Source organism: Bradyrhizobium sp. BRP20, from assembly GCF_020194215.1.
GTDB classification, from domain to species: Bacteria; Pseudomonadota; Alphaproteobacteria; order Rhizobiales; family Xanthobacteraceae; genus Bradyrhizobium; species Bradyrhizobium yuanmingense.
In genome coordinates this window covers 230687-284121 of the sequence record NZ_JADYVY010000003.1, presented here as the reverse complement: position 1 = coordinate 284121, position 53435 = coordinate 230687, and the positions used below count along the sequence as shown (strand labels likewise).

The 53435-nt window shown below is 64.5% G+C and carries 62 protein-coding genes, 2 pseudogenes and 1 riboswitch (1 of these 65 cut by a window edge); of the genes and pseudogenes, 38 read left to right on the top strand and 26 right to left on the bottom strand.

The features are described 5' to 3' along the window. Positions 1 to 8: 8 nt before the first annotated feature. Both I6F33_RS10360 and I6F33_RS10355 read left to right on the top strand, forming a co-directional pair. Entirely contained in the window at positions 9 to 443 is a 435-nt protein-coding gene (locus tag I6F33_RS10360) for a cytochrome c family protein (protein ID WP_036028446.1), read from the top strand. 184 nt (positions 444 to 627) lie between these two features. Next, positions 628 to 966 (top strand): GIY-YIG nuclease family protein, encoded by a 339-nt coding sequence (locus I6F33_RS10355; RefSeq protein WP_225112559.1) that lies wholly within the window; start codon positions 628 to 630, stop codon positions 964 to 966. A 106-nt stretch (positions 967 to 1072) separates the two neighbouring features. Here I6F33_RS10355 and I6F33_RS10350 read toward each other — a convergent pair. Both I6F33_RS10350 and I6F33_RS10345 read right to left on the bottom strand, forming a co-directional pair. Next, positions 1073 to 1352: pseudogene (locus I6F33_RS10350) on the bottom strand (hypothetical protein). Next, positions 1349 to 2143 (bottom strand): thioredoxin family protein, encoded by a 795-nt coding sequence (locus I6F33_RS10345; protein WP_225128364.1) that lies wholly within the window; start codon positions 2141 to 2143, stop codon positions 1349 to 1351. Before I6F33_RS10345 ends, I6F33_RS10350 begins: the two are co-directional and overlap by 4 nt. A 90-nt stretch (positions 2144 to 2233) precedes the next feature. On the opposite strand from I6F33_RS10345, the gene I6F33_RS10340 reads away from it, so the two are divergent. The 7 genes from I6F33_RS10340 (at position 2234) to I6F33_RS10310 (ending at position 10784) form a co-directional block, all read left to right on the top strand. Beyond that, entirely contained in the window at positions 2234 to 3454 is a 1221-nt protein-coding gene (locus tag I6F33_RS10340) for a helix-turn-helix domain-containing protein (protein WP_225128366.1), read from the top strand. 29 nt (positions 3455 to 3483) lie between these two features. Further along, positions 3484 to 4122 (top strand): glutaminyl-peptide cyclotransferase, encoded by a 639-nt coding sequence (locus I6F33_RS10335; protein WP_057026952.1) that lies wholly within the window; start codon positions 3484 to 3486, stop codon positions 4120 to 4122. Between the two features lie 241 nt (positions 4123 to 4363). Continuing rightward, positions 4364 to 5932, top strand: coding sequence for a DUF4403 family protein (locus I6F33_RS10330; protein ID WP_225128367.1), 1569 nt, complete (start codon positions 4364 to 4366; stop codon positions 5930 to 5932). Between the two features lie 330 nt (positions 5933 to 6262). Further along, positions 6263 to 7372 (top strand): ABC transporter ATP-binding protein, encoded by a 1110-nt coding sequence (locus I6F33_RS10325; RefSeq protein ID WP_225128368.1) that lies wholly within the window; start codon positions 6263 to 6265, stop codon positions 7370 to 7372. Between the two features lie 65 nt (positions 7373 to 7437). Then, positions 7438 to 8487 carry an ABC transporter substrate-binding protein gene (locus tag I6F33_RS10320; protein ID WP_225128369.1) on the top strand — a complete coding sequence of 350 codons (1050 nt, stop codon included), beginning with the start codon at positions 7438 to 7440 and terminating at the stop codon, positions 8485 to 8487. A 207-nt stretch (positions 8488 to 8694) separates the two neighbouring features. Next, positions 8695 to 9957 (top strand): ABC transporter permease, encoded by a 1263-nt coding sequence (locus I6F33_RS10315; protein WP_225142314.1) that lies wholly within the window; start codon positions 8695 to 8697, stop codon positions 9955 to 9957. After that, positions 9954 to 10784, top strand: coding sequence for an ABC transporter permease (locus I6F33_RS10310; RefSeq protein WP_036013270.1), 831 nt, complete (start codon positions 9954 to 9956; stop codon positions 10782 to 10784). The genes I6F33_RS10315 and I6F33_RS10310 overlap by 4 nt, the downstream gene beginning before the upstream one ends. Positions 10785 to 10863: 79 nt before the next feature. Here the strand turns inward: I6F33_RS10310 and I6F33_RS10305 are convergent, their stop codons facing one another. Next, positions 10864 to 11391, bottom strand: coding sequence for a PRC-barrel domain-containing protein (locus I6F33_RS10305; RefSeq protein WP_036013268.1), 528 nt, complete (start codon positions 11389 to 11391; stop codon positions 10864 to 10866). 211 nt (positions 11392 to 11602) lie between these two features. After that, positions 11603 to 12133, bottom strand: a complete 531-nt coding sequence (locus tag I6F33_RS10300) for a hypothetical protein (RefSeq protein ID WP_225142313.1) — start codon at positions 12131 to 12133, stop codon at positions 11603 to 11605. A gap of 179 nt (positions 12134 to 12312) precedes the next feature. Here I6F33_RS10300 and I6F33_RS10295 point away from each other — a divergent pair, with 179 nt between their 5' ends. Further along, positions 12313 to 13083: a response regulator gene (locus tag I6F33_RS10295; protein ID WP_225142312.1), complete on the top strand. Its 771-nt coding sequence runs from the start codon at positions 12313 to 12315 to the stop codon at positions 13081 to 13083. A gap of 368 nt (positions 13084 to 13451) precedes the next feature. Here I6F33_RS10295 and I6F33_RS38615 read toward each other — a convergent pair. Beyond that, positions 13452 to 13706: pseudogene (locus I6F33_RS38615) on the bottom strand (hypothetical protein); the annotation flags it as partial. Here I6F33_RS38615 and I6F33_RS38610 point away from each other — a divergent pair. After that, positions 13593 to 14417, top strand: a complete 825-nt coding sequence (locus I6F33_RS38610) for an ATP-binding protein (protein ID WP_369418035.1) — start codon at positions 13593 to 13595, stop codon at positions 14415 to 14417. The pseudogene I6F33_RS38615 and the gene I6F33_RS38610 sit on opposite strands and share 114 nt — an antisense overlap. On the opposite strand, the gene I6F33_RS10285 is transcribed toward I6F33_RS38610, so the two are convergent. Continuing rightward, complete coding sequence (locus tag I6F33_RS10285) at positions 14418 to 14618, bottom strand: hypothetical protein (protein ID WP_036013259.1); 201 nt, start codon at positions 14616 to 14618, stop codon at positions 14418 to 14420. It abuts the gene before it with no gap. A gap of 230 nt (positions 14619 to 14848) precedes the next feature. Here I6F33_RS10285 and I6F33_RS10280 point away from each other — a divergent pair, with 230 nt between their 5' ends. The 10 genes from I6F33_RS10280 (at position 14849) to I6F33_RS10235 (ending at position 24063) form a co-directional block, all read left to right on the top strand. Continuing rightward, positions 14849 to 15412, top strand: a complete 564-nt coding sequence (locus tag I6F33_RS10280; RefSeq protein WP_225142306.1) for a lytic transglycosylase domain-containing protein — start codon at positions 14849 to 14851, stop codon at positions 15410 to 15412. Positions 15413 to 15582: 170 nt separating this feature from the next. Continuing rightward, positions 15583 to 15711, top strand: a riboswitch (TPP riboswitch). Continuing rightward, on the top strand, positions 15699 to 16709 hold the full coding sequence (locus I6F33_RS10275; RefSeq protein ID WP_225142304.1) for an FAD-dependent oxidoreductase: 1011 nt from the start codon (positions 15699 to 15701) through the stop codon (positions 16707 to 16709). It overlaps the preceding riboswitch by 13 nt. Further along, a complete protein-coding gene (gene thiS / locus I6F33_RS10270; RefSeq protein ID WP_225142303.1) occupies positions 16700 to 16897 on the top strand; it encodes a sulfur carrier protein ThiS in 198 nt (65 codons plus the stop codon). The genes I6F33_RS10275 and thiS overlap by 10 nt, the downstream gene beginning before the upstream one ends. A 163-nt stretch (positions 16898 to 17060) precedes the next feature. After that, entirely contained in the window at positions 17061 to 17843 is a 783-nt protein-coding gene (locus tag I6F33_RS10265) for a thiazole synthase (RefSeq protein WP_036028480.1), read from the top strand. Beyond that, complete coding sequence (locus I6F33_RS10260; RefSeq protein WP_225142301.1) at positions 17830 to 18438, top strand: thiamine phosphate synthase; 609 nt, start codon at positions 17830 to 17832, stop codon at positions 18436 to 18438. Before I6F33_RS10265 ends, I6F33_RS10260 begins: the two co-directional genes overlap by 14 nt. A gap of 170 nt (positions 18439 to 18608) precedes the next feature. Next, positions 18609 to 20507 carry a phosphomethylpyrimidine synthase ThiC gene (gene thiC, locus I6F33_RS10255; protein WP_225142299.1) on the top strand — a complete coding sequence of 633 codons (1899 nt, stop codon included), beginning with the start codon at positions 18609 to 18611 and terminating at the stop codon, positions 20505 to 20507. Between the two features lie 173 nt (positions 20508 to 20680). Next, positions 20681 to 21478: a hypothetical protein gene (locus I6F33_RS10250; RefSeq protein ID WP_225142297.1), complete on the top strand. Its 798-nt coding sequence runs from the start codon at positions 20681 to 20683 to the stop codon at positions 21476 to 21478. Beyond that, complete coding sequence (locus tag I6F33_RS10245) at positions 21463 to 22641, top strand: hypothetical protein (protein ID WP_225142296.1); 1179 nt, start codon at positions 21463 to 21465, stop codon at positions 22639 to 22641. Before I6F33_RS10250 ends, I6F33_RS10245 begins: the two co-directional genes overlap by 16 nt. Positions 22642 to 22694: 53 nt before the next feature. Continuing rightward, positions 22695 to 23201, top strand: a complete 507-nt coding sequence (locus I6F33_RS10240; protein ID WP_225142294.1) for a mismatch-specific DNA-glycosylase — start codon at positions 22695 to 22697, stop codon at positions 23199 to 23201. A gap of 214 nt (positions 23202 to 23415) precedes the next feature. Further along, positions 23416 to 24063, top strand: a complete 648-nt coding sequence (locus I6F33_RS10235; RefSeq protein ID WP_225142292.1) for a glutathione S-transferase family protein — start codon at positions 23416 to 23418, stop codon at positions 24061 to 24063. 14 nt (positions 24064 to 24077) lie between these two features. On the opposite strand, the gene I6F33_RS10230 is transcribed toward I6F33_RS10235, so the two are convergent. After that, the gene (locus I6F33_RS10230; RefSeq protein ID WP_225142290.1) at positions 24078 to 24623 is read right to left on the bottom strand and encodes a phosphohydrolase; all 546 of its coding nucleotides are present in this window, start codon (positions 24621 to 24623) and stop codon (positions 24078 to 24080) included. 248 nt (positions 24624 to 24871) lie between these two features. Between I6F33_RS10230 and I6F33_RS10225 the strand changes: the two genes are divergently transcribed. Next, complete coding sequence (locus I6F33_RS10225; protein WP_225142288.1) at positions 24872 to 25567, top strand: glutathione S-transferase family protein; 696 nt, start codon at positions 24872 to 24874, stop codon at positions 25565 to 25567. Positions 25568 to 25708: 141 nt separating this feature from the next. Here the strand turns inward: I6F33_RS10225 and I6F33_RS10220 are convergent, their stop codons facing one another. Beyond that, positions 25709 to 26143, bottom strand: a complete 435-nt coding sequence (locus I6F33_RS10220) for a hypothetical protein (protein ID WP_036013234.1) — start codon at positions 26141 to 26143, stop codon at positions 25709 to 25711. 518 nt (positions 26144 to 26661) lie between these two features. Here I6F33_RS10220 and I6F33_RS10215 point away from each other — a divergent pair. The 3 genes from I6F33_RS10215 (at position 26662) to I6F33_RS10205 (ending at position 27967) form a co-directional block, all read left to right on the top strand. After that, positions 26662 to 27045: a RidA family protein gene (locus I6F33_RS10215; RefSeq protein ID WP_036013230.1), complete on the top strand. Its 384-nt coding sequence runs from the start codon at positions 26662 to 26664 to the stop codon at positions 27043 to 27045. A gap of 171 nt (positions 27046 to 27216) precedes the next feature. Further along, entirely contained in the window at positions 27217 to 27477 is a 261-nt protein-coding gene (locus I6F33_RS10210) for a hypothetical protein (protein WP_057026969.1), read from the top strand. Positions 27478 to 27715: 238 nt separating this feature from the next. Next, positions 27716 to 27967, top strand: coding sequence for a hypothetical protein (locus tag I6F33_RS10205; RefSeq protein WP_036013225.1), 252 nt, complete (start codon positions 27716 to 27718; stop codon positions 27965 to 27967). Positions 27968 to 28045: 78 nt separating this feature from the next. Here I6F33_RS10205 and I6F33_RS10200 read toward each other — a convergent pair whose 3' ends face one another. Continuing rightward, positions 28046 to 28531: a J domain-containing protein gene (locus I6F33_RS10200; RefSeq protein WP_225142286.1), complete on the bottom strand. Its 486-nt coding sequence runs from the start codon at positions 28529 to 28531 to the stop codon at positions 28046 to 28048. Between the two features lie 111 nt (positions 28532 to 28642). Between I6F33_RS10200 and I6F33_RS10195 the strand changes: the two genes are divergently transcribed. The 3 genes from I6F33_RS10195 (at position 28643) to I6F33_RS10185 (ending at position 30521) form a co-directional block, all read left to right on the top strand. Then, a complete protein-coding gene (locus tag I6F33_RS10195; protein WP_225134543.1) occupies positions 28643 to 29410 on the top strand; it encodes an SDR family NAD(P)-dependent oxidoreductase in 768 nt (255 codons plus the stop codon). Positions 29411 to 29591: 181 nt separating this feature from the next. Continuing rightward, a complete protein-coding gene (locus I6F33_RS10190) occupies positions 29592 to 29840 on the top strand; it encodes a helix-turn-helix domain-containing protein (RefSeq protein ID WP_036013218.1) in 249 nt (82 codons plus the stop codon). A 156-nt stretch (positions 29841 to 29996) separates the two neighbouring features. Continuing rightward, positions 29997 to 30521 carry a collagen-like protein gene (locus I6F33_RS10185; RefSeq protein WP_225142285.1) on the top strand — a complete coding sequence of 175 codons (525 nt, stop codon included), beginning with the start codon at positions 29997 to 29999 and terminating at the stop codon, positions 30519 to 30521. On the opposite strand, the gene I6F33_RS10180 is transcribed toward I6F33_RS10185, so the two are convergent. Next, a complete protein-coding gene (locus tag I6F33_RS10180) occupies positions 30518 to 30733 on the bottom strand; it encodes a hypothetical protein (protein WP_036013212.1) in 216 nt (71 codons plus the stop codon). The two genes, I6F33_RS10185 and I6F33_RS10180, sit on opposite strands and share 4 nt — an antisense overlap. Positions 30734 to 30826: 93 nt before the next feature. After that, on the bottom strand, positions 30827 to 31096 hold the full coding sequence (locus I6F33_RS10175) for a DUF2277 domain-containing protein (protein ID WP_036013210.1): 270 nt from the start codon (positions 31094 to 31096) through the stop codon (positions 30827 to 30829). Positions 31097 to 31350: 254 nt separating this feature from the next. Between I6F33_RS10175 and I6F33_RS10170 the strand changes: the two genes are divergently transcribed. Continuing rightward, positions 31351 to 31704, top strand: a complete 354-nt coding sequence (locus tag I6F33_RS10170) for a hypothetical protein (protein ID WP_225142283.1) — start codon at positions 31351 to 31353, stop codon at positions 31702 to 31704. A 77-nt stretch (positions 31705 to 31781) separates the two neighbouring features. After that, on the top strand, positions 31782 to 32384 hold the full coding sequence (locus I6F33_RS10165) for an MSMEG_1061 family FMN-dependent PPOX-type flavoprotein (RefSeq protein ID WP_036028502.1): 603 nt from the start codon (positions 31782 to 31784) through the stop codon (positions 32382 to 32384). 95 nt (positions 32385 to 32479) lie between these two features. On the opposite strand, the gene bfr is transcribed toward I6F33_RS10165, so the two are convergent. From bfr to I6F33_RS10150, 3 genes are all read right to left on the bottom strand, one after another. Next, positions 32480 to 32968, bottom strand: a complete 489-nt coding sequence (gene bfr, locus I6F33_RS10160; protein WP_036013205.1) for a bacterioferritin — start codon at positions 32966 to 32968, stop codon at positions 32480 to 32482. A gap of 133 nt (positions 32969 to 33101) precedes the next feature. Further along, complete coding sequence (locus tag I6F33_RS10155) at positions 33102 to 33374, bottom strand: bacterioferritin-associated ferredoxin (RefSeq protein WP_036013202.1); 273 nt, start codon at positions 33372 to 33374, stop codon at positions 33102 to 33104. Positions 33375 to 33535: 161 nt separating this feature from the next. Further along, complete coding sequence (locus I6F33_RS10150; RefSeq protein ID WP_225142281.1) at positions 33536 to 33847, bottom strand: hypothetical protein; 312 nt, start codon at positions 33845 to 33847, stop codon at positions 33536 to 33538. A gap of 125 nt (positions 33848 to 33972) precedes the next feature. Here I6F33_RS10150 and I6F33_RS10145 point away from each other — a divergent pair, with 125 nt between their 5' ends. Together I6F33_RS10145 and I6F33_RS10140 are read left to right on the top strand one after the other, a co-directional pair. Further along, the gene (locus I6F33_RS10145) at positions 33973 to 34293 is read left to right on the top strand and encodes a hypothetical protein (RefSeq protein ID WP_036013200.1); all 321 of its coding nucleotides are present in this window, start codon (positions 33973 to 33975) and stop codon (positions 34291 to 34293) included. Positions 34294 to 34504: 211 nt separating this feature from the next. Next, on the top strand, positions 34505 to 34786 hold the full coding sequence (locus tag I6F33_RS10140; protein ID WP_036013199.1) for a hypothetical protein: 282 nt from the start codon (positions 34505 to 34507) through the stop codon (positions 34784 to 34786). Positions 34787 to 34964: 178 nt separating this feature from the next. Here I6F33_RS10140 and I6F33_RS10135 read toward each other — a convergent pair whose 3' ends face one another. Both I6F33_RS10135 and ettA read right to left on the bottom strand, forming a co-directional pair. Continuing rightward, positions 34965 to 36191: a lytic murein transglycosylase gene (locus I6F33_RS10135; protein ID WP_225142279.1), complete on the bottom strand. Its 1227-nt coding sequence runs from the start codon at positions 36189 to 36191 to the stop codon at positions 34965 to 34967. A 7-nt stretch (positions 36192 to 36198) separates the two neighbouring features. Beyond that, complete coding sequence (gene ettA, locus I6F33_RS10130) at positions 36199 to 37848, bottom strand: energy-dependent translational throttle protein EttA (RefSeq protein ID WP_225142278.1); 1650 nt, start codon at positions 37846 to 37848, stop codon at positions 36199 to 36201. Positions 37849 to 38083: 235 nt separating this feature from the next. Here ettA and I6F33_RS10125 point away from each other — a divergent pair, with 235 nt between their 5' ends. Further along, positions 38084 to 38299: a hypothetical protein gene (locus I6F33_RS10125; protein WP_225142277.1), complete on the top strand. Its 216-nt coding sequence runs from the start codon at positions 38084 to 38086 to the stop codon at positions 38297 to 38299. Between the two features lie 130 nt (positions 38300 to 38429). Beyond that, the gene (locus I6F33_RS10120; protein WP_225134538.1) at positions 38430 to 39392 is read left to right on the top strand and encodes a D-2-hydroxyacid dehydrogenase family protein; all 963 of its coding nucleotides are present in this window, start codon (positions 38430 to 38432) and stop codon (positions 39390 to 39392) included. Positions 39393 to 39448: 56 nt separating this feature from the next. Here I6F33_RS10120 and I6F33_RS10115 read toward each other — a convergent pair whose 3' ends face one another. Beyond that, positions 39449 to 40645: a L,D-transpeptidase gene (locus I6F33_RS10115; protein WP_225126648.1), complete on the bottom strand. Its 1197-nt coding sequence runs from the start codon at positions 40643 to 40645 to the stop codon at positions 39449 to 39451. Between the two features lie 368 nt (positions 40646 to 41013). Here I6F33_RS10115 and I6F33_RS10110 point away from each other — a divergent pair, with 368 nt between their 5' ends. Beyond that, positions 41014 to 41784 carry a hypothetical protein gene (locus I6F33_RS10110; protein WP_109144721.1) on the top strand — a complete coding sequence of 257 codons (771 nt, stop codon included), beginning with the start codon at positions 41014 to 41016 and terminating at the stop codon, positions 41782 to 41784. A 179-nt stretch (positions 41785 to 41963) separates the two neighbouring features. Here I6F33_RS10110 and sseA read toward each other — a convergent pair whose 3' ends face one another. From sseA to I6F33_RS10095, 3 genes are all read right to left on the bottom strand, one after another. Continuing rightward, the gene (gene sseA / locus I6F33_RS10105; RefSeq protein WP_036028518.1) at positions 41964 to 42821 is read right to left on the bottom strand and encodes a 3-mercaptopyruvate sulfurtransferase; all 858 of its coding nucleotides are present in this window, start codon (positions 42819 to 42821) and stop codon (positions 41964 to 41966) included. Between the two features lie 138 nt (positions 42822 to 42959). Continuing rightward, positions 42960 to 43373, bottom strand: coding sequence for a rhodanese-like domain-containing protein (locus I6F33_RS10100; RefSeq protein ID WP_028179894.1), 414 nt, complete (start codon positions 43371 to 43373; stop codon positions 42960 to 42962). 130 nt (positions 43374 to 43503) lie between these two features. Further along, complete coding sequence (locus I6F33_RS10095) at positions 43504 to 44679, bottom strand: VWA domain-containing protein (protein ID WP_036042143.1); 1176 nt, start codon at positions 44677 to 44679, stop codon at positions 43504 to 43506. Positions 44680 to 44802: 123 nt separating this feature from the next. Here I6F33_RS10095 and I6F33_RS10090 point away from each other — a divergent pair, with 123 nt between their 5' ends. Further along, positions 44803 to 45048 carry a GlsB/YeaQ/YmgE family stress response membrane protein gene (locus I6F33_RS10090; RefSeq protein ID WP_036028526.1) on the top strand — a complete coding sequence of 82 codons (246 nt, stop codon included), beginning with the start codon at positions 44803 to 44805 and terminating at the stop codon, positions 45046 to 45048. A 107-nt stretch (positions 45049 to 45155) separates the two neighbouring features. Continuing rightward, a complete protein-coding gene (locus tag I6F33_RS10085) occupies positions 45156 to 45998 on the top strand; it encodes a MoxR family ATPase (protein ID WP_036013181.1) in 843 nt (280 codons plus the stop codon). Between the two features lie 1003 nt (positions 45999 to 47001). On the opposite strand, the gene I6F33_RS10080 is transcribed toward I6F33_RS10085, so the two are convergent. From I6F33_RS10080 to I6F33_RS10060, 5 genes are all read right to left on the bottom strand, one after another. After that, entirely contained in the window at positions 47002 to 47544 is a 543-nt protein-coding gene (locus I6F33_RS10080; RefSeq protein ID WP_225142276.1) for a transposase, read from the bottom strand. A gap of 134 nt (positions 47545 to 47678) precedes the next feature. Continuing rightward, complete coding sequence (locus tag I6F33_RS10075) at positions 47679 to 49325, bottom strand: GMC family oxidoreductase (protein ID WP_225142275.1); 1647 nt, start codon at positions 49323 to 49325, stop codon at positions 47679 to 47681. Between the two features lie 16 nt (positions 49326 to 49341). Continuing rightward, on the bottom strand, positions 49342 to 49935 hold the full coding sequence (locus tag I6F33_RS10070; RefSeq protein WP_225142274.1) for a GNAT family N-acetyltransferase: 594 nt from the start codon (positions 49933 to 49935) through the stop codon (positions 49342 to 49344). A 119-nt stretch (positions 49936 to 50054) separates the two neighbouring features. Then, the gene (locus tag I6F33_RS10065) at positions 50055 to 50981 is read right to left on the bottom strand and encodes an SMP-30/gluconolactonase/LRE family protein (protein WP_225142273.1); all 927 of its coding nucleotides are present in this window, start codon (positions 50979 to 50981) and stop codon (positions 50055 to 50057) included. A 136-nt stretch (positions 50982 to 51117) separates the two neighbouring features. Beyond that, positions 51118 to 51951, bottom strand: coding sequence for an AraC family transcriptional regulator (locus tag I6F33_RS10060; RefSeq protein WP_225142272.1), 834 nt, complete (start codon positions 51949 to 51951; stop codon positions 51118 to 51120). Between the two features lie 172 nt (positions 51952 to 52123). On the opposite strand from I6F33_RS10060, the gene I6F33_RS10055 reads away from it, so the two are divergent. Then, positions 52124 to 53227: a mandelate racemase/muconate lactonizing enzyme family protein gene (locus tag I6F33_RS10055; protein WP_225142271.1), complete on the top strand. Its 1104-nt coding sequence runs from the start codon at positions 52124 to 52126 to the stop codon at positions 53225 to 53227. A gap of 9 nt (positions 53228 to 53236) precedes the next feature. Here I6F33_RS10055 and I6F33_RS10050 read toward each other — a convergent pair whose 3' ends face one another. Then, a protein-coding gene (locus I6F33_RS10050) for a hypothetical protein (RefSeq protein ID WP_036028535.1) crosses the window boundary here: on the bottom strand, positions 53237 to 53435 show its 3' portion. Its footprint extends 158 nt past the window's final position; only the last 199 of its 357 coding nucleotides appear in the window; its start codon lies off the right edge, out of view — the gene reads right to left on this strand; the stop codon is at positions 53237 to 53239.

Genomic DNA, 53435 nt, shown 5'->3' with positions numbered 1-53435 from the left:
AATCCCCGATGGAGGCGCAAATGCGACCACGAAGGCAACCCTCGCCAAGCCCATGGCTGCACGCCCTCGCCGGCGCCGGAGCACTGACGCTGCTCGTGTCCGCGCCCGCCTCGCTCGCGCAGCAACCCGCGCCTGACGACGCCGGCAAGCAGGCTTTCAACAATTCCTGCCGCACCTGCCATTCCATGAAGGAAGGCGACAATCGCCTCGGTCCCAATCTCAACAAGATCGTCGGACGCAAGGCCGGCTCGCTGCCGGACTACAATTACTCCTCGTCCATGAAAGAAGCCGGCTTCGCCTGGGACCAGGACAAGCTCACCCGCTTCATGGTCAAGCCGGACGAGGTCGTGTCCGGCCACAAGATGCAGCCCTATGGCGGCATCTCGAAGGACGAAGCGGGTAAGGTGGTTGCGTATCTGCAAGCGGCGGGCGGAACGCAATAGAAGGCGCCACCGTGGGGCAATTGGCTTGCGAGGTGCGGCCATCCTTCGAGACGCCCGCCTCCGGCGGGCTCCTCAGGATGAGGGCTGCGTGCGCGGCCTCATCCTTGCAGCAAGCCTGGAACGTCAGTTAGCCTCTTCCTGAGGAGACCGCGAAGCGGTCGTCTCGAAGGACGAGGCGTTCACGATGACAGACGGCGCATACCTCTACATTCTCCAATGCGCGGACGGCAGTTACTACATCGGCACGACCCGCACCGAGCTCGAGATCAGAGTCGCGCAGCACAACGCCGGCACGTTCGAGGGCTACACAAAGTCTCGTCGACCCGTCACTCTGGTCTTCTCTCAGTGGTTCGATCGCATCACCGACGCAATCGAATGCGAGCGCAAGCTCAAGAAATGGAGCCGCGCGAAGAAGGAAGCATTTATGCGCGGCGACTTCGCCAGGCTGCATGAGCTGGCAAAGCGAGGATCACATCATCCTTCGAGACGCCCGCCTCCGGCGGGCCCTCAGGATGAGGCCTGAGTGCGGGGCAGCTCTCTAGCCGCGGCTCCGATGTCGATTAGCCTCATCCTGAGGAGACCGCGGAGCGGTCGTCTCGAAGGACGAGGCGTTCACACCGGCGGCGCGCTTACCGGCTGACTGCGCCCCGCCACTCCGCTATCAGCCTCAGCCACGCCGCGGCGTGGAACGCGCTCATCAAGAGATACATCGGCACCATCCCGCCGAGCAGAGAGCCCTGCCCGGCGCCGCACAGCATCTCCGCGGGCCCACCCCCGGGCAAAGCCGTCAGTACGGCCATGATGGCGAAGGTCGGCGTGGCCGCCAGCCCCAGCCATCTGGCGAGGTGGCGCGCGGCCGCGACGGCCGTCGGGACTGGCGCTGGGGACCGCGCTGACCGGACCGGTCATTTCCGCTCTCCCGCGGCCTCCTCGCGGAAGGCTTTCTCGCCGGCGTCCGAGATCTCCACCCATCGCTTGTCGGGCGCGGCGCCTTCGGTGTAGCTGTCGTGCCAATTCCACCATTTGTAGGTCGGGGTCTGCGGATAGCCCTTCGGCGAGTCCTCCCACACCTCCTGGCGGCCGAGCGGGGTGATGTCGAGATAGTTCCAGGTCCCACCCATCTGCTCGTCGCCGCGGCTCTTGACGAAATAGGTGCGGAAGATGCGTGTCCCGTCTCGGTAGAACACATTCGTCCCGTGCCATTCGTCGACGCCGAAATCGGCATCGAAGCTGTCGGTGATGGTGACCCAGGGCATGATCCAGCCCATCCGCTGCTTCAGCCTGACGATGTCGGCTTGCGGCGCGCGCGAGGCGAACACCAGCGTGGTGTCGCGGGCATTCAAGTGCGAGACATGGGCGACCTGGTCGGCCACCATGGAGCAGCCGCGGCAGGCGTGATCGGGCCAGCCGAACACACCGGGCTCGAAGAAGGCGCGATAGACGATCAGTTGCCGCCGGCCCTGGAACAGGTCGTGCAGACTGAGCTTGCCGCCGGGCCCCTCGAACGCATAGGTTTTGTCGACCGCCATCCACGGCATGCGGCGCCGCTCGGCCGCCAGGGCGTCGCGGGCACGGGTATGCGCCTTCTCCTTCACGAGCAGCTGCAGACGGGCCGCCTCCCAGTCCTGCGGCGACACCACCGGTGGGGTCTGCATGGCGGTGTGTCCGTTGGTTCCTGCCTTTTCTGCTGATGTCATCATGACTCTCCAAAGCTTTTGCTCGACGTCCTGCCAACGACTTCTGGCACCAAGCGGTTGCGCGGTGGGAGTAACAAGTGTGGCGGGATTGACATGGAATCGCTGATCACTGCCGCTGCGCGCGCCTTAGAGGCCGGTGATCCGCTCGGCGCCCTGAACCGCGTCGCGCTGCGCAACGATGCGCCGTCGCTGGCGCTGCGCGGCATCGCGATGGCGCAGCTCGGAGATCTCGCCAAGGCCAAGTCGCTGCTGCGCACCGCCGCGCGTGCCTTCGGTCCGCGCGAGGCGGTGGCACGCGCAAGATGCCTGGTGGCCGAAGCCGAGATCGCGCTGGTCTCACGCGATCTGAACTGGCCGGTGAAGACGCTCGCCGCGGCACGCGCGACGCTCGAACAGCACGGCGATCTCGTCAATGCCGCCCATGCGGGCCATGTCGAGGCGCGCCGCCTGCTTCTGGTCGGTCGCCTCGACGAGGCCGAGCGCACGCTCGCCGAAGTCCGTCCCGCGATGCTCCCGCCCGCATCGCAGGTCGTCCGCGAGCTCGTGCTCGCCGGCATCGCCATCAGGCGGCTCAGAACGAACGACGCGCGCACGGCGCTCGGCCGCGCGGCTCACGCGGCGCGCCTTGCAGACATTCCGGCGCTCGTGGCCGAGGTCGACAGCGCGAGCCTGATCCTCGACACGCCGGCAGCGCGCCTGATCGCCCGCGGCAGCGAACATCCGCTCTTGCTGGGAGAGGTCGAACGTCTGGCGACCTCGACGGCGCTGGTCGTGGATACCTTTCATCACGTCGTGCGCAGGCAAGGCGCCGCGGTCTCGCTCGGAACGCGTCCCGTGCTGTTCGCGCTCGCGCGTCTCCTGGCCCAGGCATGGCCTGCGGATGTCTCGCGCGAGACGCTGATATCCGGCGCCTTTCAAGCCAGGCACGCCGACGAATCGCACCGCGCGCGCCTGCGCGTCGAGATCGGACGGCTCCGCAGCAAGCTCGCGCCGCTGGCCGATATCAGCGCGACGAAGCAGGGCTTCGTGCTGGCGCCGCGGAAGACGCGCGACGTCCTCGTGCTGGCGCGGCCCGTTGAGGAGAAGCACGCCGCCGTCCTCGCCTTTCTTACCGACGGCGAGCCATGGTCGAGCTCGGCGCTCGCGCTTGCGCTTCGCATCAGTCCGCGCACCGTGCAGCGCGCGCTCGAGGACCTGGCGCGGTCGGGCAAGGTGCAGTCGTTCGGACACGGACGGGCGCGCCGCTGGATGACGCCGCCCGTTCCGGGTTTCCCGACAGGCTTGTTACTCCCCACGCCGCTCCTGAAGACGTAGGATGGGCGCAAGCATGAGGGATCGAGCACATGAAACGTTCAGCCGCCGAGATCGTCACGGAGTATGGACCCTTTCCAGGCGTCGAGGCCGTGCATGGCGTCACCTATGACGGCACGCGCGTCTGGTTCGCTTCCGGCGACAAGTTGAACGCGCTCGATCCGGCCGACGGCAGGATCGCGCGCTCCATCGACGTCGCCGCGCATGCGGGAACGGCGTTCGACGGACGGCACCTGTTCCAGATCGCCGAGGACCGCATCCAGAAGATCGATGCGGCCTCGGGCAAGGTGCTCGGCACCATTCCGGCGCCCGGCGGCGGCGGCGATTCCGGCCTTGCCTGGGCCGAGGGTTCGCTCTGGGTCGGACAATATCGCGAGCGCAAGATCCATCAGATCGATCCCGAAACGGGCAAGATCCTCCGCACCATCGAGAGCAAGCGCTTCGTGACCGGGGTGACCTGGGTGGACGGCGAGCTCTGGCACGGCACCTGGGAGAACGAACAGAGCGATTTGCGTCGGATCGATCCGGAAACGGGACAAGTGATCGAGCAGATCGACATGCCCGCCGGCACGATCGTGTCGGGCCTGGAATCGGACGGCGGTGACCGTTTCTTCTGCGGCGGTGGCAATCGCGGCAAGGTGAGAGCGGTCCGGCGCCCGCGGCAAAGCTAGAGCACGATCCGGAAAAGTGCGAAGCGGTTTTCCGAAAAGATCATGCGCAAACAACAACCTAAAGCGCGATGACGATTCATCCTAATCGCATCGCGCGTTAGTCCTTGCGCTTGGCGTGACGGCACGCCGACGGCGCGTTCACAATCCGTAACCTGTTCGCCCCAATTCCACCCAACGGGTGCGCTCTAGCGCCCTCCTCGCCCGCCCTGTAGAATCCCCGTCGGGGCGACTTGGGGGATTGATGCGTCTGACGTGGAATCTGAAGACTATCCTGATCGGTGTCGCGGTGCTCGCGGCGTCGTTCTTCATCAGCCTGAAGGCGATGGACTGGCTGGCGCCGCGCGCGACGAATTCGGCGCCGCCGGTCGCACAGCTGCCGCCGCTGCCGCCGGCCTCGAAGAGCTCCATCGTGATCGCGCCGGTCGCCATCGCGCTGTCGGCGATCCGCGAGCAGGCCGAGAGGGCCGCGCCGCGCAATTTCGCCGGCAAGGCCGACAACCCGATCTCGCAGATCCTGGAGAATGCCGATATCGGCTGGTCCGCCGCCCGGGGCCCGATGGCGGCAGCCGGCGACAAGGACGTGCTGACGATCTCGACCCCGCTCACCGGCAAGCTCAACGTGACCGGCTCTCTGTCGTCGAAGGCCACAGGCGCGCTTGGCGATGCGCTTGGCAGCGTGCTCGGCGGCGACGCCGCGAAGCGGATCGGCGCGGTCAACATCAAGAACCTGAACGCGAGCGCGGAGATCAAGGGCAACGTCGTCGTCACCTCGCGCCCGAAGCTCGCCGCCGCCTGGTATCTGGAGCCCAATCTCGGCGCCCAGGTCAATCTCGGTGACACCAACCTCAACGTCGCCGGCGCCAAGGTCAACGTGCCCGCGCAGGTCAAGCCGCTGATCGACAAGACCGTCGGCGAGCAGGTCAACGCCGTCTCCGAGCGCATCCGCAACGATCCCAGCCTGCGCGAGAATGCCAAGGCGCAATGGATCAAGGCCTGCCGCTCGATCCCGCTGCAAGGATCCAGCGCCTCGGCGGCGCTGCCGCCGCTCTGGCTCGAGATGAAGCCGGTGCGCGCGATCGCGGCGCAGCCGCGCGTCGATGCGCAGGCCGTGACCTTATTGCTCGGCCTCGAAGCCGAGACACGCGTGACCTCGACGCCGACCAAGCCGGACTGTCCGTTCCCCGACAAGATCTCGATCGTGCCGCCGACCGGCACCGGCGTGAACATCGGGGTGCCGATCGACGTGCCCTTCACCGAGATCAACAAGCTGATCGCAGCGCAGATGGTCGGCCGCACCTATCCGGAGGACGGCTCCGGCCCGGTCGACGTCACCGTCAAGAGCGCCAACGTCATCCCGTCGGGTGACCAGCTGCTGATCTCGCTTCTGGTGCGCGCCAAGGAGAAGAAGAGCTGGTTCGGCCTCGGCGCCGAGGCGAATGTGCACATCTGGGGCCGGCCGGTGCTCGACCAGGCGCAACAGACGCTGCGGCTCACCGACATCCAGCTCGCGGTGGAATCCGAGGCCGCGTTCGGCCTGTTGGGCGCCGCTGCACGCGCAGTCGTCCCGCAGATGCAGCAGGCGCTGCTGCAGAGGGCAACGCTCGATCTGAAGCCGATCGCCGCCAACGCGCGCGAGAAGATCGCGGCCGCAATCGCCGACTACCAGAAGAGCGAGGACGGCCTCAAGGTCGAGGCCAGGATCGAGAGCCTCACTCTCGCCGACATCGCCTTCGATTCCAAGACCCTGCGCGTGGTCGCCGAAGCCGGCGGCTCGCTGAACGTATTCGTGACGAAGCTGTCGGGGATGTAGCGCGTCCCTGCGCATCGCAGGGCCGTCGCATGTGAGAGCTCTTCCCTGCGGCCATCCTTCGAGACGCCCGCTTGGGCGGGCTCCTCAGGATGAGGGCGGAGTGCGCGGCAGCTGTTGCAACGAGCACGGACGCCGATGAGCCTCATCCTGAGGAGGCGCGCAAGCGCCGTCTCGAAGGACGAGGCGTGCGTGCAGGCGCCGCCACCCGTCAGAGGCGGTTGTCCCGCCACTCGCCGGACCCGCACAATTCCTCGTCGCTTGCGCCGCTGGCATTCTCGCTGCAGGATGCTAATCTCGCACGCGCATTGTAGGGGACAACGCGAGGACAACATGGAAGCCGGCATGGTCACGCCTGCGCCGGCGCTGGTGCGTTTTTCCGGCATTCAAAAGACCTATGATGGCGAGCATCTCGTGGTGAAGAACCTCGACCTCGACATCAGGAAGGGCGAATTCATCACCCTGCTCGGCCCGTCGGGATCGGGCAAGACGACCACGCTGATGATGCTGGCCGGCTTCGAGGTACCGACCCATGGCGAGATCTACCTCAGCGAGCGGCCGATCAAGAACGTGCCGCCGCACAGGCGCGACATCGGCATGGTGTTCCAGAACTACGCGTTGTTTCCGCACCTGACGATCGCGGAAAACATCGCCTTCCCGCTATCGGTTCGCAAGTCGAGCAAGGCGGAAACGCAAGAGCGCGTCAGCGCAGCGCTGCGCATGATCAAGATGGAAACTTTGGCGCACCGGCGGCCCGGGCAATTGTCCGGCGGTCAGCAGCAGCGGGTGGCGCTGGCCCGCGCGCTGGTGTTCAATCCGCAGCTCGTGCTGATGGACGAGCCCCTGGGCGCGCTGGACAAGCGGCTGCGGGAGCAGATGCAGCTGGAGATCAAGCAGCTGCACGAGACGATGGGCATCACGGTCGTCTATGTCACCCACGACCAGAGCGAAGCGCTCACGATGTCGGACCGCATCGCCGTATTCAACGACGGCATCGTGCAGCAGATCGACCGCCCCGACGCGCTGTATGAGCATCCCGTGAACAGCTTCGTCGCCCATTTCATCGGCGAGAACAATGTGCTCGCCGGCACCGTGGAAACCGTCGAAAGGGATTATTGCCGCGTGGCGCTGGCCGGTGGCGGCACAGTCGCCGCACGGGCGGTCAACGTGTCAGGCGCGGGCGCATCGACCTCTCTGTCGGTGCGGCCGGAGCGTGTCGCAATAATTCCCAATGGCAATTCCAGTGAGGGACCGAACCGGCTGCCGGCAAAAGTGCAGAACACCATCTATCTCGGCGACCACGCGCTGGCCGTGCTGGATGTGGCCGGCAACGCCGAGTTCATGGTCAAGCTTCAGCCGGGAGCGCATCACGGCCTAAGACCTGGCGAAAGCGTGTTCATCACCTTCCGCCCGGAAGACTGCCTCGCCCTCGATCCCGTCTGATCTGCCGGCGACGAAACTGAAACAATCAATGTCAACGCAACTCACATGAAGAAGGAACGAAGACCATGCTGAAGCGCAAGATTGCTCTGGGTTTCGCCGCGGCATTGGGCGCCGGTGTCGCGCTGACCAATGTCGCAGAAGCGCGTGACCTCACTGTCGTCTCGTGGGGCGGCGCGTATCAGGAGGCCCAGAAGAAGGTCTATTTCGAGCCGTTCAAGAAAGCATCCGGCATCGCGATGAACGACGAATCCTGGGACGGCGGCGTCGGCGTGCTGCGCGCCAAGGTGCAGGGAGGCGCCGCCACCTGGGACGTCGTCCAGGTCGAGAGCGATGAGCTCGCGGTCGGCTGCGAGGAAGGCCTGTTCGAGAAACTGGACTATTCCAAGATCGGCGGCGAGGCCGCCTACATCCCGCCGTCGGTCAATCCTTGCGGGGTCGGCGCCATCCTCTACGATTTCGTCCTCGGCTACGACAAGGACAAGCTGAAGGAGGCCCCGAAAGGCTGGGCCGACTTCTTCGACACCAAGAAGATTCCGGGCAAGCGCGCGCTGCGCCAGGGCCCGAAGACCACGCTGGAGATCGCCCTCATGGCCGACGGCGTCGCACCGAAGGACGTCTACAAGGTGCTGGCGACCGACGAAGGCATCGAGCGCGCCTTCAAGAAGCTCGACACCATCAAGGGCGACCTCGTCTGGTGGAAGGCCGGCGCGCAGCCGCCGCAATTGCTCGCCTCCGGCGAGGTGGCGATGACCTCGGTCTACAATGGCCGCATCGACACCGCGAACAAGAACGAGAAGAAGAACTTCGGCATGGTGTGGGGCGGCGCGCTCTTCACCCTCGACAGCTGGGTCATCCTGAAGGGGAGCCCGAACAAGGATGCGGCCTACAAGTTCCTGGACTTCGTCGGAAAGGCGGAGAACCAGTCCAAGCTGTCGGAGAACATTGCCTATGGCACTTCGAACAAGGATGCCGCCGGCCGGCTCGCGCCCGCCGTCCTGAAGGACCTGCCGACGGCGCCTGACAACATCAAGAACGCGGTCGAGATCAACGTGGCTTTCTGGCTCGAGAACATCGACCGCCTGACCGAGCGCTTCAACAAATGGGCCGCGAAATAGCGGGAGCAGCTAGACGTGCGCGCGGACAACTCGCCCGTGGCGCATCCTTCGAGACGCCCGCCTACGGCGGGCCCTCAGGATGAGGTCTGAGTCTGTGGCAGCGACGTTACTGGCACCAATGTCAATGAGCCTCATCCTGAGGAGACCGCGAAGCGGTCGCCTCGAAGGACGAGGCGCTTGCTCAGGCTGCTCCAAGAGGCTTTCTCCATGACAGCAGCGCCCGCGCTCGGCGCCGATAACAAGACTGAGGTGCCGCTCAAACGCCGATTGAGGCGTGCGGAGCGGACACGCCAGGTCAAGGCATTGGCGCTGGTCCTGCCGCTTCTGCTGTTTCTGCTCTTCACCTTCGCAGGTCCCATCGCCGGCATGCTGTGGCGCTCGGTCGAGGACTGGGAGGTGCGTCAGGTCCTGCCGCAAACGGTCGCTGCTCTTGCCAGTTGGGACGGCAAGGACTTGCCGGATGAAAACGCCTATGCGGCGCTTGCAAGCGACATCCTGGCGGCGCGCGCCGCCGGCACCCTTGCGATTGCGGCCAAACGGCTCAACTACGCGCTGAACGGCTTCCGCACGATCCTGACCAGCACAGGACGCAATCTGAAGGCGGTGCCTGAGCCCGGTACGGCCAGGGAGACGCTGGGCAGGATCAACCCCGCCTGGCGCGAACGCGCCACCTGGACCACGATCAAGGACGCCGGCGGCCCGATCACCGGCTTCTACCTGCTCGCCGCGCTCGACCTGACGCGAAACGCCGACGGCGCGATCGTCGCCGCACCACCGGATCAGGCCATCTACCGCGACATTTTCCTCCGCACCTTCCTCATCAGCCTCGCTGTCACGGCCCTCTGCCTGATTCTCGGCTTTCCGGTCGCCTACCTCCTGGCGACGCTGCCGCCCGGCCGGTCGAACCTCTTGATGATCTTCGTGCTGCTGCCGTTCTGGACGTCGCTCCTGGTTCGCACCTGCGCCTGGATCGTCCTGTTGCAGAGCAAGGGCGTCGTGAACGATAGTCTGCTCTGGCTCGGCATCATCGACGCACCCTTGCGCCTGATCTACAACCGCTTCGGCGTCTGCGTTGCCATGACCCACGTTCTGCTGCCGTTCATGATCCTGCCGCTGTACAGCAGCATGAAGGCGATCTCGCCCGCCTACATGCGTGCCGCCGCTTCGCTCGGTGCACCGCCCCTCACCGCCTTCCTGCGGATCTACCTGCCGCAGACCCTGCCTGGCATCGGCGCGGGAAGCCTGCTCGTCTTCATCCTGGCGCTCGGCTACTACATCACGCCGGCCCTCGTCGGCGGCGCCGCCGACCAGATGATCAGCTACTTCATCGCCCTCTACACGACCGAGACGGCCAATTGGGGCCTTGCTTCGGCGCTGGGCGCGGTGCTGCTGCTCGCCACCGTTCTGCTCGCTCTCGTCTACGGCAAGCTGGTGCAGGGCCAGCAGGTCATGGGAGGGATGAAGAATTGAGCGACAATTCCTCCTTGCGCACCCCCAGCCAGCGCATCGCGTGGACCGCGACTATCGTTGTCTCCACGCTGGTGTTCATCTTCCTGATCGCGCCGATCCTTGCGATCATGCCGCTGTCGTTCAGTTCCAGCTCGTACCTCACCTATCCGCTGCCGGGCCTTTCCTTGCGCTGGTACGACGACTTCGTCAATTCGCCGCGCTGGATGAACTCGCTCAAGAACAGCGTGATCATCGGCGTCGCCTCGACGCTGTTGTCCATGGTCCTCGGCACGCTGGCCGCGCTGGGGCTGGCGCAGTGGAAGAGCCGGTTCAAGCCGCTCGTGCTGGCCTTCGTGCTGTCGCCGGTGGTCGTGCCCGGGGTCATCACCGCGGTCGGCCTGTACTTCTTCTTCGCGCCGATCGGGCTGACCGGCAGCTATCTCGGTCTGATCCTGGCCCACACCGCGCTGGCGACGCCCTTCGTGGTGATCACGGTCGGGGCGACGCTGCAGAGCTTTGACACCAACCTGGCACGCGCCGCCGCCTCGCTCGGCGCCTCGCCAATCTACGCGTTCCGTCGCGTGATCCTGCCGCTGATCCTGCCGGGTCTGGCATCAGGCGCGCTGTTCGCGTTCGCAACCAGCTTCGACGAGGTGGTGATCGTGCTGTTCATGGCGGGCCCCGAGCAGCGCACCCTGCCGCGCGAGATGTTCAGCGGCATCCGCGAGAACATCAGCCCGACCATCACGGCAGCGGCCGTGATCTTGACGACCGTCTCGGTCATCTTGCTCGCCACCCTGGAAGCCCTGCGCCGACGCAATGAACGGCTCAAGGGCAGCGGGGGTTGAGGACGCAGGAAGTTAAAGACACGACAGCGCGCCCGGTGAAAACCAGGCGCGCTTCGTTCAGGCAGTTACGCGAGCCGCATTACTCCGCGTACTTGAACTGCGGCATGTTTTTCAGCTCGTCCTTGCTGGCATTGAACACGGCGTGGTCCGGGTACCATTTCGACGCGGACGACGTCGATGCGGTCGCTGCGGGCCTGTCGGTACCGGTCGCAGCGCCGGTCGTCGTGCCTGCGGGCCGGGCGCCGGTGTTCGCGCCGGTGCCGGTATAGGCGACGGGCTCGTTGACGAACTTCAGCTTCTCATAGGGCACGGCGACCAGATGCTCGCCCATGCCGAGGAAGCCGCCGACTCCGATCACGGCGATCTTGATGTCACCGTTCTTGTCCATCAGCAGGTCGTTGATCGTGCCGATGTTCTCGTTGGCCTCGTTGTAGACCTTCAGGCCGTCCATCTTCGAGGTACGCCACTGGCCGGAAGCCGTCGTGGTCGTTGCGGTGGCCGCAGGGGCCGCCTTGTCGGTGGTGGCGGCGGGCGGCGTTTGCGCGATTGCGACGGTCGCAAGTAGCGCGGTACCGGCGAGGCCGGTGACGATCGATTTCATCAACATTGTTGTCCTCTCCTTCACAAAAAACTCGTGCGGAGAAAACCGCTCTGATCGGGCGCAGTTCCGTGCGTGCCGCAATTTCGTCGCGCCATGCGCGAACTGTTCCTGCGTCACTCAGGAACATTTTGCGGTGCACGGTTCCCCGCCGAGGATCATGCGCATTGGGGCAAGTCAGGACCGCGGCGAGGACCGCGCCGACCCGGCGTCGCCGAGGTCAGCTCTTGTAGTCGATCAGGAGCGCGGCGAGGCTCGAATTTCCGGTTGAGCTGCCATTGGCACCGTAGGAGGATGCCGACGATTGCGATTGCTGCAGCGCCTCGAGGAATTGCTGGAGGATCTCGGCGGTGGTCTGGTCCGTCGAGCTGCTGCTCGTCGAATCCGTCGTCGTCGAATCCGAAGAGCCGTCGTCCGGCGGCGGACCGCCTGGTCCACCCGCGAAGGCGGACTGAAACACGCTTTTCAGCTCCTCGGCCTGTTCGGAGGTCAGCGTCCCGTTCGACACTTCGCTCGAGATGAGGTCCTCGATCTTCGACTGCATCTCGTCCTTGGAGGGAGGCGCGCCGCTCGACTGGCCGCTCGATCGGCTCTGCTGGAGCGCCGTGTCGATATCCGTCAGCGCCGTCGAGAGCGCGGACTGGTCCGACGACGAGATCGTGCCGGCGGAGACTTGCGATTGCAATTCCTGCTGAAGCCGTTGCAGTGGCGATTGATAGCTGCCGGCGGAGGCCGCCGGGATCGAGCTCATGATGGCTCCCTTCGTTTTGCGGGTTTCGCCGCGGACCACGCCACGGTATGGTTAACGGCCTTAACGAGAGCTTGCCGCTCGGCGGTGTGGCGATTGCCGTCCGTTGCTGATCGCCCGGTAGAAACAATTCGAAACAAAAATCTTCGCCTTTTGGCCGGAATTTTGGACAAACAAGGTCCATGGCCATTCCCAATCCCAACATCCTGGTCGTCGAGGACGACCGCGAAACCCGGACGCTGATTGCGAAATATCTGCGCAACAACGCCTGCAACGTCACCGCCGTCGCCGACGGCCGCGAGATGTCGCGCGCCATGGCCGATCACCGCGTCGACCTCATCATCCTCGACGTCATGCTGCCCGGCGAGGACGGCCTCACCCTGTGCCGCAAGGTGCGCGCCGAAAGCCAGACGCCGATCATCATGCTGACCGCACGCGGCGAGGACATCGACCGCATCGTCGGCCTCGAGATGGGCGCGGACGATTATCTGCCGAAGCCGTTCAACCCGCGCGAGCTGCTCGCCCGCATCAACGCGGTGCTGCGCCGCCAGGCGGCCGCGCAAGCGGCGAGCTCGGTCGAAGGTGCCTCCGCGCTCACCTTCGAAGGCTGGCGCATCGATCTGCGCTTGCGCGAGCTCCGCAATCCCGCAGGCGCGCGCGTCGCGGTGACCAGCGCCGAGTTCGACCTGCTGCGCACGTTCTGCGAGCGGCCCGGCCGCGTGCTGTCGCGCGACAGCCTGCTCGACCTCACGCAGGGGCGCAGCACCGGCTCGTTCGAGCGCTCCATCGACGTCTTGGTCAGCCGCATCCGCCGCAAGATCGAGCCCAATCCGGCCGATCCCACCCTGATCAAGACGGTGCGCTCCGGCGGCTATCTGTTCACGCCACGAACCGAGGTCGCGAAAACCGAGGCAGCAAGCGCCGAAGCGACCACAGTGCCCGCGAGCAGCTGAGGGGGACGACGATGAAGCCGTTCTCGTTCTTCCACCTCAAGGGTATCGGCGGGCAGATCGCCGCGCTGGTGCTGGCCTCGACAGTGGCGCTCCATCTCGTCATCACCACCGCCTTCCTGATTATCCGGCAGGACCGCCCTGATGCCCCGCCGGACCGGGCGCATCAACTGGCCGATGCCGCGCTGCTGCTCGGCGCGGCGGAGGAGAGCGAGCGCCCGCGCCTCGTCACCGATCTCGCGCGCGCCTTCCCCGGGCTCGGCATCGAGATGCTGGCGCCCGGCACGGCCAATCTCGCGGAGAGCGACAGCCTGCATCTGCGCTGGATGCGCCGCCATCTCGGCCGCGCCTACAAGACCGGACGGCTGGCTTCAGGCAGCATCGAGCCCCGTATCGGCGTGCAATTGCCCGACGGCACCGTGATCGCGGGCCATGTCGATGGCGCCCCGCGGCCGTTGTTCTCTGGCGCGCCCTGGCTGATGGCACTGATGAGCGCCTTCATCTGCGTCACCGTGCTCGGCCTGTGGGCGGCGCGCGCGCTGACGAGGCCGCTGTCGTCCTTCGCCGCGGCGGCGGAGAATTTCAGCCTCGAGGGCGCCGCCGAGCCGCTGCCCGAGCGCGGCCCGAAGGAGATCCGCGCGGTGGCGCGCGCGCTCAACCGCATGCACGAGCGGATCGTGCGGCTGATGTCGGATCGCACGCGGATGCTGGCGGCGATCAGCCACGATTTGCGCACGCCGATCACGCGGCTGCGCCTGCGCGCCGAGTTTATCGAGGACGAAGCCAACCGCAAGCGCATGCTAATGGATCTCGACCAGATGCGCGCGATGCTGGAATCGGTGCTGTCGCTCTTGCGCGACGACCGCAAGGTCGAGGCGGTGACGCTGGTCGACATCGCCAGCACGCTGCAGCTCGTCGCCGATCAGTTCGGCGACATGGGCCATGTCGTGCACTATGTCGGGCCGACGTCCGCGACCGCCGCCGCGCGGCCCGACGATCTGCATCGCGGCGTCACCAACCTGGTCGAGAACGCGGTGCGCTTCGGCGCCGAGGTGACGATCCGCCTCGACGTCTCGGACGCCATGCTCGTCATCGACGTCGAGGACGACGGCCCCGGCATTTCGGATGCGCGCAAGCAGGAGATGTTGGAGCCGTTCGCGCGCGGCGACGACGCGCGCACCATGGACTACTCCACCGGCTTCGGGCTCGGCCTGTCGATCGCGCGCGCAATCGCGCTCGGCCACGGCGGCGAGCTGTCGCTGCATGACCGCGCCCCGCGCGGCCTGATCGTGCGGATGCGATTGCCGGTCTCGCAGGCGCCGCGCCTTGCCGCCTGATCAAGCCGCGAGCGGCGGGTGCTCGATCGCCTCGTGCGGGAAGATCGCCACCGCCTCGAAGCGGTAATTGCAGGCGTGGCAGGTCCAGAGATAGGAGACGCGCCCTTCGCCCGGCTCGATCCAGTCAGGGAACGGGATCGGTGTGCCACATTGTGCACAAGGGTTCTGCTTGGGAATGTCGTCGATGTCTGCAGGGGTCATGGACGTCTCCCGAGTGCTGGCTTTGACTAGCGATTGTTGGGCGAATGCGCGAAATGGACAGACCCGCTGTCGCGTAAGGCGCTCCACCAGCTCCGAGCTTAACCCAGGTTTAAGTCGCAAAAGCGACGAGCCGGCGAAAATCGCCGTTGGTGACATTTCGCCACATCATCGCCGTGTTCCCACGGCCTAACGCGCTGGGGCGCGGGTCCGTTCTGCCGAGGAATATTTCGATGAAAATCTTACGAATTGTCGCGCTGCTCGCGGCTGGATTGACGTTGCCGCAGGCAGCTTTCGCCGGGCAAGCCGAATATGCCGAGATGGTGGCCGCCCATGCCCGCGCCAATGGCGTGCCGGAAGCACTGGTGCATCGTGTCATCATGCGTGAGAGCCGCTATCAGCCGCATGTGGTCGGCCGTGGCGGTACCATCGGGCTGATGCAGATCAAGCTCGCGACCGCCCGCGGGGTCGGCTACACCGGTGATGCCGCCGGCCTGCGCGATCCCAACACCAACCTCACCTACGCCGTGAAGTACCTCGCCGGTGCCTACCGCGCCGCCAATGGCGATCACGCGCGAGCCGTGCGTTATTTCGCGGGCGGCTATTACTATGCTGCAAAGCGCCAGCGGCAGGAGGCCGTCCAGGTCGCCCATGCGGGCGAGACCATGGGCCAAGGCACTATGGGCCAGCCCTGGCTCGAGCCGAACGGCAATCCGCAGCCGATGTTCGGCGCGCCGACGCACAGGAAGCTCGCCCAGCGCGTCCGTAACGCGCGGGCGCAGGTTCCCGCTCATTGATCTCCGTTATGGCCGGGCTTGACCCGGCCATCCACGTCTTGCATCTGCGCCAAGAACGTGGATGCCCGGGCCTTCGCCTCGCCGAAGCGGCTTTGGCCGCGCAGGCGGGACAAGCCCGGGCATGACGACTGTTACCGCGTTGACCACCCCATCCTGCTGGCATACATTACCACCGTTCCGAGGGGTGCTCCGAGGAGGAGCTGAGATACCGCTAAATGGGCAATACCGCCCAGGACCGCGGTGACCCTTTGAACCTGATCCGGGTCATGCCGGCGAAGGGACAGGGATGTTGCAGACCATCAAGCGACCGGATTCACCGGTATCCATCATCGGCGCAGGCATCGCGGGCGCCTGGCAGGCGTTGCTGTTCGCGCAGGCCGGTCATGCCGTCACCTTGCACGAGCGCGGTGACGAGGCGATGACGGATGCCACCAGCCATTGGGCCGGCGGCATGCTCGCGCCCTATTGCGAGGCCGAAGTCGCCGAGCCCATCATCAGCCGCTTGGGGCTGCGCTCGCTCGATCTCTGGCGGCGCGAGCTGCCCGACACGCCGTTCAACGGCTCGCTGGTCGTCGCCCACCCGCGCGAGCGCAACGATTTCGAGCGGTTTGCGCGCATGACCGAGCATCACCGCCGGCTCGATGCCGCCGGCCTAGCCGCGCTCGAGCCGTCGCTGGAGGGCCGCTTCCGCGACGCGCTGTTCTTCCCCGCCGAGGGCCATGTCGAGCCGCGCCGCGTGCTGCCGCAGCTGCACGAGCGCATCAAGGCTGCCGGCGGCACCATCAAGTTCTGCAGCGACGTCACCGCGAACGAGCTAGACGGCATCGTCATCGACTGCCGCGGCCTTGGTGCCCGCGACGAGCAGAGCGAGCTTCGCGGCGTCAAGGGCGAGATGATCCTGATCGAGACGGACGAGGTGCAGCTGGCGCGCCCGGTGCGGCTGATCCATCCGCGTTGGCCGCTCTACGTGATCCCGCGTGAGAACGGCCTGTTCATGCTGGGCGCGACCTCGATCGAGGCCGAAGACACCGGCGTCAGCGTGCGCTCCGCGCTGGAGCTCTTGGGCGCGGCCTATACGGTGCACCCGGCGTTCGGCGAAGCCCGCATCGTCGAATTCGGTTCGGGGCTTCGTCCCGCCTTTCCCGACAATTTGCCGCGCATCGGCATTCGCGATCGCAAGATCAGCGTCAACGGCCTCTACCGCCACGGCTTCCTGATCGCGCCTGCGCTCGCCGAGCTGACGCTCGCCTATGTCGAGCGCGGCCAGATCGACAACGAGGTAATGCAATGCTCCTGATCGTCAACGGCGAGCCGCGCGAGGTGAACGCGGCCAGCGTCGATGCGCTGCTCGCCGAGCTCGACTACGAAGGCAGCCATTTCGCCATCGCGCTGAATTACGACGTCGTGCCGAAAAGCCGCTGGGCCGAGACGCGCCTGAAAGCCGGCGACGAGATCGAGATCATCACGCCGCGGCAGGGAGGGTGAGCGGAATGCCGAATATCTCATCCTCGTCATTGCGAGGAGCGAAGCGACGAAGCAATCCAGTCTGCCGCCGCGGTGACGGACTGGATTGCTTCGCTTCGCTCGCAATGACGACGAAGCTGACACCCCCGCCCGCAACATCAAAGATACTCCCGGAAACACCGACATGGTGACCTTCTACGGCAAAACCTTCGCCTCCCGCCTGCTGATCGGCAGCGCGCTCTATCCCTCGCCTGCGATCATGCAGGGCGCGATCCGCGCCTCCGGCGCCAACATCGTCACGGTCTCGCTGCGGCGCGAATCCGCCGGCGGCAAGACCGGCGATGCGTTCTGGAAGCTGATCCGCGAGCTCGACGTCACCGTGCTGCCGAACACCGCGGGATGCCGCACCGTGCGCGAGGCGGTGACGACGGCCAAGCTCGCCCGCGAATTGTTCGGCACAAGCTGGATCAAGCTCGAGGTCATCGCCGACAACGACACGCTGCAGCCCGACGTCGTCGGCCTGGTCGAAGCCGCCGGCATCTTGATCAAGGACGGTTTTGAAGTCTTCCCCTATTGCACCGAGGACCTCTCGGTCGCGAGCCGCCTGGTCGAAACGGGGTGCAAGGTGGTGATGCCGTGGGCCGCGCCGATTGGCAGCGCGAAGGGCATCACCAACCGCGATGCGCTAAAACTGTTGCGCGAGCGGCTGCCCGACATCACGCTGGTGGTCGACGCCGGCTTAGGGGCGCCCTCCCACGCTGCGCAGGCGTTCGAGCTCGGCTATGACGCCGTGCTGCTCAACACCGCCATCGCCAAAGCCGCCGATCCCGTCGCGATGGCGAACGCCTTCCGCCTCGGCTGCGAGGCCGGCCGCACCGCTTACGAGGCCGGGCTGATGAACGCCCGCGACTTCGCCTCGCCCTCCACCCCTGTCGTTGGGACCCCGTTCTGGCATGCCGTATCCTGATCGCTTCTATCCCGTGGTTGATAGCTTGGCCTGGGTCGAACGCCTGACCAAGCTCGGCGTCGGCACCATCCAGCTGCGCGCCAAAGAGCTGAACGATGCCGACGCGCTGCAGATCGTCACCGACGCGCTCGCCATCACCAAGGACACGCAGGCCAAGCTGGTGGTGAACGATTATTGGCGCGCGGCGATCGTTGCGGGTGCACAATACCTGCATCTCGGCCAGGACGATCTTGCAGACGCAGATCTCGGCGCTATCCGCGAGGCCGGCCTCAAGCTCGGCATCTCCACCCATGACGATTCCGAGCTTGAAACCGCACTGGCGGCGAAGCCCGATTACGTCGCGCTCGGCCCGATCTTCTTCACCACGCTCAAATCGATGCGCTTCGAGCCGCAAGGCATTCCGAAAATCACCGAATGGAAAAAGCGCATCGGCACCATCCCGCTGGTCGCGATCGGCGGCATCAAGTTCGAGCACGCCGCCGAGATCTTTGCCGCAGGCGCGGATTCCATTGCTGTTGTCTCCGACGTCACCCAAAACCCCGACCCCGATGCCCGCGTGCGGCAATGGCTCGACGGTTCGAAGGAGGCGGCGTGATGATCGCCCCGCTCCCTCCACTCGTCATTGCGAGGAGCCCTTGCGACGAAGCAATCCAGACTGCTTCCGCGGATGCATTTCTGGATTGCTTCGCTGCGCTCGCAATGACGGAGCAAGAATTCACCAGCGTCGTCTCGGCGCCAATGCAAACGAATTAACCGGAGGATCCCATGAACATCCGCTCCAACCCCGACAAAACCGTCCCCGCCGTCACCACCGGCCCCCTGCCCTCCTCGCGAAAGATCTTCGCGACCCCCGACGCCGCGCCTGACATCCGCGTGCCCTTGCGCGAGATCATCCTGTCCGAAGGCGCGGGCGAACCGAACCTGCCGGTCTACGACACCTCGGGCCCCTACACCGATCCCTCCGTCACCATCGACGTCAACGCCGGCTTGGCGCGCAACCGCAAGCAATGGGTGCTGGAGCGCGGCGGCGTCGAGGAATATGAGGGCCGCCAGATCAAGCCGGAGGACAATGGCAGCGTCTCCACCGACAAGGCTGCGCGCGCCTTCTCGGCCTATCACAAGCCGCTGCGCGGCCTCGACGGCCACAAGGTGACGCAGCTCGAATTCGCCCGCGCCGGCATCATCACCAAGGAGATGATCTACGTCGCGGAGCGCGAAAACCTCGGGCGCAAGCAGCAACTCGAGCGCGCCGAAGCCGCGCTCGCCGACGGCGAGAGTTTTGGCGCCTCGGTGCCCGCCTTCATCACCCCGGAGTTCGTCCGCGACGAGATCGCGCGCGGCCGCGCCATCATCCCCTCCAACATCAACCACTCAGAACTCGAGCCGATGATCATCGGCCGCAACTTCCTGACCAAGATCAACGCCAATATCGGCAACTCGGCGGTGACCTCCTCGGTCGAGGAGGAGGTCGAGAAGATGGTGTGGGCGATCCGCTGGGGCGCCGACACCGTGATGGACCTCTCGACGGGCCGCAACATCCACACCACGCGCGAATGGATCCTGCGCAACTCGCCGGTGCCGATCGGCACCGTGCCGATCTACCAGGCGCTGGAGAAGTGCAACGGCGATCCCGTCAAGCTGACCTGGGAGCTCTACAAGGACACCTTGATCGAGCAGTGCGAGCAGGGCGTCGACTATTTCACAATCCACGCCGGCGTGCGCCTGCAATACATCCACCTCACCGCCAGCCGCGTCACCGGCATCGTCTCCCGCGGCGGCTCGATCATGGCGAAGTGGTGCCTCGCTCATCACAAGGAGAGCTTCCTGTACACCCATTTCGACGAGATCTGCGACCTCATGCGCAAGTATGACGTCTCGTTCTCGCTCGGCGACGGCCTGCGTCCGGGCTCGATCGCCGACGCCAACGACCGCGCGCAGTTTGCCGAACTCGAAACCCTCGGCGAGCTGACGAAAATCGCGTGGGACAAGGGCTGCCAGGTCATGATCGAAGGCCCCGGCCACGTGCCGATGCACAAGATCAAGATCAACATGGACAAGCAACTCAAGGAATGCGGCGAGGCGCCGTTCTACACGCTTGGACCGCTGACCACCGACATCGCGCCGGGCTACGACCACATCACCTCGGGCATCGGCGCCGCCATGATCGGCTGGTTCGGCTGCGCCATGCTCTGCTACGTCACGCCGAAGGAGCATCTCGGCCTGCCCGATCGCAACGACGTCAAGACCGGCGTCATCACCTACAAGATCGCCGCCCACGCCGCCGACCTCGCCAAGGGCCACCCCGCCGCGCAACTGCGCGACGACGCCCTCTCCCGCGCGCGGTTCGAATTCCGCTGGACCGACCAGTTCAACCTCGGCCTCGACCCTGACACCGCGAAAAGCTTCCACGACGAGACCCTGCCGAAGGAAGCCCACAAGGTCGCCCATTTCTGCTCGATGTGCGGCCCGAAGTTCTGCTCGATGAAGATCACGCAGGACGTGCGCGACTACGCGGCGACGCTGAACGATCCGAACTCGGTTGGAATGTCGATGAGCGGGACTGCCGAGGACGGGATGGCGAAGATGAGCGCGAAGTTCAAGGAGATGGGGAGCAGCGTTTATCTGGATGCGGAGAAGGTGAAGGAGAGCAATCGGGTGTTGTGAGGCAAGCCATCGGATAGCAATTCACGTCATACTCCACAAAGAGGGCCCGGCGAGAGCCCGGCCCTCTTTGATATTGAGAACTTCGGTTTACAAACAGGCTGGTCAGAGTAAACTATATTTCAATCTAAAGTTTGATCCAGCGGCGACGTTCGCCTAAAGCGCTAGAAATCGCCATGACAAAGTTTGCTGACGGACGCCCGGATTTTCGCGATTGGGTAGATCAACACCCCGATCCTGGTTGGCCTCCGATGCCGCTTACTCACATCACAAAGGCGCTATTGGCGGCCGACATCGCGAAATCTGGTCACATTGCCCCATCCCCTTGTGACGTCTTCAACAAGCCGCTGACGTATTTTTTTTACGGTCGACCTGCGTATCGAGTCAGCGGAGATGGAGCGATAAAGCTAGAGGCGGCTTGTCCATGCTGCTTCATCTTCAATGCAAAGCTGATCGAAAAGGCTGATGCAATTTTCGCCTTTGATACCGGTGCCTTTTCAAAGCGACTATACAAACACATGCTCACCGACGAGATGAACGTCGAGGACTTCAATCTTGGGACCGACGTTTCACGGCCAAACAAGTTAATAATGAGAACTTTCGGCTCACGTATCGCCTACTTCCAAGGCGATGTGTACGCGATATCGGACCCAACGACGACAACCAAGTCTTACGACTTTCACGCGAGATCATACTTAAATCTTCTGACCTCTCCAGGTCGAAATGAACCCGATGACCGGATATGTTCGATAGAGATTATTCTAGCCGAACAGATATCCCTGAAGGACACTCTATTTGCCATCATCGTTCCCCATACGCTTTGGGATGATGGGGCGCCTTGGTTGAAGAAGCTTCAAGACGAGGGAGCAATCGTAAAGCCCTATTGCTTTGTTCCGGGTCGTCATCCTGATTACTATCAAGCGCAACTTGAAGCAGCTGCGAAAGAACTCTACGAGAAATGGAGCGTCATTTGAAAAGAGGCGAAAAACCTCAACTTCAAAGAGTCATCGGTTGCCATTCCTTCGGACAGGAAGCGGTTGGATTCGCACTCCCAATTTTCTCTCGTTCTACTCAAACGATCGCGCCGCTCATTCAGGTGATCGACGAAATTTCTGGGCAGATTACAGGGTTCCGCGTACTGGAAGGACCCAAATTGCAGTTCTTATTGGCTCGAGGCCCCTCCGCAGCATTAGGCGACGAACAGATCTATGCATTCATAGCTGCTCCGGGAAAATTTCATTTTGGAACGCTTGATACCTTACGCACAAGACTGGAGCACTTCGCCGAAGCAAATGCCTCTCGCGCTGGACTCGTGCTTCAAATTCGAGAATTGATCGGAAGCCCCCAGGAGAAGAAGAGCGCCAGAATCCGGATGCGGAGAATTTTGCTCGATGAACAGGGAAGTGAAGCCGCCAAGAGCTTTTACGAGGGGTCAGTTCTGCGTTCGGTGCTTTGGAGATGTCTGGTTTCTGGCGCGACGGACCGTGAGATGGCAACTCGCATTTTGAACTCAAGAGGTCGGCTCTCAGCTGAAATCAAAACCGACGGCAGCATTGCAATCGATATTTCGGCGCTTAGCAGCGAAGATCAAGCTGCGATAGACCGGAAAGTCCTTTCTGAGAAGATCTTGCTGGAATTCGACCCACAGCCGACAGGGACAATCCGCGCAAGGGACGATTATCGGCTGAATTTTGAACAAGATGCAAAAAATCTTCTGGATCAACTAGCTCGAATCCGGCGCCAGGAAGAGCGCATGGCCGTGTTGATGTCGACGATACTGGACAATCCGCTCGTGGGGAAGGCTGCGCTCGTCGAATACGGACGCGACCGCGCAAAATTCGCTGACTGGACAGTCAAAGAACTACGCAAGATCTTTATGGATACTAATTGGCCATCTGATGAGCGTGTAATCGCCACGCTAGTTCCAAAGCTCTTTACTAAACAATATCCGCTAGCAAGAGGCGACCTGTTGCTCTACTTGGCTAGACATCTCGCGAAGTGGCCTGTCGTAAAATCAGCCATACAAAAGTGCCTAGAGAGAACCAACTCCATGCTCGTTGATCTTCAACGGGCAGAAATTGAAAAGGCGCTGTCGAAGGGGGAGCCTAGAGACACTAGTGTTAGGCCCATTCTCTGATATGGTTCTGACGTGGTTCAGAGCGGACTGCCCCATAGTCTTCGCTGGTCGAATTGATCACCCTCCACCGCCTCCCCGACCAACTCCGCCCCAACCTCCGCCTCGTCTTCGTCGGCACCGCCGCCTCGACCCGCTTGGCCGAGCTCGGACATTACTACGCCCATCCCGGCAACCGCTTCTGGCGCGCGATCCATGAGGCCGGGATCACGCCGCGGCGCTATCAGCCGAGCGAGTTCGCGAGCCTGATCGAGCTCGGGATCGGCTTCACCGATCTCTGCAAGACGGGCGCCGGGATGGATCACCAGATCGCGGCGGAGGCGATCGATGTGGCAGGGTTCAGGGCGAAGATGGACAAGTACCGGCCGCGGACGATTGCGTTCACAAGCAAGAAGGCGGCGAGCCTGTATTACGGCAGGCCGTCAGCTGCGGTTGCGTTGGGGCGGCAGCCGTCGGATGGAAGCTGGCCGGAGACATTCGTGCTGCCCTCGCCCTCGGGTGCTGCGTCCGGGCATTGGACGCTGGGGCCATGGCGCGAGCTTGCGGCGTGGATCGCTCCGTAGGGTGGGTTAGACGTGCGGATGCGCGAAGCGCAATTCGCTCGTCGTAACCCACCACTTCTGTCGCCGCGGACGCAGACGTGGTGGGTTACGCCTTGCCCCGTCCCGTGGGGATGGACCGCGTATGGAAACGGCTAACCCACCCTACAAGACGAGTGTCGGAATCCGTCTCCACCAATCGTCCTCCGGACCAAGCGCGACGCACATGGAGCCCCCCATGCCCACCATCACCGCCTTCGAATCCTCGCCCGACCGCGGCCGCGGGCAGGCGCGCGACATGCGTGTCCGCTGGGCGCTGGAAGAGGTCGGGCAGCCCTACGACGTTCGCCTCCTCTCATTCGTCGCGATGAAGCAGCCCGCGCATCGCTCGCTGCATCCGTTCGGGCAGATTCCGACCTATGAGGACGGCGATCTCACGCTGTTCGAGTCAGGCGCGATCGTGCTCTACATCGCCGAACGCCATGATGGCTTGCTGGCGAAGGATGCCAATGCGCGCGCCCGCGCGATTGCATGGATGTTTGCCGCGCTGAGCACGGTGGAGCCGCCGATCGTCGAGCTCTCCATGGCGATGCTGTTGGAGCGCGACAGGAGCTGGCACGCCGAGCGCCTGCCCGGCTTGCAGGAGCGTGTGCGCATCAGGCTCGGCGAATTGTCCGGCCACATCAGTAATGCCGACTGGCTCGATGGCGCCTTCAGCGCCGGCGATCTCATGATGGTGACGGTGCTGCGGCGGCTGAATACGTCAGGCCTGCTCGACGAGTATCCCGACATCGCCGCCTACGTTGCCCGCGGCGAAACACGGCCGGCGTTCAGGCGGGCGTTCGAGGCGCAGCTGGCGGTGTTCAACGCCGCGGCGCGCTCGTAGGTGGATTGGTCGCTTCAGCTCAGCTCGGCCAGCTCGCGCGCGAGGTTGGCACGGGCCTGGCGGTCAAAGCTCGCGGCGAAGACCGGATCGGGAAAGATGACCTCGCGTGCCGCGAAACGGCGCAGCACGCGGGCGCGGCCGGCCCGATAGTCGTCCTCGGCGACATGGCTGAACTCCCGGCGGATCGCGGCGGCATAGGCGTCGTAGCGGGCGGGATCGGCGCCGAGAATGCTGAGGTCGATCGAGATCAGGATCGCGCCGAGACGATCGCCCGGGGGAACGTCGTGCGTTTTGGTCAGCCGGATCAGGCGGCCGACCTCCTGGCGAAGCTCGGCGCGGACGTGCTGCTCGGCGAGCTCCGCGCTGCGCTCCTCGTTGTCGGTCCGCGTCGGATCGTAGACCGCATCGTGCCACCAGATCGCTTCCGAGAGCGTCTCGCGCTCGGCGGCCGAAAGACCCTCGGCGAGCGCGAGCGCCGCCAGGCAATCCTCGATATGCGCGAGATTGTGATAGTGGCGGCCGGGCGCCGCATAGGCGGCGACCAATTCGTCGCGGGTCATGGGCGAAGTCTCACGTCGTCGATCTTGTCCTTGTTGATGGCCATCGTCATCTCCCGGACCAGAGGATCGCGGTCATCCTATTGCGCAAAAGGCAATTCGCAAATGGCGCTCTGACGTAGCCCGGATGAGCGCAAGCGATATCCGGGGACCCCATTCCCGCATGTCGCTGCGCTCATGCGGGCCACGAGGATTGCATCCGTTTCCACTCCCTAGCATGCTGGCCTCCGTCACCCCGGAGGAGCCCGCCCATGCTGACCCTCTACTCCTACCCAGAACTCTTCGGCGTCGCCGACAACAACGGCTACGGCCTCAAGGTCTATGCGTTTCTCAAGCTCGCGGGCGTGCCGTTCGTGCATGAGCACGTCTTCGATGCCTCGGCCGCGCCGCGCGGGCAGCTGCCTTACATCGTCGACGACAGCGAGATCATCGGCGACAGCGAGACCATCATCGCGCACGCGACTAAGAAATACCGCCTCACGATCGACGCCGGCTTGTCATCGGAACAGCGCCGCACCGACCATCTCGTCACGCGCATGCTGGACGATCTCTACTGGGTGATGTCCTATTCGCGCTGGAAGGACGAGCGCTTCTATCCGGCGTTCCGCGACGCCTTCATCGCGCAGCATCCGCAGATCGACCCTACCGGCTTCGAGAAGGCCAAGGCCTACAACGCGCAGCGCTATCACTTCCAGGGCATCGGTCGCTACACGCCCGAGCAGGCCTACGCGCGGGGGCTCGCTGACTTGCAGGTGCTGGCGGACATCGCGCCGGCGCAAGGCTTCGTACACGGCGCGGCGCCGACGAGCGTTGATGCCGGCATCTACGGCTTCATCGCCAACATCTATTACTTTCCGATCCCGACGCCGCTGAAGGCCTTCGTCGATGCGCACGCTAACCTCGTCGCACATTGCGAGCGGGTGCATGCGAGGGTCGAGAAATCGTAGGGTGGGTTAGCTTCGGGCGGCGCGAAGCGCTGTCCGAAGCGTAACCCACGTCTTCTCTTTCCAAGGCGGCAGAAATGGTGGGTTACGCCCTGCGGATTCGCTTCGCGCATCCGCAGGGCTAACCCACCCTACTCCACCCTTCTACCGCATCGTGATCGCAAGCCCGCTCAAATCCGCATTCGCCATGAGGCCGACCTGCGTGCCCGACAGCTCCAGCACTGCGCCCTTCTGGTTGGTCAGCACGATGGCGCGGGCGCCGGAGCCGACGGCGATGCCGGCACCGGCGGCGCCGTAGACGCCGGCAACGTCGGAGGGACGGTTGATGTTGGAGACGCGGCCGCGCAGCACGGTCTTGGATCCCCCGAACACCAGGCCGTAGTCGAGGCCGCCGGTGGAGAGCCCGTACGAGCGGCCGCGGAAGTTGAGCACGCCCGAGCCGCCCGAGCCGCCGATGATCCAGCCCGCCTTGTAGATCGTCAGCGTCACGAAGCCGCTGTCGGCCTGCGCGGTCGTCGAGAGGCCAGCCAGGGCGACGATGGCGACGCACGCGGCGCGGAGGGTGGATGCGAGCTTCATGGGGGTCTCCGGGGGCTGTTTTTTAAAGGAGGGTTCGAATCAGACGGAGCGAATGTACCTGATCGATCGGGGCGGCAACATGATCGGCGGGCGTTTCCGCAAGCAAGGCGGCGGCGAGACTCGCGGAAGGTCCTCATGCTCCGTCATTGCGAGCCAACGGGTCCGCGCGAAGCGCGGCCCGATGACAGGCTCCGCGAAGCAATCCAGAATCGCTCCGCGGCGGCAGTCTGGATTGCTTCGTCGCAAGGGCTCCTCGCAATGACGGGTGAATGGCCTGCTCTCTCGCCACGCGCAGGCCGCACGCGGGGAGAGGCGAAGACCACCATCGCCATCGTGCCATAATGCCCCTGTTTTGCCCGACGGAGCAACCGAATGCTTCGGGTTTGGCGAATTCTGGAAAACATCAATGATTTCCGTGCGGCGCCTACTGTGCATGGGGTTGTTTTCGCACTTTTGTTTTGAGCATCCCCGCGCCAGCCGCTACGCTCCTGCGTCCGCCCCCGTCCTGAGGTGATCCCATGCCGATCCAGCATTTCGCGCCCCCGCCGCATGTCAAGGCGCCGCCGCTGTCCTTTGCGACGCGGGTTGGCGACCTCCTGTTCGTCTCCGGCATTCCCGGCTTCGATGTATCAGGCGCGTTGCCTGATGGCTTCGAGGCGCAGTTCGCCAATGTCGTCGTCAACATCAAGCGCGTGCTGGGCGAGGCCGGCGCCGGCATGCATGATCTCGTCAAGGTCAACGTGCTCCTGACCCGCGCCTCGGACGTCGCCGCGATGAACGCGCTCTATGCCGGCGCCTTCGGCCCGCCGCCGTACCCGGCGCGCACGACTTGCGTGGTGCAGGCGCTGCCCGATCCGAAGATGCTGATCGAGATCGAGGCGGTCGCTTCGCTGGCCAAGTAGGAGCCTAGTCAGCTGCGTGTGACCTATCGGGCACGCGTCCAAACCAAATGCGTTGGGCACAGCTGACATGTCCGTGAATGGCGGCCCCCCGGCTTGCAAAGGACCTGCTTTTACCGCACGAATTTTTTCGGTCCCATGTCCCACCACCCATGTCCCACCAGGAGATACTTCATGCGTCGCCTTCTCGCGCTCAGTGCCGTTGCCGGCATCGCTAGTTCCGTGTTCGCCGTGCCCGCCTCCGCGAAGGTCGGCTATTACGTGATCCGCTGGGACAACACCGGCATCTGCCAGGTCTGGAACGAGGACCTGCAGTACAAGCCGTTCCAGTTCGGGGTCTCTACCTACAAGGTCGTCAGCAAGCCGTTCCCGACCTTCCAGCAGGCCTCGGACTTGCAGATCAAGATGCGCGCCGAGCGGAAGTGCACGCTCTGAGCCGGACGCGAGAGTAGCGCTTGAAGGGCGGGTCGCGCGGGCGATCCGCCCTTTTGCTTTGCGTGGCCTGAAGCGTTTCCCCGGCCGCCATCAGACCTGTCCCGCGCACATTCTTTGAACCTCGGCGGCGGGTGGAACTACTCACATCTTGTCCGGGGCGCATGCCAAGCGCGTCCCGCACCACCCCTCCCCGTCATTGTCGGGAGGCGCATCACATCATTCATTTGAGGAGCTGATCATGCGTCGTATTTCCATGCTGTGCGCTGCCGCCGGTCTTGCCGTCACCGCGTTCGTCGCCGCGAGCCCGGCCGAAGCCAGCTATCATCTGATCCGCTGGCAGGACACCGGCTTCTGCCAGATCTGGGACGAGAGCATCCCGACCACGCCGTGGCCGGCCGGCTATCACCGCGCCAGCGCCAGCGTGCCGACCTTCGTCGATGCACTCATGGTCAAGGACGCCGCGCTCAAGAGCGGCAGCTGCAAGTGGTAAGGTAATCGATCGGCGGACGAAGAACCGGGCAAGGACGCGGGCGTCCTTGCCCGGTTTGCTTTTCGAGGCCTGAAACGCTCACGCGTCCTTGTGCGCGCCGGGATGGATCAGGATGTCGCGCGCGGCGGCGAGGTCGATGAAGGCTTCGGCACTGCCGCCCTGGTCGGGATGCAGGCCCTTGGCGGCGCGGCGATAGGCCTGGTTGATGTCCTCGCAGGTGAGTTGCACCGCGAGCGGCAGGCCGAGCATCTTGCGGGCGCGATCCTCGCTGGAAAGCTTCTTCGGCGCGACGTTGCGGCGGCCGAAGCGCGGCGCGGTCAGATCGTGCACGACCTCGAGCACCACACTGATACGGCGCTGGGCCGCCAGCGTCACGCTGTGATCGTCATTGTCGACGGCCTGGCGCAGCACCGGCAGCGCCTGCTCGGCAGCCTGGCGCAGCGTGACGTCGCTGCTCATCCGCGCGATCTCGGCCACCAGCCGGCCGGCCTCGGCCCAGTCAGGCGCTTGCGCCGACCGCAGCCGCTCCAGAGCGAGTTTCCAGGTTTCGAGCCGTTCCATCATGCGCGCAACGTTTAGCAATCAGGATCAGTATGCCAAGGCCGCCGTTTCCGACCCCTTAATTTCGCGTTAGCGTTTCGTGAAACTTCGAAACGAAAACGGGAGGAAACTGCCATGGCGCTGCTCGCAAACCACATCGCTGTCGTTACCGGCGCCGGTTCCGGAATCGGCCGGGCGATCGCCACCGGCTATGCGCGGGAGGGCGCGCAGGTCGTGCTGCTCGACGTCAACGCCGAGACGGTGGCGGAGGCGGCGCAGGAGATCCGGCAAGCGGGCGGCAAGGCCGAGAGCTTTGCGCTCGACGTTGTCAGGCGCGAGGATTGCTTTGCGCTCGCGAAGCAGGTCGCGGACAAAATCGGGCAGGTCTCGATCCTCGTCAACAATGCCGGCATCACCCGCCGCAACGCCTTCACCGCGGAGACCGAGACGGTGGCGAAGGACTGGAACGACATCATCTCGCTCAACCTCAACGGCGTCTTCAACGTGACGCAGGCGTTCCTCGCGCCCTTGCGCGCCAGCAAAGGCCGCATCGTCAACATCGGCTCGATCCAGTCCTTCGTGCATCTGCGAACGCCGAGCTCGGCGGCCTACACCACCTCGAAACACGGCGTGCTCGGCTTCACCAAGGCGCTCGCGGTCGAGCTCGGCAAGGAAGGCGTGCGCGTCAACGCGATCGGCCCCGGCTTCATCGAGACCAACATCAACGCCAACGTGCGCGCGACCAATCCGGCGCTGGTGCAGGCTTTCATCGATCACACCCCGCTGGCGCGCACCGGCAAGCCCGAGGACATCGTCGGTCCCGCGGTGTTCCTCGCCTCCGACCTGTCGGCCTATGTCACCGGAACCATCGTGATGGTGGACGGCGGCTATCGCACGGTGTGAGGGATGCGAGGCTCGCACCAATCGCGGCGGCATCTGGGCATTCTCAAGATCAATTCGGTGCAGCCCCTCCAATTAATCTTTCATTAACCAAACCGGACCACCGTAGATTCACGGCTTGGGGGTCGTTGGTTCTCGATCCGCTTCCGACGGTGGAAGCGGGCGTTGATCGGGAGGTGTGTTGATGACCACTGTTCATGTCGCCGCGTCCGGGCCGGACGCACAATTCCTTGCCCCGAACCAGATCGTTCCGCTTCTGATCGGTGCCACCGTCGACGAGGTCGAGCGTGAGCTCGTGATCCAGACGCTGGCGCGCTGTGACGGCAACCGCACGCGCGCCTCGCGCGTGCTCGGCCTTTCCGTACGCACGCTGCGCAACAAGATCAGGCTCTATGCCGCCTCCGGCATCGACGTGCCCGCCTGTCAGGATTAGCGCCCAGCGACGACGCGCTGCGCAGCCGCGCGATCGATGAGGCGGCCGCTCGCGCCGCCGATTGATGTTGATCAAGCCTGGCACGATGCACGGGCAGAATTGCTGCTGTCGTCAAACGCCGCTAAGTAGCTTGCTCCAGGTGAAGGGAGCGGTGGCGTGGCAGACGACCAGGGACGACGGCCGGGGCCTCAGGGGCCTCGCGGGCGGCAAGGCGAGCCGGGACGGCCGGGGCCACAGGGGCATCCGGGCCGGCGCGGCGCCGACGGCGCACGCGGCAAGCCCGGGCCGCAGGGCAAGCCGGGCCCGGTCGGAAAGGCCGGGCCGCCCGGCAAGCCCGGTCCGCAAGGCAAACAGGGCGAAGCCGGTCCGCGTGGGCCAGCCGGCGCACCGGGACCTGCCGGGCCGCAGGGACCGGCGGGGCCGCAAGGCCCCCACGGCGAGCCGGGTCCGCCCGGCCAATTGCCGTCGATCGAGCAGGTGCTGCCCTGGCTCGACCAGCTCTTCGATGCCTGGGACGAACGCCGCCGCCAACGCGAGCGCGAAGCCGCCGAGCGCGAAGCGCTCGAAGCCGCCGTCCAGGAGACCGACGAGGCAATCGTCGATGACGAGGGCGATGACGTCGACGATCACAGGAAGAAAAAGAAAAAGAAGAAGCAGGGCAAGGATAGCCGACGGGTCTAGTCGGGCCGATCCTCGCGCCGCGGCAGCATGCCCATGCGCTCGAATTGCCAGCGCATGGCGCGATACCAGAAATAGCCGACCGCCGCGCCGCACAGGGCGAGGATGATCACGTTCGCGCTCGAGAACGAGCCGCTCCACCACATCATCCACGCGGTCCACAGCAGCGTGAAGACGATGGCACCTGCTTTCAAAGGAAGAAGGGGGTGGCTCATGTCGTGCTCCGGGCGATCAAAACCCCGGCCGCCACCATCGCAAGCCGAGGCAGCAGATACCGTGAGCCAGATCACGGAGCACGCTGCCTGACCTCACGTACCGAAGCGCAGCCGCGAACGCTCTTTCGCCTTCTCCGCCTCAACCTCGCGGTCGCGCGCCGGCGCGTTCGTATGCAGCGAGGTCAGGAGTTTTCGCGCCGCCTCGGAGACCTCGGCCACCGCACGATCGAACGCCGCCTCGTTGGCCTGCGACGGCTTGTTGAAACCCGACAGCTTTCGCACGAATTGCAGCGCGCTGGCGTGGATCTCATCCTCCGTCGCCGGCGGCTCGAAGTTGAACAGCGTCTTGATGTTGCGGCACATGCACTTTCTCCCGGCGTTTTCCTTAAGACGAAGGTCCGAGCCGAAATCCTACATCCGCCTTCTCGCTTCTGCGACCAACTTGGTGGATGCGCCACAAGCTGATCTCGCAGCGCATCATAAGCGGGGGCGCCGGCATCGCATATTATTTGAGCATGCATTGCAGTGACGGCTCAGGCTTAATCCGTGCCAACGATAGGGAAAGACGCGCAGGACAATCGCGCGCCCATGGCACGATACGCGACGAGGAGGATCGCATGCACAGGGTCGCACTGTGCGTTTGGTTGGTTGCGGCGACAGCGCTGGCAAACGTTGCGTTCGCGCGCGACAATGGCCAATACGACCACGTTCCGCCCGACATCCGCGCCTGGTTCAAGAGCGTGATCGCGCCGAACGGGGTTCCCTGCTGCGACATCTCCGATGGCCATCGCACCGAGTATGACGTGCGCAATGGCGCTTATTGGGTGCCGATCGAGGGACAATGGATCGAGGTGCCCGGACGCGCCATCATCCGCGACCAGGGCAATCCGATCGGCCAGGCCGTGGTGTGGTACGTCCACCACCGCGGCTCCATCATCATCAGCTGCTTCGTGCCGGCGGATGCGGTGTAACGCGCCTTGGTGATTTCCATTGGCTGGCGACGGCCCGATCGGGTAGCTTGAAGCCCAGCTGAAGCGGAGGCACGCCGTTGACCGATCTTAGCGCCGAAGACCTCGCCACCATCTATGCCAAGCCGAGCCCGCGCGTGATCGCGAAGGCACGGCCCGCGATCGATGCGCATGCGAAGAAATTCATCGAGATGTCGCCATTCTGCGTGCTCGCGACATCGGGAGCGGACGGCAGCGTCGACGCTTCGCCGCGCGGCGGCGGCATCGGCTTCGTCCGCGTCGCCGGCCCCAACCAGCTGCTGATGCCCGACCGCTCCGGCAACAACCGCATTGACAGTTTTCGCAACGTGGTCGAAGGCTCAGGCTTCGTGCATTTGCTGTTCTTCGTGCCGGGCATCGAGGAGACGCTGCGCGTCGGCGGCCGCGGCACGCTGTCGGCCGACCCGGATCTGCTCGCCTCGATGGTGGAATTCGGCAAGCCGCCGCGCGCGGTGCTGAACGTCGCGGTCAGCGAGGTCTATTTCCATTGCGGCAAGGCGCTGATGCGCTCGAATCTGTGGGGGTCGGAGAAGGTGCAGCGCTCGGTGATGCCGAGCATCGTCACGGTCATTCACGAGCAGACCGGCCTCGGCGAACCGGCGAGCCAGGAGGCCGTGGAAGAGCTCTACAAGACGCAGCTGTAGCCAAGAGCGGTTCCGCAAAACGAAGCGTCGTGCGGCAACACGTGGATGGCCGGGGTCAAGCCCGGCCATGACGATGGAGGGAGCCAGGCCCGAGTTTAGTGCCCCTCGCCCTCGAGCCCGCCGACATGCTTCTGGGTGTAGAGCTCAAGGCCGATGCGGCCGATCAGATCGAGCTGGGTCTCGAGGAAGTCGATGTGGTGCTCCTCGTCGCTCATCAGCTTCTCGAACAGGTCGCGTGTGACATAGTCCTTGGCGCTGTGACAGTAGGTCGCCGCTTCCTGATAGAGCGCCCGCGCGCTCATCTCGGCGGCGAGATCGCACTCGATGATCTCCTTGACGTTCTGGCCGATGCGCAGGGGATCGAGCACCTGCATGTTCGGAAAGCCGTCGAAGAACAGGATCCGCTCGGTGAGCTTGTCGGCGTGCTCCATCTCCTCGATGGATTCCTTGCGCCAGACCTTGGCCATGTCCAGCAGGCCCCAATTGTCGAGGAAGCGGTAATGCAGCCAGTACTGATTGATCGCAGTCAGCTCATGACGCAGCGCCTTGTTGAGATAGTCGATGACTTTTGCGTCGCCCTGCATGGTTCACTCCAGCTCTTGCAGTCCAAATCGGTCCCAAACCGAGTTTAGAACGCTTCTAAATCACTTTGCGAGCGAGAGCAACCGGCTACGGGAACCCAGCCGGGGAAAAGCTCAGCCGGAATTGCGGAAGTTTTCAGCAGGCCGCGAGGGCGAACTCGGCGGGTTCGGCGGTCTCGTCGTTGGCGGCCACGGTGTGGCTATGCGGGCAGCCGGCGCAGCAGGACTGCGCACAGGGGCCGAGCGCTTCGTCGATGATACTCTTGATCGTCCGGGCGCAGCGCCCGCATTCGGCGCTGCAGCCGAGACAGCCATAGACCTGTTTGGCATGCCGCACGGCGTCGTCGGACTCGGCGACGGCGGCGCGGATATCATCATCGCTCAGCACGTTACAGGAACAAACGATCATGGAAGCGGCAGGCCCTTCGGTGATGCGCCATCATCGATATTTAACAGGCCGGCCGGATGCAAAAGGAAAAACAGGTATTTGAAGCTATTCCAAACTGGCCTGATCAAAGCCTAGAACGGCTCTAAATCAAGCTCTTGCGCTGGATCAAGATTGTAGCCGGACTAGTCGCCGCCACCGCCTCCTCCTCCGCCGTCGCCACCGCCTCCGCAGTCGCCGCCGCTACTGCTGCTATCGCTGCTGGAACAGCTTGCGCCGTCGCCAGAGCTCCCCGAACTGCCGCCGGAAAACCAGCTTCCCCGCGAGAAGCCGTCATTCGTCCCGGAATAGGTGCTGTCCCCGCTACTCCCTCCGTGGCTGCCGGCGGTAGCGCGGGAGCGCCGTGCGCGGTTCTGGAGATGTGCGATCCAGCCGTAGCCGACCGCGAAAACGATCCCGGCCGCAATCAAAGCATTAACCATCGCGTTGCCCATCATCGTCTCCCGGTGGGACCCATACCAATTGGTCGTCTCCGGCAAAGGTGCCGTTCATTGATCATTCAAGCGGAATATGGAACCTTGCGGCCCAAAGGTTCCCGCGTGTTCGTCTGAAAGGTCAAGCAATGAAGAAGTCGCTCCTGGCGGTCGCTGCCGTCGCCATTCTGGCCCTGACGGCCGGAACGCCGGCCCATGCCCAGCGCGGTGTCGCGGCAGGCGTGGCCGCCGGGATCATCGGCGGCGCCCTTGTCGGCGGCGCGCTGGCTTCTCCGTATTATTACGGGCCTAGCTATGGCTACTATGGGCCGGGCTACTACCCGCCGCGCTACTACGCCCCGGGTCCAGGCTATGTTGCCGACGACTATTACGGCGGCTGCGTCTGGCAGAAGCAGCGCTTCTGGGATGGCTATGCCTGGCGCGTCCGTCGCGTCCGAGTCTGCGGCTGAGGCGCGCCAAGCCGGTTCACTACGGATGCGCCGTTCATCTCAGGGCCTGAAAAAGACCGCTTTTTCTCGTCACAGCTCCGTGTGCGTTTACCGTGGATTGACCATTTGCGCGCTTCCTAGCTGCAAGGCCAATTCCATCAGAGTGTGCGTGAACCTTTGAAACCCGGGCGCCTCTAGCAGGAGGAACCCATCTCCCAGGAGAGCCAAGAGCATGAACAAGACTTTAGTTGCCGCCCTCACGGTCGCGACGGTCGCCGGTTCGCTGGTGACCGCCGCTCCGTCCGCGAAGGCCCATGACGGCGTCGGCGCCGGTATCGCAGCCGGCCTGATCGGTGGCGCCATCGTCGGCGGCGCCATCGCCTCCAGCCGTCCGGCCTATGGCGGCCCCGTTTACATCGCCGAGCCCCCGCCGCCCGCGCCCTGCTACTGGCGCCGCGAGCGCTATTGGGACGGCTACGGCTGGGTCAGCCGTCCGGTTCGCGTTTGCTACTGATCTGATTGCCTGGCGCATGCGCGCCGCGATCGGAAAGCCCGGCCGAGAGCATTGGCCGGGCTTTTTGTTTGCGCACGCTAAAGCGCGATGCGGTTAGGATGAAGCGTCATCGCGCTTTAGGTTATTGTTTGAGCATGATCTTTTCGGAAAACCGCTTCACACTTTTCCGGATCATGCTCTATCGCGCCGCCTGGATCGAACGCAGCACCTCTTCGCTCGGCCAGCAATCCAGCTTGAGGCCCGCCGACTTCTGATAGGCGCCAAGCGCCGCACGGGTCTGCATGCCGGCCTTGCCGTCGATCTTGTCCTTGTAGAGCCCGATCCGCGTCAGCTCGCGCTGCATGGTCTCGACGTCCTTGGTGCGCAATTGCTTCGAGGCGGACCAGGGCGTTGCGAACGGCAGCGGGCTCGTCATGCGGTCGCTGAGATGGCCGACGAACAGCACGTAGAGATCGGAGAAATTGTATTCCTTGATGACGAAGTAATTCTTCGTGGTCAGGAATGACGGGCCGTAGATGCCTTCGGGCTGGAGCAGCGAGGCCGGCTGCGCCTGCTCGGCGGCGCTGAGCTTTTGGCCGCGTACCGGGACAAAACCCTCGCGCAGCCATTGGCCGATCGGCTTCGTCACCTCCGGCACGCCCGTCGTGCAATCGACCTTCGCCGGCGCCTGCACCTCGTAAGCCCAGCGCACGCCGCTCTGCCAGCCCTTGTTGACGAGCTGCTGCGCAGCCGAGGCCAGCGCATCCGGCACCGAGTGCCAGATGTCGATGCGGCCATCGCCGTCGAAATCGACGCCATGCTTGTAATATTCGGACGGCAGGAACTGGGTGAGGCCGGTCGCGCCGGCCCAGGACGAGCGCATGTCCTTGCGCGTGACGACGCCTTCATCGAGGATCTTGAGCGCGGCAATGAACTCGTTGCGATACTGATCCTTTCGGCGTCCGACATAGGCCTGCGTCGCCAGTACGCGCACCAGATCGTAGGGCAACGTGTGCCGGCCATAGTCTGTCTCGCGGCCCCAGATGGCGAGCATGACGGTCGCCGGCACCCCGGACTTCTTCTCGATCTCGTTCAGCGAGGTACGATGCTTTTGGAGCAGCCGCTGCCCCTCGCCTGCAAGCCGCGCGATCGAGGCTTCCTTGACGTAGTCGGCCGGCACCTGCACGAACTCGGCCTGCGACGGCGCACCCGTTGCCGGCCGCCCGGGCAAGAGCAGATCGGGCAGCTTGTAGTCGGGCTCCAGCCCGCGCGTTTGCGCATCGAACGTTGCGCGCGAAACGCCGGCCTGTTGGGCCTCCGGCCACAACGAGGCGATGAACTGGGTGAAGGCGGCGTCGGCAGCACGGACGGGCGACCAGCTGCAGGCGATGACGATCCCCGCAGCGATGAGCGCCCGTCGCATCATGCCGCCATCACCGCGTCAGCTTCTTGTACTTCACGCGGTGCGGGATGATGCTGTCCTGGCCGAGCCGGCGCATCTTGTCCTTCTCGTAGTCCTGGAAATTGCCTTCGAACCATTCGACGTGGCTATCGCCCTCGAAGGCGAGGATGTGCGTCGCGATGCGGTCGAGGAACCAGCGATCGTGGCTGATGATGACCGCGCAGCCGGCAAAATCCTCCAGCGCCTCTTCGAGCGCGCGCAGCGTATCGACGTCGAGGTCGTTGGTCGGCTCGTCGAGCAGCAGGACGTTGGCGCCGGACTTCAGCATTTTCGCCAGATGCACGCGGTTGCGTTCACCGCCCGAGAGCGCGCCGACCTTCTTCTGCTGGTCCGCGCCCTTGAAGTTGAACGACGAGCAATAGCCGCGCGAGTTGACTTCCTTCTTGCCGAGCAGGATCAGTTCGTTGCCGCCAGAGATCTCCTCCCACACGGTCTTCTTGCCGTCGAGCGCGTCGCGCGACTGGTCGACGTAACCGAGATGCACGGTCTCGCCGACCGTGATCGTGCCGGAGTCCGGCTTCTCCTGAGCGGTGATCATCCTGAACAACGTGGTCTTGCCGGCGCCGTTGGGACCGATCACGCCGACGATGCCGCCGGGCGGCAGCTTGAAGGTGAGGTTGTCGATCAGGAGACGATCGCCAAAGCCTTTGCTGAGCCCCTCGAAATCGACCACGTTGGCGCCGAGCCGCTCGGCCACTGGAATGATGATTTGCGCGGTCTGGGTCTGCTTCTCGCTCGCCTTCTTCAGCAGCTCCTCATAGCGCTGGTAGCGCGCCTTCGACTTGGCCTGGCGGGCCTTCGGCGACGAGGCGACCCATTCCTGCTCGCGCGCGAGCGTCTTCTGGTGCGCCGCATCCTCGCGGCCCTCCTGCTCCAGACGCTTCTGCTTCTGCACCAGCCAGGACGAGTAATTGCCCTCGTACGGGATGCCGCGGCCGCGATCGAGCTCGAGGATCCAGCCCGTGACGTTGTCGAGGAAGTAGCGGTCGTGGGTGACGATCAGGATCGCACCGGGATAGTTGCGCAAATGGCCTTCCAGCCACGACACGGATTCCGCGTCGAGATGGTTGGTCGGCTCGTCCAGCAGCAAGAGCTCGGGCTGGTCGAGCAGCAGGCGGCACAGCGCGACGCGGCGGCGCTCACCGCCCGAGAGTTTCGTCACGTCGGCATCGTCGGGCGGACAGCGCAGCGCGTCCATGGCCTGGTCGACCTTGCTGTCGAGATCCCACAGGCCCTGGGCCTCGATCTCGTCCTGCAGCTTGGTCATCTCGTCGGCGGTCTCGTCCGAATAGTTGACCGCGAGCTCGTTGTAACGGTCCAGGATCGCCTTCTGCTTGGCGACGCCCTGCATGACGTTTTCGCGCACGGTCAGCTTGGAATCGAGCTGCGGCTCCTGCTCGAGATAGCCGACGCGGGCGCCCTCGGCGACCCAGGCCTCGCCGGTGTATTCCTTGTCGAGACCGGCCATGATCTTGAGCAGGGTCGACTTACCCGAGCCGTTGACGCCGAGCACGCCGATCTTGGCGTCCGGGTAGAAGCTCAGATGGATGTTATCGAGCACCTTCCGGGTCGGGTAGCTCTTGGTCAGGCCCTGCATGAAATAGATGAACTGGCGCGCCATCGGTCCCGTGAAACCTTCGATTTGAGGAAATTTGCTTCGCCAGCGATGTAGCGATCCCGCCCCCAAAGGGCAATGTTTTCCGTCCGTTCACCACGGATGAATACGGTCAGGAAACCATCCGGCCACCGATCCGGACAATTGAAACCATCTTTTAATAAATCAGGCCAAAGCTCGGTTTCGCGCGGAAACAGCGCCACCCGCTCAGAACGAACGGGGAGCACAGCGAGGCCGCATCATGGCTCTGATCGAGACCCATTCTCTTCCTGTTCCGGCAGGAGCCGGGCGCACTTTCGGGTTCGCCTCGGAGATCAAGGCCTTCTGGAAGCGCTTCTTCGTCACCGCCTTCAATCCCTACCGGCCCGAACTGCATTACATGCGCGGCCCCGGCCCCGCCTGGCGCGCCAAGCACGGCATGGATGCACCGTTCCGCCTGAAGCCCCGCGACGTCTGAGCGACGATCCCTATCGGACTTTTGAAGACGCAGGCTGCTTGCGCGCCGGCGCGATTGCGCGCAAACCATGGCCAGGTTCCGATGACGGCGCCCGCCTGGCGCCTTCACCTCTCGCCATGGATGAACGCTGATGAGCCGGCTGCGCTGCGCAATCCTCGACGACTATTTCAATCTCGCCCTCGACGTCGCCGACTGGCCGAAATTGTCGGATCGCGTCGACGTCACCGTGTTCAGCCATCCCTTCGCCTCCGAGCAGGCCGCAGCCAGTGCGCTCACCGACTTCGAAATCATTTGCGCGATGCGCGAGCGCACGGCGTTTCCCAAGAGCCTGTTCGATCGCCTGCCGAAGCTTAAGCTGCTGCTGACCTCGGGCATGCGCAACGCTGCGATCGACATCGAGGCCGCGAAAGCGCGCGGCATCGCCATCGGCGGCACGCAATATTCCCGCGATCCGACGGCGCCGCTCACGATGGGCCTGATCCTGGAATTGACCCGCGGCATCGGCCGAGAGAACGCGCGCATGCATGCGGGCGAGTCCTGGCAAACATTTGCCGGAGTCGAGATCGAAGGGCTGACGCTCGGCGTCGTCGGGCTCGGCAAGCTCGGCAGCAAGATGGCGGGCATTGCGAAGGCGTTCGGCATGAACGTGATCGCCTGGAGCCCGAACCTCACCGCGGAGAAATGTGCGGCGGCCGGCGTCGGCTACGCCTCCAAGGAGGAGCTGTTCGCCAAGGCCGACATCGTCACCATCCACGTGGTGCTGAGCGAGCGCTCGCGTGGCCTCGTCAGCCGCGCGGATCTTGCGCGGATGAAACCGACGGCCTTCCTGGTCAACACCGCGCGCGGGCCGATCGTGGATGAGCAGGCGCTGCTGGAAGTCTTGCAGCAGCGCAAGATCGCAGGTGCAGGATTGGACGTGTTCTCGGTCGAGCCGCTGCCGGTCGACCATCCCTTCCGCAAGCTCGACAATCTCGTGCTGACGCCGCATCTGGGCTACGCCACCACGGATGGTCTGCGCATCCATTACGGCCAGATGGTCGAGGCGATCGACGCCTTCACCAAAGGCGGCGAGCTGCCGCGGAAGCTGGCCTGAAACGAAAAAGGGCGTGCCGACGGCACGCCCTTCGCAATCTCATCGAGTTGAGGCCCTCAGCGCACGGTGACCGGCGCGGGCAGCGGCGGCACAACGGTGGGCTGCGTCCCCGGGACCGGGCCCGCCTGGGCGGACATCGGAGCCGGCCCGGCAGCGCTCTGCGTCGGCGCAGCGGAGGCCGTCGCCGTTCCCGGCGGCGGACCACCCGGCATCACGACAACGCGGGTGCCGACCTTGACGCGCTCGAACAGGTCGGAGACGTCCTCGTTCAGCATGCCGATGCAGCCGGAGGAGACGAACTTGCCGATCGTCGAGGGCTGGTTGGTGCCGTGGATGCGGTAGACGGTCGAACCTAGATACATCGCGCGGGCGCCGAGCGGATTACCCGGGCCGCCGGCCATGAAGCGCGGCAGATAGGGCTGACGCTCGATCATCTCGGTCGGCGGATGCCAATCCGGCCACTCGGCCTTGCGGGTGATCTTCTGCACGCCCGTCCAGGTGAAGCCGTCGCGGCCGACTCGGACGCCGTAGCGGATCGCACGGCCGCCTCCGAGCACGTAATAGAGGTAGGTGTTGGGCGTATCGACCACGAGCGTGCCGGCCGGCTCCTTGGTCTGGAACGCGACCTCCTGACGGCGCAGGTTCGGCGGCAGCTGCACCGGCGCGGCATCGGGCTGCTCCTCGGGCGGCAGCGCGGCCAGGGTCACCGGGCGGCCATCCGTGCCCACGGGCGGCTGTCCGGCCTGGACCGTCCCAGTCGCGGAGGGACCGCCCACAGACTCGGGCGGACGCAGGCCATCGTTGGCGGGCGATTGCTGAGGCGGACGGTCGGCGTAGATCACCGCCGGCGGACCGGCGGGGCGGCCGTAGCGGGGATCGTCGGGCGACATCACGGGGCCCTGCGGCGCGGCCGAATAGACCGGCGGGGCGCCAGCCGGGCGCCCATAGCGCGGATCATCCGGCGACATCACCGGACCTTGGGGTGGGGCGGCCGAATAGACCGGAGGCGCGCCCATCGGACGACCGTAGCGCGGATCGTCGGCCGGACCGGGCGGGGGCAGCGAGGCATGCGGCATCGCGTCGTCGTCTTCATCCAGCGCGTCGAAATTCGGCATGCGGTCACCGGGCCGATATTCGGCAGGCGCGCCATAGCTTGGCACCTGCTGGATCGGATAGCTCTGAGCCTGAGCGAGCGAGGTTCCCGCCGCAGCGACTGTTGCGGCAGCGCATATCGTCAGAAAGTGTTTGATCATCATCGCTCTTGTATAGTCCCCAAGCCCGACCGGACCGTTAACGGCCAGATGACGGAAGATAGCGGCACATTCAAGACATATCAGGCGTATTTGCGCCGGATTTGCCGATTTGTGATCCGCAAGACTACCGTTGCCCCGTTGCATCACGGGGCTGAAATCGTATCGCGCCTTCGATGGCCGCGATGTTGGACCGCGATTTTAACGGAACGATGCGGAGACGTTGCGATATGGTCGAATCAGCCTGATTCGCCACCTTTTTGAGCTCCGATCCCGCGTGGCGAACGCGGCAAGCAGTACCGTCACCGCGTTCAGATGGCTCTTGAGCCCCGGCCACTTCCGCCGCCGGGGCGGAAATTCGCAATCGCTCAATGCTTCCCGGCTTTCGCTTCCTGTTTGCCGCGATCCTGCTGTCAACCTCCATCCTGGTGTTCGGCCTAGGGGCCGCCGCTCTGCTCCGGGCGACCCATCAGCAATATGTCAACAACCCCGGCTGGCGGAACGGGCCGCAGGAGCAAATGTTTGCGCAGGCGCCCGAGCCGGCCCAGCCGGTGCTCGCGGTGCTGCGGACCGAGCCGGAGCCACCTGCCGAGACCACGCCATCGCTGCGCGACCAGGTGCCGACCATCGCTCTGCCCCTGAGCGAGCCCGAACAGGTTGCTGCACTGACGACCGAGACCGACGTCCAGCCCGAGGCCGCCGCGCCCCTGGCTGAAGTGCCGGCCATCGAAGCAGCCAAGCCCGAACCGACCGTGACGGCCGCAGCGCCGGCTTCCATCGATACGCTGACCCCCGCCGACACCACGGCCGGGATTCCCGAGGCCCAGCCTGCCGCAATCGCCAGCGAGCCGGAACCAGCTGACCCGGCCCTCGCCGCCGCGGCGCTCGATGTCGCCTCCGCAAGGCTCGCTGCGCTGAACGCCGCCACAGCGGCGACGGACGCGCCGGCGAAGGTCAAGGCCGAGAGCAGCAAGGCCGAGAGCACCAAGTCGGACAGCAAGGCGACCAAGCGCAAGGCGAAAGCCAAGAAGCGAGCCCGCGTGGTGCGGCGCCCACCGCCTCAGCAGTTGCAGCAGCAGCTCGATCCGTTCGGTCAGCAGCAGCCGGCCTTCGCGACAACGACGACCGCACGCACGCGGTGATCTTACTTCTTCACCTCTCCCCGCTTGCGGGGAGAGGTCGGAATACGCGCGTCGCGCGGATTCCGGGTGAGGGGGTACAGGTCCGTCGATAGTCTCATCGTGTGGAGAGAGGCCCCTCACCCCAACCCTCTCCCCGTAAGAACGGGGCGAGGGAGCGTACCGTCATCGTGGCTGCAACCTCAAGCCGGGCCGGTCGCGATGGCCGGGCCGCCGGCCTGGCCCCATTCCGACCACGAGCCGTCATAGAGCGCGGTGTCGGTGATGCCGAGGCGGTAGAGCGCGAGCGTCAGCACGCCGGCCGAGACGCCGGAGCCGCAGCTCGTCACGATCGGCGCATCCAGCTCGACGCCGGCATTGGTGAAGGCGGCGCGGAGCTCGTCGAGCGGCTTCATCTCGCCGGTCGCGGCGTCGAACAGCAGATTGTAGGGCACGTTGCGGGCGCCGGGGATGTGACCGGAGCGGATGCCCGGGCGCGGCTCGGGCGCGCGGCCTTCGAAGCGATCGGCGGCGCGCGCGTCGATCACCTGCTCGTTGCGGCTTTCGACATTGGCGATCAGTTGCTGCATGCTGCGCACGCGGTTTGCGTCATAGCTCGCCGTGAAGGTCGTCGGCTTCGGCTTGACCTCGCCGCTCTCGGTCGCGCGTCCCTCAGTGCGCCACTTCTTCAGACCGCCATTGAGAATGCGCACGTTGCTGTGGCCATAGGACAGGAACATCCACCACGCACGCGGCGCCGCGACCCAGCCGCCGGCATCATAGAGCACGACGGTGTCCGCGTTGGAGATGCCGAGATTGCCGACGTCGCGGCCGAACTGCTCGGCGCTCGGAAACATGTGCGGCAGCGGGTTGGAATGATCCGACACCGCATCGACGTCGAAGAACACGGCGCCCGGCAGATGCGCGGCGAGATAGTCGTCCTTCGGCAGCGGCAGCACGCCCGGCAGCTTGAAGCTGGCGTCGAGGATCTTGACGTTGGCATCGCCGATGTGAGCGGCGAGCCATTCGGTGGAGACGAGGGGGTCGGTGGCGGTGGTCATTGAAGCATTCTCCGTTGGTCATTCCGGGGCGTGCGAAGCACGAGCCCGGAATCCATCGTGCCTCAGACTCTGTGGATCAATGGATTCCGGGCTCACGCTTCGCGTGCCCCGGAATGACGGGTGGAGAGGGCAAGGCCCTCACCCCTTCTTCTTCGGCTCCCACTTCTCCGTGGGCCCGCCGGCATCGCGCCAGGCGGCGTAGCCGCCGGCGATATGGGCGACGGGCTTGAGGCCCATGTCCTGCGCGGTCTTGGCCGCGAGCGCAGAGCGTAAGCCCCCCGCGCAGTGGAACACGAACTTCTTGTCTTCCTGGAAGATCGGTTTTGCGTACGGGCTCTGCGGGTCGATCCAAAATTCGAGCATGCCGCGGGTGCAGGCGAAGGCGCCGGGGATGCGGCCGTCGCGCTCGATCTCGCGGGGATCGCGGATGTCGACGATGACGACGTCGCCGTTCTTGGAGATCTCGATCGCGTCCTTGGCGGTGAGCGTCTCGATCTCGGCATTGGCCTCGTCGATCAGCGCCTTGATGCCGCGGGTGATGGTCTGGGGCACGTGCTTCTCCTTCTTGTTGTCATTCCGGGGCGCGCGTAGCGCGAGCCCGGAATCTATTCCTCTACATGCACTGCGGCCCGATGGATTCCGGGTTCGCCCTTCGGGCGCCCCGGAATGACGACGGGAGGCATCAATGCGTCAATTCCTTCATCGCAGCTTCCAGCCCCTCGATCGTGATCGGATACATACGATTGGCGAAGATGCGCTTGATGATGGTGGTGGATTCCGAATAGTCCCAGTGCTTCTGCTGCACCGGGTTCAGCCACACCGTATGCGGATAGGTGCGGATGATGCGGTCGAGCCAGACCGAGCCGGGCTCCTCGTTGACATGCTCCACCGAGCCGCCGGGCACCATGATCTCGTAAGGCGACATCGAGGCATCGCCGACGAACACGACCTTGTAGTCGTGCGGGTATTTGTGCAGCACGTCCCAGGTCGGCGTGCGGTCGGTGAAGCGGCGCTTGTTCTGCTTCCACACGCCTTCATAGAGGCAATTGTGGAAGTAGAAATACTCCATGTGCTTGAACTCGCTCTTCGCCGCCGAGAACAGCTCCTCGACCTGCTCGATATGCGCATCCATCGAGCCGCCAATGTCGAAGAACACCAAGAGCTTCACTGCATTGCGCCGCTCGGGGCGCATGTGCACGTCGAGATAGCCGTGATTGGCGGTCTCGCGGATGGTGGTGTCGAGATCGAGCTCGTCGGGCGCGCCGGTGCGCGCGAATTTGCGCAGGCGGCGCAGCGCCACCTTGATGTTGCGGATGCCGAGCTCGACATTGCCGTCGAGATCCTTGAACTCGCGCTTGTCCCACACCTTCACGGCGCGGTTGTTGCGGTTCTTCTCCTGGCCGATGCGCACGCCCTCGGGATTGTAGCCGTGCGCGCCGAACGGGGAGGTGCCGGCGGTGCCGATCCATTTGGAGCCGCCCTGGTGACGGCCCTTCTGCTCCTCGAGCCGCTTCTTCAGGGTCTCCATGAGCTTGTCCCAGCCCATGGCCTCGATCTGCTTCTTCTCTTCTTCCGTCAGATACTTCTCGGCGAGCTTCTTCAGCCACTCCTCGGGGATCTCCGCCTTGTCCATGGCCTCGAGCAGGCTTTCCAGCCCCTTGAACACCGTGCCGAAGACGCGATCGAACTTGTCGAGGTTGCGCTCGTCCTTCACCAGCGAGGCGCGCGACAGGTAATAGAAATTCTCGACCGTATAGTCCGCAAGGTCAGCGTCGAGCGCCTCCATCAGCGTGAGGTATTCGCGCAGCGTCACGGGGACCTGCGCATCGCGCAGAGAGGTGAAGAATTGCAGGAACATGGGTGACAGATTGCCCGTCGGGTGGCGAACGTCAAGGGGCGCAGACCGTCGCGGGACGCTGGACCGGCAGGCTTTTTGCTCTAGAATTGGCGACAATGAGGGGTTGTTTGGGGGACGTTTGCAATGGGAATTCTCGCAGCGCTGATCATCGGTGCCATCGCCGGCTGGCTTGCGGGCAAGATTGTCCATGGGGCGGGATTTGGGCTGATCGGCAACATCGTCGTCGGCATCATCGGCGCGCTGGTGGCGAGCTGGGTTCTGCCACAGCTGCACATCCAGCTGGCAACGGGCACAATCGGCGCCATCGTCGATGCCACGATCGGCGCGGTGATTGTGCTCGTCATCCTTTCGCTGATAAAACGGGTCTGAAAGCCTGACCGAACCAGGAACGGCCGCCGCGAGCGGCCGTTCGCTTGTCGTGACCGAGGCCATTGATACTGGCAATGCGTTGCGGCGACGACCAACAAGGACGCGCGATGAAATTTACCGGCACCAAGGACTATGTTGCGACCGACGATCTCAAGGTCGCCGTCAATGCTTCGATCGTGCTCGAGCGTCCGCTCCTGGTGAAGGGCGAGCCCGGCACCGGCAAGACGGTGCTGGCGGAGGAAGTGGCGAAGGCGCTGAACGCGCCGCTTCTGACCTGGCACATCAAGTCCACCACCAAGGCGCAGCAGGGCCTCTACGAATACGACGCGGTGTCGCGCCTGCGCGACAGCCAGCTCGGCGATGCGCGCGTATCCGACATCCGGAACTACATCAAGCGCGGCAAGCTGTGGGACGCCTTCACCAGCGAGCAGCGCCCGGTGCTCCTGATCGACGAGATCGACAAGGCCGACATCGAATTCCCCAACGATCTGCTGCTCGAGCTCGACCGCATGGAATTCCATGTCTACGAGACCGGCGAGACGATCAAGGCGAAGCAGCGCCCGATCATGATGATCACCTCCAACAACGAGAAGGAGCTGCCCGACGCGTTCCTGCGCCGCTGCTTCTTCCACTACATCAAGTTCCCCGACGCCGACACGATGGGCCGCATCATCGACGTGCACTTCCCCGGCATCAAGAAGCGCCTGGTCGAGGAAGCGCTGCGCATCTTCTTCGAAGTGCGTGAGGTGCCCGGCCTGAAGAAGAAGCCGTCGACCTCGGAGCTGCTCGACTGGCTCAAGCTGCTGCTCAACGAAGACATGAGCGCCGAGCAGCTGCGCGAGCGCGACCCGCGCAAGCTGATTCCACCGCTGCACGGCGCGCTGCTCAAGAACGAGCAGGACGTGCATCTGTTCGAGCGGCTGGCGTTCTTGAGCCGAAGGGAAGTGTAGGCACGCCGTAACGCGTCGCACGGTGCCGTAGGGTGGGCAAAGGCGCATAGCGCCGTGCCCACCATTCCTCCGTGATGGATGCAGATCGTGGGCACGCTTCGCTTTGCCCACCCTACGATATCGAGTGTGTCGCGAGCAGCCTCCCGATCCCGTCATTGCGAGCGCAGCGAAGCAATCCAGTATCCCTCCACCGCAGTAGTCTGGATTGCTTCGCTGCGCTCGCAATGACGGAGCAAGGAGCAACGGCGTCGTTCTCCGCTGGCAATTCAATTTGCAGACACAGCTTCGCAGCCTCGCGGCTCATCTCGCCCGAGCTTTGCTTCATTCCGTCGCCTCAAAAGAAAGAGGGCGCAGGGAAGACCGGGTGCCGACGGGCACCCGCGGTCCGCTGCGCGAAAAGCACACGCAGAGAAACCGCACAGCAGCATACAGGTGTCGCCGATCACTCGGCCTTCCCTGCGCGATGGTCGGACGGCTTATGCCGTGCTCTCCCGGGAGCCGAATTCCTTCTGGCCTCCCTCGCCCCGCGAATTGACGATGCCGTCCGCCCGGTTGGGCTCGCGCGCATCTCCGCAGCCAGCTTGACCGTAGCAACGACGGCCAGGACCACACGGTTTTGCCGTACGCAGCTCATCCGGCTTCGCCAAGAGGCTTCGCCGGACTTCAGCGCCGTTCGTCTGCACGCGGCCTCGGGCTCACAGGGACTACCCGCCCTGCCCGCACCCATCGTGCCGACGCTGCCGCGTCCACCGCAACCCGGCCCGCGTTTCGAACGACTCGCGAACCGCCCCTCTTTCGTGAGCCGGGCTGGTTCGATCTATGCCGCAATTCCGAATTTCGGTAAAGCGGAATATTTTAGTGCGAAGGGGTTGACGGGTTGCGGGGTGTTTTGCCCGACGGGCAGCTGTAGGATGGGTAGAGCGCAGCGAAACCCATCGTGCTTCAGCGATTTCCGCACGATGATGGGTTTCGCTGCGCTCTACCCATCCTACAGATCATCGCATCAACTCGGCTCTCCGAAGTCCGCGCCGCGCTCTAACTTTGAGAGATCACCAGCCCAGTCTGCCGGATAGATGCCGAGCGCCACGTGGCGGTGGAACGACGAGTGGCCCCAATCGCACACCCGTTTGACGAGGCCATGCTTGACCGGGTTGATGTGCACGTAGTTGATGTGCCGGGCATAATCCTCCTCGTTCCGAATGGTGTGCTCCCAATAGCGACGCTGCCAGATGCCGCGCTCCCCTCTGGCGGCGCGGCTAGCCGACACCGGCTCGCTTGTTGCGAGACTACGGGAGAAAGCGGATTTGATTTGTCGCCAGCGCGTTGCAAAATCGGCATCTCCGTCCGGCATCGTCCAGACGGTGTGAAGATGCTCCGGCAGGATCACAATCGCATCGATCGTGTAGGGATGCCGTCGACGGATCTCGCGAAAGGCTGCGCGCAACAGGTCGATATTCGCCGTCAGAAGCGATTGTCGGCGGTCGGCGAGATTGACCGTGAAAAAGAAGCTTCCGCCGGGGACGAAGTTGCGCCGATAGGAGGTCATGCCTCATCATGGCACAACCTCGCATAGACGTCATCGCTCTTGTAGGATGGGTAGAGCGCAGCGAAACCCATCCTACTTCAGCGATTGCCGCACGATGATGGGTTTCGCTGCGCTCTACCCATCCTACGAAGATATCACGCCACCGCCGCGTCCGGTATCCTTGCGGCTTCCATCGGCGCCTTGCCGCGGATCAAATCCGAGGCGCGGTCGGCGATCATCATCGTCGACGCATTCAAATTCGCCGAGATCATGCGCGGCATGACGGAGGCGTCGATGACGCGGAGGCCTTCGAGGCCGTGGACGCGGAGGTGGTCGTCGACGACGGCCCAGGTGGAATCCGCCGGGCCCATGCGGCAGGTGCAGCCGGGGTGGAAGGTGGTGGTGCCGCGTTGGGTGGCGGCGGCTAGGAATTCGTCGTCGGTGTTGACGTTGGGGCCGGGGAAATCCTCGTAGGCGTAATAGGGCGAGAGCGGCGCACTCTTCAAGAGGCGCCGCGCCAGCTTCATGCCGCCGACGATGACGCGGCGGTCGAGCTCGGCGTCGAGATAATTGGTCTGGATGATCGGCGGCGCGAACGGATCGCTGGAGCGGATCCGGACATAGCCGCGGCTCTCGGGACGCTGCTGCCAGGACGCCACGGTCATGCCGGGCTCGTCCTCGAGCTGGCCCTGCACGCCTTCTTTGTAAGAAGCCGGCGTGAAGGTGAGCTGCAGGTCGGAGCTCTCGGCGCTCTCGCCGGAATGCCAGAAGCAATAGACCATGGTCGGCGACAGCGACAGCAGGCCCTTGCGCTGGGTCGCCCATTTCAACGCCTCGATCCACAGCGAGAAGCCGCGGCGGAGCTCGTTGATGGTCTTGATGTCCTTGACGCGCGCCACCGTGCGCGGGGCGTAATGGTCCTGCAGGCCTTCGCCGACCGGTAGCGCGTGACGCACGGCAATGCCGTGCTGCTGCAATAGGTCCGGCGAACCGATACCGGAGAGCTGCAGCAGCTGCGGCGAATTATAGCTGCCGCCGGACAGGATCACCTCCTTGTTGGCGCGCACCTCGACCGGCTGGCCGCCGCGACCGCCCTTCATGTAGCGCACGCCGACCGCGCGCTTGCCCTCGAAGATGATCTCGGTCGCGTGCGCATGCGTATGCACATGCACGTTGGGCCGCTTCATCGCCGGCTTGAGGAACGCGGTCGCGCCGGAGACGCGCAGGCCGTTGTTGATGGTGCGCTGGCAGTAGGAGACGCCTTCCTGGGTCTTGCCGTTGTAATCGGGGTTGCGGGGAATGCCGAGCGAGACCGCGCCTTCCATGAAGGCCTCGCAGAGCGGATCGCGCCAGTTCATGGTGGTGACGATGAGGCTGCCGTCGCGGCCGCGATAGGTGTCCTCGCCCTCGCCGATCCGCTTCTCCAGCCGCCGGAAGTAGGGCAGCACGTCGGCATAGCCCCAGCCGCGATTGCCCATCTGCGCCCAGGTGTCGAAATCCATGCGCTGGCCGCGATTGTAGATGTGGCCGTTGATCGAGGACGAGCCGCCGAGCGTCTTGCCGCGCGGCGCGTAGATGCTGCGCCCGCCGGTCCACGGACCGGGCTCCTGCTGGTAGGCCCAGTTGATGCTCTTCATGTGGAAGGTCTTGATGAAGCCCGCCGGCAGATGGATGTAGGGATGCCAGTCGGACGGGCCCGCCTCGAGCACGCAAACGGAGGTGTTGGGGTCCTCGCTGAGCCGGCTGGTGAGCACGCAACCGGCGGAGCCCGCGCCTACGATCACATAATCAAATCTATCCATGGTCCCTCGGCCGCCCCTAGCGCGGCTTGTCGTTGAGTTGGAATTCGAGATGCGCCTGCACCGTCGGCCATTCAGCGGCGGTGATGCTGTAGACGACAGTATCGCGCAAGGTGCCGTTCGGCGCGATCTGGTGGCTGCGCAGGATACCGTCCTGCTTAGCGCCCAGGCGCTCGATGGCGCGGCGGCTCTGGTGGTTGAAGAAGTGCGTGCGGAACTCGACCGCGATGCAGTTCAGCGTCTCGAAGGCATGGCGCAGCAGCAGCAGCTTGCACTGCGTGTTGAGCGCGCCGCGCTGCGCGCTCTTGCCATACCAGGTCGAGCCGATCTCGACGCGGCGGTTGGTGGCATCGATGTTCATGTAGGTGGTCATGCCGACGATCTTGCCGCCGGCATCGAACACGGTGAAGGGCAGCATCGAGCCCGCGGCCTGCAGGCCTAAGCGGCGGTCGATCTCCTTGCCCATGTCCTCCGGCAGCGGGATTGCGGTGTACCACAGCTTCGACAGCTCGCCGTCCTTGACCGCCTCGACCAGCCCTTCGCGATGGTCATGCGACAGCGGCTCGAGACGGGCATGCTGTCCGCGCAGGGTGATGGGATCGGGCCAGGGCATTCTATCGTTCCTTATGATTGTCATTCCGGGGCGGCTTGAAGAGCCGAACCCGGAATCTCGAGATCCCGGGTTCTATGCTCCGCATAGCCCCGGGATGACAATCGCGTTTTACGCGATTGTCACTTGTTCAGAAAATTCAACGGCAATCCGCCGCGCGGCCAGTCCATGGCGATCAGCTCGCCCTTGCCCGACAGCGTGATATAGGCGGTCTTCAGCTCGGGGCCGCCGAAGGCGATGTTGGTGGTGACGCGGTCGCCGGTCGGAACCTGTTCCACCAGGGTGCCGTCGGGCGCGATCACCGAGATGCAGCCGGAGACGAGCGTGGCGACACAGACATTGCCGTTCGCTTCCACCGCGAGCGAGTCGAACATCTGGTAGCCGCCAAGGCCGCAGATCGGCTGGCCGCGCTCGCCGCGATAAATCGGATCGCGCGGCTTGAGCGTGCCCGGCGCCGAGAGCTCATAGGCCCAAAGCCGCCCGGTCGGCGTCTCCGCGATGTAGACCGTATTCTCGTCCGGCGACAGGCCGATGCCGTTCGCCGGCAATACGCCATGCACGATTTCGACGATCTCGCTCATGCCGGGCTTGAGGTAATACATGCCGCCGACGTCCATATCGCGCGCACGCCGCTTGCCGAGGTCGGAGAACCAGAGGCCGCCGTGCTTGTCGAAGACGAGGTCGTTCGGCCCGCGCAGATCGTGCGCGCCACATTTGGTCACGACGGTCTCGACCTTGCCGGATTGCAGATCGACGCGCTGGATCGCGCCGCCGAGATAATCGTCCGGCTGCGGGCCGGGCATGATCATCTTGCCGGCCGGAATCCAGGAGAAGCCGCCATTGTTGCAGATGTAGATCTTGCCGTCGGGTCCGAGCGCCGCGCCATTCGGGCCGCCGGGAATCTTCGCCACGATCTCCTTGCGGCCGTCGGGATAGACGCGCGTCAGGCGCTGGCCGCGGATCTCCACCAGCACGACCGAGCCGTCCGGCATCACGACCGGCCCTTCGGGAAATTCGAGGTCGGTGGCGAGAACGCGGACGTTGGACATTGGAGACCCTCCCGGCTGCTTGTTATGGCTTGCGCGGGATGTCCGGCACGGGCCCCCGCAGGCAAGATTTGCCTGCGGTTATGGCAAAGTCGCCGGAGCTTGCCAAGCAAGCGGGACGGTATGCCAGCGTTGCGTGTTATTCTCTGACCGGTATCCAGATTTCGAAGCCGCCGTTGCCGGTCGCGGGATCGAATTTTTCGTCATAACGCTCGAAGTTGGGCGCGTCCGCGGCTTTCAGGCCAGACGCTGGCAGCCATTGATTCCAGATCGTGTTGACGGTGCGCCGGATCGAGGCGACGTGATCCTTGTGCGTGAACACCGCATAGCGCTGCTCCGGAATGCGGATGCGACCGAAGCGGCGCGGCAGGTCGGAGAAATCGGCGACCTCGACGCCGGCAATGTAATCGAAATTGCCGGCATCATCGCCGTTGCAGCAGACGCCGTAGGCGACGTGACCGACCCGCGCGGGGATGTCGGCGACCTCCTGATTGAAGCGCTGCCACAGACCAGGGATCATGGCACCGTTGTCGCAGGAGATGCGCTCGGCGGGGCCGGCGACGAGGAAGGCCTTTGCGGTCTCGAAACGCGGTGGGGCAAGATGGTCGAGCATGGTGGAATCCATGAGGATCGGCTCCTGTAGCCTGAGCTGCTTGACGCACGCTGCCGCCCTCACCGCTTCGGGCGTGGTGCCGAATTGGTCGCGGAACGCGCGGGTGAAAGCTTCGTGCGAGCCGTAATCCGCCTCCAGTGCCAGCGACAGGATGTCAGGTGCGCCCTTTGCCAGACTGCGCGCCGCCTCCGTCAGCCGCCGCGCGCGCACGTAGCGCATCACCGGCAGACCGACGGCTGCGGCAAACGCACGCACAATGTGGAACCGCGACACGCCCGAGATCGCAGCGATCTCGTCGAGCGTCATCGGCTCGGCCAGATGGCTCTCGATATACCAGAGCGCGCGCTGGGCTGGATTCATGGCGGTTCAGGCTCTCGTTCGAAGCGCGGTGATGATGCGCCGATCGGCATCACTTTGCTTGATCGGCATTGCTGTCGTTTGCATGAGGATAGCCGGTCAATGGAAGCTGGCAACGCCCCGGTGTTCGTGGCTACACTCGCCGAAACCGCTCACGAGAAAGAGGAACCGGGTCATGGAAATCACCGATGTGCGGGCGCACCATATCCGCATCCCCTATGATGCCGGTGTCGCGAGCTTCCGCCAGGGCGCGTCCGCCATCACCGCACTCGACATGGTCCTCGTCGAGGTCACAACCGATACCGGGCTGACCGGCTGGGGCGATGCTTTCGCCTATGTCTGCCCGCGCACGACGCGCAGCGCTGTCGAGGAGATGATCGCGCCGCAGGCCCGCGGGCTGAAGGTGCCCGATGCCGCCGGCATTGCCGCGGTGATGGAGCAGATCCAGCGCAATTTGCATCTGTTCGGCCGCTACGGCATCACCATGTTCGCGATCTCCGGGCTCGATATCGCATTGTGGGACCTCGCCGCAAAGATCAAGGGCGTGCCGCTGCACCGCCTGCTGGGCGAGATCAGGCGCACGGCGATCCCGGCTTACGCGAGCCTGCTCCGGATCGGCTCGCCCGACGACATCGCCGCCGAATGCAGGAAGGCGCTCGCGCTCGGCTATGGCGCGATCAAGCTGCACGAGACCACGACGCCTGCGGTGCTTGCCGCGCGCGAAGCGATCGGTCCCAACATTCCACTGATGGTCGACATGAACTGCCCGCTGACCGGGGAGCAGGCGATCGCTTTCGCGGCGACATGCCGCGACGCGCAGCCGATGTTCCTGGAAGAGCCGGTCTGGCCGCCGGAAGACTTCGCCACGCTTGCCGAGGTGCGCAGCAAGAGCGGGCTCGGAATTGCCGCCGGCGAGAATGCCTGCACCGAATATCAATTCCGCCAGATGATGGAAGCGGGCGCGGTCAGCCACGCCCAGCCGTCAGTCATCAAGGTCGGCGGCATCACGGAATTCCTGAAGGTCGCAGGCTTGGCCGATCGGCTCGGCATCAGGATCGTGCCGCACTCTCCTTACTTTGGCCCGGGCCTGCTGGCGACGCTGCATCTGCTCGCGACGCGCGACGACGGGCTGGTCGAGATGTTCTATTTAAAGCGCGAAGCCTGCCTCTGGGGCGGCCGCGCCGATGTCGATGCAAGCGGCCATGTCGCGGTGCCCTCGGGTCCCGGGCTCGGCTACGAGCCCGATCGTGGCGTGATGGAGCGATATCGCGTCGCGTGATCGGCGCGCCTATTTCGCAGCATCCTTCGCCGGCGGCGCGTCCTGCTTCTTCTTCAGATCCTCAGTGGTCTTCGCCTGCGCGGCCTGGAGATCGAGAAGCGTCTTCTGCAGGCCGGCGATGGCTGTCTTCAGCGCATCGATCTGGCGATTGGCAACATCCAGCTTTTGCTGATGGTCGAGGCTGAGCTTGGTGATCGTCTTCTGCAGG

Coding starts and splice junctions, on each gene's coding strand:
- sseA (WP_036028518.1), bottom strand. CDS start 42,821: ATGACCACCGCCACCGACCCCCTCGTCTCCACCGAATGGCTCGCCGCT.
- ettA (WP_225142278.1), bottom strand. CDS start 37,848: ATGGCGCGCCAGTTCATCTATTTCATGCAGGGCCTGACCAAGAGCTAC.
- I6F33_RS10285 (WP_036013259.1), bottom strand. CDS start 14,618: ATGACCCCTGCAGACATCGACGACATTCCCAAGCAGAACCCTTGTGCA.
- I6F33_RS10330 (WP_225128367.1), top strand. CDS start 4,364: ATGCGTCTGACGTGGAATCTGAAGACTATCCTGATCGGTGTCGCGGTG.
- I6F33_RS10055 (WP_225142271.1), top strand. CDS start 52,124: ATGGAAATCACCGATGTGCGGGCGCACCATATCCGCATCCCCTATGAT.
- I6F33_RS10250 (WP_225142297.1), top strand. CDS start 20,681: ATGACAAAGTTTGCTGACGGACGCCCGGATTTTCGCGATTGGGTAGAT.
- I6F33_RS10235 (WP_225142292.1), top strand. CDS start 23,416: ATGCCCACCATCACCGCCTTCGAATCCTCGCCCGACCGCGGCCGCGGG.
- I6F33_RS10280 (WP_225142306.1), top strand. CDS start 14,849: ATGAAAATCTTACGAATTGTCGCGCTGCTCGCGGCTGGATTGACGTTG.
- I6F33_RS10300 (WP_225142313.1), bottom strand. CDS start 12,133: ATGAGCTCGATCCCGGCGGCCTCCGCCGGCAGCTATCAATCGCCACTG.
- I6F33_RS10230 (WP_225142290.1), bottom strand. CDS start 24,623: ATGACCCGCGACGAATTGGTCGCCGCCTATGCGGCGCCCGGCCGCCAC.
- I6F33_RS10135 (WP_225142279.1), bottom strand. CDS start 36,191: ATGATGCGACGGGCGCTCATCGCTGCGGGGATCGTCATCGCCTGCAGC.
- I6F33_RS10325 (WP_225128368.1), top strand. CDS start 6,263: ATGGAAGCCGGCATGGTCACGCCTGCGCCGGCGCTGGTGCGTTTTTCC.
- I6F33_RS10070 (WP_225142274.1), bottom strand. CDS start 49,935: ATGCCCTGGCCCGATCCCATCACCCTGCGCGGACAGCATGCCCGTCTC.
- thiS (WP_225142303.1), top strand. CDS start 16,700: ATGCTCCTGATCGTCAACGGCGAGCCGCGCGAGGTGAACGCGGCCAGC.
- I6F33_RS10260 (WP_225142301.1), top strand. CDS start 17,830: ATGCCGTATCCTGATCGCTTCTATCCCGTGGTTGATAGCTTGGCCTGG.
- I6F33_RS10315 (WP_225142314.1), top strand. CDS start 8,695: ATGACAGCAGCGCCCGCGCTCGGCGCCGATAACAAGACTGAGGTGCCG.
- I6F33_RS10265 (WP_036028480.1), top strand. CDS start 17,061: ATGGTGACCTTCTACGGCAAAACCTTCGCCTCCCGCCTGCTGATCGGC.
- I6F33_RS10080 (WP_225142276.1), bottom strand. CDS start 47,544: ATGACCTCCTATCGGCGCAACTTCGTCCCCGGCGGAAGCTTCTTTTTC.
- I6F33_RS10305 (WP_036013268.1), bottom strand. CDS start 11,391: ATGTTGATGAAATCGATCGTCACCGGCCTCGCCGGTACCGCGCTACTT.
- I6F33_RS10120 (WP_225134538.1), top strand. CDS start 38,430: ATGAGCCGGCTGCGCTGCGCAATCCTCGACGACTATTTCAATCTCGCC.
- I6F33_RS10085 (WP_036013181.1), top strand. CDS start 45,156: ATGAAATTTACCGGCACCAAGGACTATGTTGCGACCGACGATCTCAAG.
- I6F33_RS10150 (WP_225142281.1), bottom strand. CDS start 33,847: ATGATGGGCAACGCGATGGTTAATGCTTTGATTGCGGCCGGGATCGTT.
- I6F33_RS10295 (WP_225142312.1), top strand. CDS start 12,313: ATGGCCATTCCCAATCCCAACATCCTGGTCGTCGAGGACGACCGCGAA.
- I6F33_RS10060 (WP_225142272.1), bottom strand. CDS start 51,951: ATGAATCCAGCCCAGCGCGCGCTCTGGTATATCGAGAGCCATCTGGCC.
- I6F33_RS10090 (WP_036028526.1), top strand. CDS start 44,803: ATGGGAATTCTCGCAGCGCTGATCATCGGTGCCATCGCCGGCTGGCTT.
- I6F33_RS10190 (WP_036013218.1), top strand. CDS start 29,592: ATGACCACTGTTCATGTCGCCGCGTCCGGGCCGGACGCACAATTCCTT.
- I6F33_RS10345 (WP_225128364.1), bottom strand. CDS start 2,143: ATGATGACATCAGCAGAAAAGGCAGGAACCAACGGACACACCGCCATG.
- I6F33_RS10220 (WP_036013234.1), bottom strand. CDS start 26,143: ATGAAGCTCGCATCCACCCTCCGCGCCGCGTGCGTCGCCATCGTCGCC.
- bfr (WP_036013205.1), bottom strand. CDS start 32,968: ATGCAGGGCGACGCAAAAGTCATCGACTATCTCAACAAGGCGCTGCGT.
- I6F33_RS10180 (WP_036013212.1), bottom strand. CDS start 30,733: ATGAGCCACCCCCTTCTTCCTTTGAAAGCAGGTGCCATCGTCTTCACG.
- I6F33_RS10215 (WP_036013230.1), top strand. CDS start 26,662: ATGCCGATCCAGCATTTCGCGCCCCCGCCGCATGTCAAGGCGCCGCCG.
- I6F33_RS10225 (WP_225142288.1), top strand. CDS start 24,872: ATGCTGACCCTCTACTCCTACCCAGAACTCTTCGGCGTCGCCGACAAC.
- I6F33_RS10335 (WP_057026952.1), top strand. CDS start 3,484: ATGAAACGTTCAGCCGCCGAGATCGTCACGGAGTATGGACCCTTTCCA.
- thiC (WP_225142299.1), top strand. CDS start 18,609: ATGAACATCCGCTCCAACCCCGACAAAACCGTCCCCGCCGTCACCACC.
- I6F33_RS10205 (WP_036013225.1), top strand. CDS start 27,716: ATGCGTCGTATTTCCATGCTGTGCGCTGCCGCCGGTCTTGCCGTCACC.
- I6F33_RS10115 (WP_225126648.1), bottom strand. CDS start 40,645: ATGATCAAACACTTTCTGACGATATGCGCTGCCGCAACAGTCGCTGCG.
- I6F33_RS10210 (WP_057026969.1), top strand. CDS start 27,217: ATGCGTCGCCTTCTCGCGCTCAGTGCCGTTGCCGGCATCGCTAGTTCC.
- I6F33_RS10200 (WP_225142286.1), bottom strand. CDS start 28,531: ATGATGGAACGGCTCGAAACCTGGAAACTCGCTCTGGAGCGGCTGCGG.
- I6F33_RS10195 (WP_225134543.1), top strand. CDS start 28,643: ATGGCGCTGCTCGCAAACCACATCGCTGTCGTTACCGGCGCCGGTTCC.
- I6F33_RS10065 (WP_225142273.1), bottom strand. CDS start 50,981: ATGTCCAACGTCCGCGTTCTCGCCACCGACCTCGAATTTCCCGAAGGG.
- I6F33_RS10145 (WP_036013200.1), top strand. CDS start 33,973: ATGAAGAAGTCGCTCCTGGCGGTCGCTGCCGTCGCCATTCTGGCCCTG.
- I6F33_RS10275 (WP_225142304.1), top strand. CDS start 15,699: ATGTTGCAGACCATCAAGCGACCGGATTCACCGGTATCCATCATCGGC.
- I6F33_RS10170 (WP_225142283.1), top strand. CDS start 31,351: ATGCACAGGGTCGCACTGTGCGTTTGGTTGGTTGCGGCGACAGCGCTG.
- I6F33_RS10140 (WP_036013199.1), top strand. CDS start 34,505: ATGAACAAGACTTTAGTTGCCGCCCTCACGGTCGCGACGGTCGCCGGT.
- I6F33_RS10095 (WP_036042143.1), bottom strand. CDS start 44,679: ATGTTCCTGCAATTCTTCACCTCTCTGCGCGATGCGCAGGTCCCCGTG.
- I6F33_RS10320 (WP_225128369.1), top strand. CDS start 7,438: ATGCTGAAGCGCAAGATTGCTCTGGGTTTCGCCGCGGCATTGGGCGCC.
- I6F33_RS10175 (WP_036013210.1), bottom strand. CDS start 31,096: ATGTGCCGCAACATCAAGACGCTGTTCAACTTCGAGCCGCCGGCGACG.
- I6F33_RS10340 (WP_225128366.1), top strand. CDS start 2,234: ATGGAATCGCTGATCACTGCCGCTGCGCGCGCCTTAGAGGCCGGTGAT.
- I6F33_RS10355 (WP_225112559.1), top strand. CDS start 628: ATGACAGACGGCGCATACCTCTACATTCTCCAATGCGCGGACGGCAGT.
- I6F33_RS10360 (WP_036028446.1), top strand. CDS start 9: ATGGAGGCGCAAATGCGACCACGAAGGCAACCCTCGCCAAGCCCATGG.
- I6F33_RS10075 (WP_225142275.1), bottom strand. CDS start 49,325: ATGGATAGATTTGATTATGTGATCGTAGGCGCGGGCTCCGCCGGTTGC.
- I6F33_RS10125 (WP_225142277.1), top strand. CDS start 38,084: ATGGCTCTGATCGAGACCCATTCTCTTCCTGTTCCGGCAGGAGCCGGG.
- I6F33_RS10245 (WP_225142296.1), top strand. CDS start 21,463: ATGGAGCGTCATTTGAAAAGAGGCGAAAAACCTCAACTTCAAAGAGTC.
- I6F33_RS10155 (WP_036013202.1), bottom strand. CDS start 33,374: ATGATCGTTTGTTCCTGTAACGTGCTGAGCGATGATGATATCCGCGCC.
- I6F33_RS10110 (WP_109144721.1), top strand. CDS start 41,014: ATGCTTCCCGGCTTTCGCTTCCTGTTTGCCGCGATCCTGCTGTCAACC.